At 72.0% G+C, this 55228-nt stretch carries 51 protein-coding genes (1 of these 51 running past the window's edge); 33 read left to right on the plus strand and 18 right to left on the minus strand.

Translation table 11 applies throughout. The features are described from left to right. Together DDE18_RS14535 and DDE18_RS14540 are read left to right on the plus strand one after the other, a co-directional pair. Nucleotides 1–777, plus strand: partial view of a flavin monoamine oxidase family protein gene (locus DDE18_RS14535; protein WP_116572991.1) — the 3' portion only. 579 nt of this gene lie to the left of the window's left edge; 777 of the gene's 1356 nt are visible here — the last part of the coding sequence; its start codon lies beyond the left edge, outside the window; it ends in the stop codon at nt 775–777. A 24-nt stretch (nt 778–801) separates the two neighbouring features. Next, the gene (locus DDE18_RS14540; RefSeq protein ID WP_116572992.1) at nt 802–2220 is read left to right on the plus strand and encodes an aminobutyraldehyde dehydrogenase; all 1419 of its coding nucleotides are present in this window, start codon (nt 802–804) and stop codon (nt 2218–2220) included. 26 nt (nt 2221–2246) lie between these two features. On the opposite strand, the gene DDE18_RS14545 is transcribed toward DDE18_RS14540, so the two are convergent. Then, nucleotides 2247–2807 carry a TetR/AcrR family transcriptional regulator gene (locus DDE18_RS14545; protein ID WP_116572993.1) on the minus strand — a complete coding sequence of 187 codons (561 nt, stop codon included), beginning with the start codon at nt 2805–2807 and terminating at the stop codon, nt 2247–2249. A gap of 84 nt (nt 2808–2891) precedes the next feature. Here DDE18_RS14545 and DDE18_RS14550 point away from each other — a divergent pair, with 84 nt between their 5' ends. After that, nucleotides 2892–3218 carry a DMT family transporter gene (locus tag DDE18_RS14550; protein WP_116572994.1) on the plus strand — a complete coding sequence of 109 codons (327 nt, stop codon included), beginning with the start codon at nt 2892–2894 and terminating at the stop codon, nt 3216–3218. A gap of 45 nt (nt 3219–3263) precedes the next feature. On the opposite strand, the gene DDE18_RS14555 is transcribed toward DDE18_RS14550, so the two are convergent. From DDE18_RS14555 to gabT, 3 genes are all read right to left on the minus strand, one after another. Then, nucleotides 3264–4760 carry an NAD-dependent succinate-semialdehyde dehydrogenase gene (locus DDE18_RS14555; RefSeq protein WP_116572995.1) on the minus strand — a complete coding sequence of 499 codons (1497 nt, stop codon included), beginning with the start codon at nt 4758–4760 and terminating at the stop codon, nt 3264–3266. Nucleotides 4761–4838: 78 nt separating this feature from the next. Further along, entirely contained in the window at nt 4839–6122 is a 1284-nt protein-coding gene (locus tag DDE18_RS14560; protein WP_211754562.1) for a Glu/Leu/Phe/Val family dehydrogenase, read from the minus strand. Next, nucleotides 6119–7474 (minus strand): 4-aminobutyrate--2-oxoglutarate transaminase, encoded by a 1356-nt coding sequence (gabT, locus tag DDE18_RS14565; RefSeq protein WP_116572996.1) that lies wholly within the window; start codon nt 7472–7474, stop codon nt 6119–6121. The genes DDE18_RS14560 and gabT overlap by 4 nt, the downstream gene beginning before the upstream one ends. A 110-nt stretch (nt 7475–7584) precedes the next feature. Between gabT and DDE18_RS14570 the strand changes: the two genes are divergently transcribed. Beyond that, a complete protein-coding gene (locus DDE18_RS14570) occupies nt 7585–9111 on the plus strand; it encodes a PucR family transcriptional regulator (RefSeq protein WP_116572997.1) in 1527 nt (508 codons plus the stop codon). A 14-nt stretch (nt 9112–9125) separates the two neighbouring features. On the opposite strand, the gene DDE18_RS14575 is transcribed toward DDE18_RS14570, so the two are convergent. Beyond that, a complete protein-coding gene (locus DDE18_RS14575; RefSeq protein WP_116572998.1) occupies nt 9126–9734 on the minus strand; it encodes a TetR/AcrR family transcriptional regulator in 609 nt (202 codons plus the stop codon). Nucleotides 9735–10008: 274 nt separating this feature from the next. On the opposite strand from DDE18_RS14575, the gene DDE18_RS14580 reads away from it, so the two are divergent. Beyond that, nucleotides 10009–12372, plus strand: a complete 2364-nt coding sequence (locus DDE18_RS14580; RefSeq protein WP_165821175.1) for an ATP-binding protein — start codon at nt 10009–10011, stop codon at nt 12370–12372. Between the two features lie 51 nt (nt 12373–12423). On the opposite strand, the gene DDE18_RS14585 is transcribed toward DDE18_RS14580, so the two are convergent. Together DDE18_RS14585 and paaZ are read right to left on the minus strand one after the other, a co-directional pair. Then, complete coding sequence (locus DDE18_RS14585; protein ID WP_116573000.1) at nt 12424–13044, minus strand: TetR/AcrR family transcriptional regulator; 621 nt, start codon at nt 13042–13044, stop codon at nt 12424–12426. An 89-nt stretch (nt 13045–13133) separates the two neighbouring features. After that, nucleotides 13134–15176 (minus strand): phenylacetic acid degradation bifunctional protein PaaZ, encoded by a 2043-nt coding sequence (paaZ, locus tag DDE18_RS14590; RefSeq protein WP_116573001.1) that lies wholly within the window; start codon nt 15174–15176, stop codon nt 13134–13136. Nucleotides 15177–15291: 115 nt separating this feature from the next. Between paaZ and paaA the strand changes: the two genes are divergently transcribed. The 10 genes from paaA (at nt 15292) to DDE18_RS14640 (ending at nt 23334) form a co-directional block, all read left to right on the plus strand. After that, nucleotides 15292–16251, plus strand: coding sequence for a 1,2-phenylacetyl-CoA epoxidase subunit PaaA (gene paaA / locus DDE18_RS14595; RefSeq protein ID WP_116573002.1), 960 nt, complete (start codon nt 15292–15294; stop codon nt 16249–16251). Continuing rightward, nucleotides 16248–16541 (plus strand): 1,2-phenylacetyl-CoA epoxidase subunit PaaB, encoded by a 294-nt coding sequence (paaB, locus tag DDE18_RS14600; RefSeq protein WP_116573003.1) that lies wholly within the window; start codon nt 16248–16250, stop codon nt 16539–16541. Before paaA ends, paaB begins: the two co-directional genes overlap by 4 nt. Before the next feature lie 33 nt (nt 16542–16574). Next, entirely contained in the window at nt 16575–17513 is a 939-nt protein-coding gene (gene paaC, locus DDE18_RS14605; RefSeq protein WP_116573004.1) for a 1,2-phenylacetyl-CoA epoxidase subunit PaaC, read from the plus strand. After that, on the plus strand, nt 17513–18040 hold the full coding sequence (gene paaD / locus DDE18_RS14610; protein ID WP_116573234.1) for a 1,2-phenylacetyl-CoA epoxidase subunit PaaD: 528 nt from the start codon (nt 17513–17515) through the stop codon (nt 18038–18040). Before paaC ends, paaD begins: the two co-directional genes overlap by 1 nt. Before the next feature lies 1 nt (nt 18041). Continuing rightward, entirely contained in the window at nt 18042–19127 is a 1086-nt protein-coding gene (paaE, locus tag DDE18_RS14615) for a 1,2-phenylacetyl-CoA epoxidase subunit PaaE (RefSeq protein WP_116573005.1), read from the plus strand. Nucleotides 19128–19152: 25 nt separating this feature from the next. After that, entirely contained in the window at nt 19153–20319 is a 1167-nt protein-coding gene (locus DDE18_RS14620) for a thiolase family protein (protein WP_116573006.1), read from the plus strand. After that, nucleotides 20316–21059, plus strand: coding sequence for an enoyl-CoA hydratase/isomerase family protein (locus DDE18_RS14625; protein WP_116573007.1), 744 nt, complete (start codon nt 20316–20318; stop codon nt 21057–21059). The genes DDE18_RS14620 and DDE18_RS14625 overlap by 4 nt, the downstream gene beginning before the upstream one ends. After that, nucleotides 21056–21886, plus strand: a complete 831-nt coding sequence (locus DDE18_RS14630) for a 3-hydroxyacyl-CoA dehydrogenase family protein (protein ID WP_211754563.1) — start codon at nt 21056–21058, stop codon at nt 21884–21886. The genes DDE18_RS14625 and DDE18_RS14630 overlap by 4 nt, the downstream gene beginning before the upstream one ends. After that, entirely contained in the window at nt 21883–22308 is a 426-nt protein-coding gene (paaI, locus tag DDE18_RS14635; protein ID WP_245916721.1) for a hydroxyphenylacetyl-CoA thioesterase PaaI, read from the plus strand. The genes DDE18_RS14630 and paaI overlap by 4 nt, the downstream gene beginning before the upstream one ends. 78 nt (nt 22309–22386) lie before the next feature. Next, a complete protein-coding gene (locus DDE18_RS14640) occupies nt 22387–23334 on the plus strand; it encodes an FKBP-type peptidyl-prolyl cis-trans isomerase (protein WP_116573008.1) in 948 nt (315 codons plus the stop codon). A gap of 42 nt (nt 23335–23376) precedes the next feature. On the opposite strand, the gene DDE18_RS14645 is transcribed toward DDE18_RS14640, so the two are convergent. Then, on the minus strand, nt 23377–24417 hold the full coding sequence (locus DDE18_RS14645) for a LacI family DNA-binding transcriptional regulator (protein WP_116573009.1): 1041 nt from the start codon (nt 24415–24417) through the stop codon (nt 23377–23379). Between the two features lie 207 nt (nt 24418–24624). Between DDE18_RS14645 and DDE18_RS14650 the strand changes: the two genes are divergently transcribed. From DDE18_RS14650 to DDE18_RS14705, 12 genes are all read left to right on the plus strand, one after another. Then, on the plus strand, nt 24625–26139 hold the full coding sequence (locus DDE18_RS14650) for a sugar ABC transporter ATP-binding protein (protein WP_116573010.1): 1515 nt from the start codon (nt 24625–24627) through the stop codon (nt 26137–26139). After that, on the plus strand, nt 26136–27218 hold the full coding sequence (locus tag DDE18_RS14655; protein ID WP_116573011.1) for an ABC transporter permease: 1083 nt from the start codon (nt 26136–26138) through the stop codon (nt 27216–27218). The genes DDE18_RS14650 and DDE18_RS14655 overlap by 4 nt, the downstream gene beginning before the upstream one ends. Next, nucleotides 27215–28303, plus strand: coding sequence for an ABC transporter permease (locus DDE18_RS14660; RefSeq protein WP_116573012.1), 1089 nt, complete (start codon nt 27215–27217; stop codon nt 28301–28303). Before DDE18_RS14655 ends, DDE18_RS14660 begins: the two co-directional genes overlap by 4 nt. Beyond that, nucleotides 28300–29328 carry a rhamnose ABC transporter substrate-binding protein gene (gene rhaS, locus DDE18_RS14665; protein ID WP_116573013.1) on the plus strand — a complete coding sequence of 343 codons (1029 nt, stop codon included), beginning with the start codon at nt 28300–28302 and terminating at the stop codon, nt 29326–29328. Before DDE18_RS14660 ends, rhaS begins: the two co-directional genes overlap by 4 nt. 70 nt (nt 29329–29398) lie before the next feature. Beyond that, on the plus strand, nt 29399–29752 hold the full coding sequence (locus DDE18_RS14670) for an L-rhamnose mutarotase (RefSeq protein WP_116573014.1): 354 nt from the start codon (nt 29399–29401) through the stop codon (nt 29750–29752). A gap of 5 nt (nt 29753–29757) precedes the next feature. Next, nucleotides 29758–30921 (plus strand): L-rhamnose isomerase, encoded by a 1164-nt coding sequence (gene rhaI, locus DDE18_RS14675; protein ID WP_116573015.1) that lies wholly within the window; start codon nt 29758–29760, stop codon nt 30919–30921. 76 nt (nt 30922–30997) lie between these two features. Further along, nucleotides 30998–33067, plus strand: a complete 2070-nt coding sequence (locus DDE18_RS14680; protein ID WP_116573016.1) for a bifunctional aldolase/short-chain dehydrogenase — start codon at nt 30998–31000, stop codon at nt 33065–33067. Beyond that, nucleotides 33064–34497: a rhamnulokinase gene (locus tag DDE18_RS14685; RefSeq protein WP_116573017.1), complete on the plus strand. Its 1434-nt coding sequence runs from the start codon at nt 33064–33066 to the stop codon at nt 34495–34497. The genes DDE18_RS14680 and DDE18_RS14685 overlap by 4 nt, the downstream gene beginning before the upstream one ends. A gap of 11 nt (nt 34498–34508) precedes the next feature. Continuing rightward, complete coding sequence (locus tag DDE18_RS14690; RefSeq protein WP_116573238.1) at nt 34509–35216, plus strand: (Fe-S)-binding protein; 708 nt, start codon at nt 34509–34511, stop codon at nt 35214–35216. A gap of 17 nt (nt 35217–35233) precedes the next feature. Continuing rightward, nucleotides 35234–36691: a lactate utilization protein B gene (locus DDE18_RS14695; protein WP_116573237.1), complete on the plus strand. Its 1458-nt coding sequence runs from the start codon at nt 35234–35236 to the stop codon at nt 36689–36691. Beyond that, nucleotides 36688–37281: a LutC/YkgG family protein gene (locus DDE18_RS14700; RefSeq protein WP_116573018.1), complete on the plus strand. Its 594-nt coding sequence runs from the start codon at nt 36688–36690 to the stop codon at nt 37279–37281. Before DDE18_RS14695 ends, DDE18_RS14700 begins: the two co-directional genes overlap by 4 nt. Before the next feature lie 94 nt (nt 37282–37375). After that, nucleotides 37376–38227 (plus strand): helix-turn-helix transcriptional regulator, encoded by an 852-nt coding sequence (locus DDE18_RS14705; protein WP_116573019.1) that lies wholly within the window; start codon nt 37376–37378, stop codon nt 38225–38227. Here DDE18_RS14705 and DDE18_RS14710 read toward each other — a convergent pair. From DDE18_RS14710 to DDE18_RS14740, 7 genes are read right to left on the minus strand one after another with little or no spacing between them, the layout of a single operon-like run. Then, a complete protein-coding gene (locus DDE18_RS14710) occupies nt 38217–38876 on the minus strand; it encodes a CoA transferase subunit B (protein WP_116573020.1) in 660 nt (219 codons plus the stop codon). The genes DDE18_RS14705 and DDE18_RS14710 overlap by 11 nt on opposite strands. Then, nucleotides 38873–39625 carry a CoA transferase subunit A gene (locus DDE18_RS14715; RefSeq protein ID WP_116573021.1) on the minus strand — a complete coding sequence of 251 codons (753 nt, stop codon included), beginning with the start codon at nt 39623–39625 and terminating at the stop codon, nt 38873–38875. The genes DDE18_RS14710 and DDE18_RS14715 overlap by 4 nt, the downstream gene beginning before the upstream one ends. 1 nt (nt 39626) lies before the next feature. After that, nucleotides 39627–41435: an acetyl/propionyl/methylcrotonyl-CoA carboxylase subunit alpha gene (locus tag DDE18_RS14720; protein WP_116573022.1), complete on the minus strand. Its 1809-nt coding sequence runs from the start codon at nt 41433–41435 to the stop codon at nt 39627–39629. Nucleotides 41436–41440: 5 nt separating this feature from the next. After that, a complete protein-coding gene (locus DDE18_RS14725; protein WP_116573023.1) occupies nt 41441–42994 on the minus strand; it encodes a carboxyl transferase domain-containing protein in 1554 nt (517 codons plus the stop codon). Then, nucleotides 42994–43836 (minus strand): HpcH/HpaI aldolase/citrate lyase family protein, encoded by an 843-nt coding sequence (locus DDE18_RS14730; RefSeq protein WP_245916723.1) that lies wholly within the window; start codon nt 43834–43836, stop codon nt 42994–42996. The genes DDE18_RS14725 and DDE18_RS14730 overlap by 1 nt, the downstream gene beginning before the upstream one ends. Continuing rightward, nucleotides 43829–44314, minus strand: a complete 486-nt coding sequence (locus DDE18_RS14735) for a MaoC family dehydratase (protein WP_116573024.1) — start codon at nt 44312–44314, stop codon at nt 43829–43831. Before DDE18_RS14735 ends, DDE18_RS14730 begins: the two co-directional genes overlap by 8 nt. Before the next feature lie 5 nt (nt 44315–44319). Continuing rightward, nucleotides 44320–45483: an acyl-CoA dehydrogenase family protein gene (locus tag DDE18_RS14740; RefSeq protein ID WP_116573025.1), complete on the minus strand. Its 1164-nt coding sequence runs from the start codon at nt 45481–45483 to the stop codon at nt 44320–44322. Nucleotides 45484–45594: 111 nt separating this feature from the next. On the opposite strand from DDE18_RS14740, the gene DDE18_RS14745 reads away from it, so the two are divergent. Next, nucleotides 45595–46182 carry a TetR/AcrR family transcriptional regulator gene (locus tag DDE18_RS14745; protein ID WP_116573026.1) on the plus strand — a complete coding sequence of 196 codons (588 nt, stop codon included), beginning with the start codon at nt 45595–45597 and terminating at the stop codon, nt 46180–46182. Nucleotides 46183–46199: 17 nt separating this feature from the next. Here DDE18_RS14745 and DDE18_RS14750 read toward each other — a convergent pair whose 3' ends face one another. Together DDE18_RS14750 and DDE18_RS14755 are read right to left on the minus strand one after the other, a co-directional pair. Continuing rightward, nucleotides 46200–47870 (minus strand): AMP-binding protein, encoded by a 1671-nt coding sequence (locus DDE18_RS14750; RefSeq protein ID WP_245916724.1) that lies wholly within the window; start codon nt 47868–47870, stop codon nt 46200–46202. Nucleotides 47871–47890: 20 nt separating this feature from the next. Beyond that, nucleotides 47891–49222 (minus strand): MFS transporter, encoded by a 1332-nt coding sequence (locus DDE18_RS14755; RefSeq protein ID WP_116573027.1) that lies wholly within the window; start codon nt 49220–49222, stop codon nt 47891–47893. Nucleotides 49223–49504: 282 nt separating this feature from the next. Here DDE18_RS14755 and DDE18_RS14760 point away from each other — a divergent pair, with 282 nt between their 5' ends. Genes DDE18_RS14760 through DDE18_RS14780 form a run of 5 tightly spaced genes read left to right on the plus strand, consistent with a single transcriptional unit; the run spans nt 49505 to nt 54227 of the window. Next, on the plus strand, nt 49505–52036 hold the full coding sequence (locus tag DDE18_RS14760; RefSeq protein WP_165821176.1) for an ATP-binding protein: 2532 nt from the start codon (nt 49505–49507) through the stop codon (nt 52034–52036). Next, the gene (locus DDE18_RS14765; protein WP_116573029.1) at nt 52033–52443 is read left to right on the plus strand and encodes a roadblock/LC7 domain-containing protein; all 411 of its coding nucleotides are present in this window, start codon (nt 52033–52035) and stop codon (nt 52441–52443) included. The genes DDE18_RS14760 and DDE18_RS14765 overlap by 4 nt, the downstream gene beginning before the upstream one ends. 15 nt (nt 52444–52458) lie before the next feature. After that, nucleotides 52459–52836, plus strand: a complete 378-nt coding sequence (locus DDE18_RS14770) for a DUF742 domain-containing protein (RefSeq protein WP_116573030.1) — start codon at nt 52459–52461, stop codon at nt 52834–52836. Continuing rightward, nucleotides 52817–53413, plus strand: coding sequence for a GTP-binding protein (locus DDE18_RS14775; protein WP_116573031.1), 597 nt, complete (start codon nt 52817–52819; stop codon nt 53411–53413). The genes DDE18_RS14770 and DDE18_RS14775 overlap by 20 nt, the downstream gene beginning before the upstream one ends. A 1-nt stretch (nt 53414) precedes the next feature. Then, a complete protein-coding gene (locus DDE18_RS14780) occupies nt 53415–54227 on the plus strand; it encodes a transporter substrate-binding domain-containing protein (protein WP_116573032.1) in 813 nt (270 codons plus the stop codon). A 20-nt stretch (nt 54228–54247) separates the two neighbouring features. Here DDE18_RS14780 and DDE18_RS14785 read toward each other — a convergent pair whose 3' ends face one another. Continuing rightward, nucleotides 54248–55222 (minus strand): GlxA family transcriptional regulator, encoded by a 975-nt coding sequence (locus DDE18_RS14785; RefSeq protein ID WP_116573033.1) that lies wholly within the window; start codon nt 55220–55222, stop codon nt 54248–54250. Nucleotides 55223–55228 lie beyond the last annotated feature (6 nt).

Raw genomic sequence — 55228 nt, forward strand, 5'->3', positions numbered from 1 at the left:
TTCACCCACCTGGTCGACGCCGACTTCATCCTCGACAAGCGGGTCGTCGGCGGCCTCGCCTCGGTGCCCGAGGAGCTCGCCCGCCGGCTCGGCGACCGCGTCCGCCTGCGCGCCGACGTGCAGCGGATCGAGTGGGACCCCGCCGATCCCGACGCCGGTGCCACCGTCACCGTCGCCGGTGAGCAGGTGCGCGCCCGGCGGGTCGTGCTCGCCGTGCCCCCGACCCTCGTCCAGCGCATCCGGATCGTCCCCGAGCTGCCCGCGGAGCACCGCCACGCCCGCGAGCACCAGTCGTTCGGGCTGGTCATCAAGGTGCAGGTGGAGTATGCGATGCCGTTCTGGCGCGACCTCGGCCTCTCCGGCACCGGCTTCGGCCCCTACCAGCTCGTCCACGAGGTCTACGACAACACCCTGCACCGGGCGGAGAAGGGCACGCTCGTCGGCTTCGTCTCCGACGTCAACGCCGACGCGATGGGCCGCCTCGACGAGGACGAGCGCCGGGCGCGGATCCTCGCCTCGGTCGCCTCCTACTTCGGCGAGCAGGCACTCAGCCCGGTCACCTACGTCGAGAGCGACTGGCAGCACCAGGAGCTCACCGGCGGCGCCTACGCCACCAGCTTCGACGTTGGCAGCCTCACCCGCTACGGCGCGAAGCTGCACGAGCCGGTCGGCCCGATCGAGTTCGGCAGCAGCGACATCGCCGGCCACGGATTCCAGCACGTCGACGGCGCCGTCCGGATCGGCCAGCGCCTGGCCGACCGCATCCTCGGCCGCTGACCCCACCCACCCCAGGAGAACCCCATGATCAGGAACGTCATCGACGGCCAGCCGGTCGAGGCGGCGGACGGCCGCACCAGCGACGTGGTCGACCCGGCCACCGGCAAGTCCTACGACACGGCCGCGCTGTCCGGCGCCGCCGACGTCGACGCGGCGTACGACGCCGCCACCCGCGCCTTCGCCACCTGGCGTCGCACCACGCCGGCCGAGCGCCAGCAGGCCCTGCTCGCGCTCGCCGACGCGCTGGCCGCCCGCACCGACGACCTGGTCGACGCGGAGGTCGCCAACACCGGCAAGCCGGTCGCGCTGACCCGCACCGAGGAGATCGGGGTCGGCATCGACCAGCTGCGCTACTTCGCGGGCCTCGCCCGGTCGCTCGAGGGCGCGGCGGCGGGGGAGTACCTCGCCGGCCACACGTCCTACGTGCGCCGCGAGCCGGTCGGCGTCGTCGGCCAGGTCGCGCCGTGGAACTACCCGTTCATGATGGCGATCTGGAAGATCGCCCCCGCCCTCGCGGCCGGCAACACCGTGGTGCTCAAGCCGTCGGACACCACCCCGGCCTCGGCGTCGCTCGTGGGCGAGATCGCCGCGTCGGTCCTGCCGGCCGGCGTGCTCAACGTCGTCTGCGGCGACCGCGACACCGGTCGCCTCGTGGTCGGCCACCCGGGCGTCGCCATGGTCTCCATCACCGGCTCCACCGGCGCGGGCAAGCAGGTCGCCGCCGCGGCCGCGAAGGACGTCAAGCGCGTCCACCTCGAGCTCGGCGGCAAGGCGCCGGCCGTGGTGTTCGCCGATGCCGACCTCGACTCAGTCGTCGAGGGCATCGTCACCGGCGCGTTCTTCAACGCCGGCCAGGACTGCACCGCGGTCACCCGGGTGCTCGTCGCCGAGCCGATCGCCGCCGAGCTGACCGAGCGGCTCGTCGCCGCCGTTCGCGAGGTGCGCACCGGCCCGCCGGCGGACGAGTCCGCGTTCTACGGCCCGCTCAACAACGCCGACCAGCTCGCGCGCGTCAGTGGCATCGTCGAGGCGCTTCCCGAGCATGCCCAGGTGCTCGTCGGCGGCCACCGGGTCGGCGAGGACGGGTTCTTCTACGCGCCCACCGTCGTGACCGGCGTACGGCAGGACGACGCGGTCGTGCAGCAGGAGACCTTCGGCCCCGTCGTCACCGTGCAGACCTTCGGCTCCGAATCCGAGGCCCTCGAGCTGGCCAACGGCGTCGACTTCGGCCTCGCGGCGAGCGTCTGGACCCGGGACCACGGCACCGCGCACCGCTGCTCGATGGAGCTGGACTTCGGCTGTGTGTGGGTCAACACCCACATCCCGCTCGTCGCCGAGATGCCGCACGGTGGCTTCAAGCAGAGTGGCTACGGCAAGGACCTCTCCCACTACGGCCTGGAGGACTACACCCGGATCAAGCACGTGATGCACGCGCACGGCTGAGGACAGCCCCCACAAGCCCTGGCCGCTCAGGCCAGCGCCGCCACGGCGTCGGCCAGGTCGGCGACCGCGCGCGCCCGGGCGGCCGGGTCGACGTCCAGGGGCAGGTCGAGCTGGAAGCCCATGAACGCCGCGTCGACGACGTCGGCGGCGCGCGCGGCGAGGGCCCGGTCGACGCCGGAGCGGACCAGGTGGGTCACCAGGGCCGTCGTCCAGACCGCGTTGGCCTCGCGTACGACGGAGGCGTAGGGCTCGCGGCCGAAGAGGCCCAGGGCGGCCGCCTCGACGTAGATCCGCGTGCAGCGATCGCCCGGCTCGGCCTGGACGGCGGCCCAGAGGTCGCCGACCGCGCTGCGCAGGTCGGGGGAGGGCGGCAGCGCCGCCAGCTGGGCGACCGCACGGTCGTTGGAGGCGCGCAGCACGGCGGCGACCAGCTCGTCCTTGGAGCCGAAGTGGTAGAGCAGCATGCGGTCGCTGGTGCCGAGCTCGGCGGCGAGCGGCCGCAGGCTCAGCCCGATCAGGCCGTGGTCGAGCACGTAGTCGGTGGCGGCCTCGGTCCACTCGGTGCGGCGCTGCGGATCCTTGGCCATGGCTGCTCCTCGGTCGGGTGGTTCGGCAGTGTAGCAAGTGCTACAGTCGTGTGTAGCACCTGCTACAAAGACCGGGAGGGTCCCATGTTCGCCGCCTTCGGCCTGCTGCTGGCCGCCATCGCCGCCGAGGTCGCAGCCAGCGCTGCCCTTCCGCGCACCCACGGCTTCAGGGACCCGTTCTGGACGGTCTTCGTCGTGGGTGGCTACGCCGTCTCGATCTGGCTGCTCGCCCTGGTCGTCCGGCACATGCCTGTCTCCACGGCGTATGCGATCTGGGCCGGGCTGGGCACGGCCGCCGTCGCCGTGATCGGTGCGGTGTGGCTCGGGGAGTCGCTCGACCCGTTGAAGATCGCCGCGCTGGGCATGATCATCGTGGGTGTCGTCGTGCTGAACCTGCAGGGTGCTCACTGACCCAGCGCGCGGGCGCGCGGGCGCTGGGATCGTGAGCAGCAGGTCCTAGCTCCAGTCGACGGAGAAGTACTGCGTCTCGGTGAAGGCCCGCACGCCCTCGCGGGCGCCCTCGCGGCCCACGCCGCTCTGCTTCACGCCGCCGAAGGGCGCGGCCGGGTCGGACACCACGCCACGGTTGACGCCGACCATCCCGGCGTCCATCCGCTCGGCGAGCCGGAGCGCCCAGCGCAGGTCGCCGGAGTAGACGTAGGCGGCGAGGCCGAGCTCCGAGCCGTTGACCTGGCGGAGCAGGTCGGCCTCGTCGGTCCAGGTGACCACCGGGGCGACCGGGCCGAAGGCCTCAGTGCACACGAGCTCGGCGTCGGCCGGCACGTCCACCAGCAGGGTGGGCGGGAAGAAGTGGCCGACCGTGCCGTCGTACGACGCCTGGTGGCTGACCCGGGCGCCGCGGCTGAGCGCGTCCTCGACCTTCGCGCGGAGGCCGTCGAGGGCCTTGGCGCTGATCAGTGGGCCGATCGCGGTGCCGGGCTCGAACGCGCTGCCCACGACGAGCGCCTCGATGGCGGCGCCGAAGCGGTCGACGAACTCCGCGGCCACGTCGGCGTGCACGTAGAAGCGGTTGGCCGCGGTGCAGGCCTGGCCGCCGTTGCGGAACTTCGCGATCATCGCGCCCGTGACTGCGGCGTCGACGTCGGCGTCCGCTGCGACGACGAACGGCGCATTGCCGCCGAGCTCCATCGAGGAACTGACGACCCGGTCCGCCGCCTGGCCGAGCAGGTGCCGACCCACGCCGGTCGAGCCGGTGAAGGAGAGCTTGCGGACCCGCGGGTCGGCGAGCCAGGTGCCGACGACGTCACCGGGGTCGGTGCTGTGCACGACGTTGACGACGCCGGCCGGCACACCGGCCTCCTCGAGGATCCGCACCACCGCGTTGGCGGTCAGCGGCGTCTCGGCGGCCGGCTTGAGGACGACGGTGCAGCCGGCGGCCAGGGCCGGCGCGATCTTGCGGGTGGCCATCGCGGCCGGGAAGTTCCACGGCGTGACCAGGGCGGCGACGCCGACTGGTCGGGCGGTGACGATGGTGCGGGTGCCGCCGGCCGGCGACTCGGCGTATCCGCCGTCGGGCCGCACCGCCTCCTCGCTGAACCAGCGGAAGAACTCGGCCGCGTAGGCCACCTCGGCGCGGGCGTCCGCGAGGGACTTGCCGTTCTCGGCGGAGATCAGCGCGGCGAGCGGCTCGGCGCGCGCGACCATCAGCTCGAAGGCGCGGCGGAGCGCCTCGCCGCGCTGGCGCGGCGGGGTCGCCGCCCAGGCCGCGAACGTCGCGTCGGCCGCGTCCACGGCCGCCGTGGCGTCCGCGGCGGCACCGTCGGCCACCGTCGCGAGCACCGATCCGGAGGCCGGGTCGTGCACCTCGAAGGTGCGGCCCGAGGCGGCGGCGACGCCGCGGCCGCCGATGTGGAGCCCGCGCTCGGGGTCGAGGGCGGCGATGGTCTCGACCACCTCGGCGGGCACGGTCGTCGGGTCGGTCGTGATGGTCATGGTTCCTCGCTGATTCGTGTCGATCGGTGGAGTGGAGTCGAGCCCGGCCCGGTTGGTCGGGCGGAGTCGAGACCGGGGCTACGGGTAGAGACCGCGCTGCTGGTGCGCCTGGGCGACGCGCTCCACGGCGAGCGCCGTGGCCGCCGCCCGCAGGGGTACGCCGAGGCGCCGGGCGTGTGCGGTCACCGACTGCCACGCCAGGTCCATCCGGGTGGCGAGGCGGGCCTCGACCTCGTCGGAGCTCCACCAGAACGCCTGGTTGGCCTGCACCCACTCGAAGTAGGACACGACGACACCGCCGGCGTTGGCGAGGATGTCGGGGGCGACGAGCACGTCGGCCTGCCGGAGCACCTCGTCTGCCTCCGGGGTGGTCGGGCCGTTGGCGCCCTCCACGATGACCTTGGCCCGGACCCGGCCGGTGTTGCCGCCGTGCAGGACGCCCTCGACCGCCGCTGGGACGAGCAGGTCGACCTCGAGCTCGAGGAGCGCGGCGCCGTCGAGCACGTCGCCGCCGGCGAAGTCGAGGACCGAGCCCGTGGCGTCCACATGCTGCTCGAGGGCCGGGATGTCGAGGCCGGCCTCGGCGGCGACGGCGCCGTACTGGTCGCTCACCGCGACGACCTCGAGCCCGGCCTCGGCGAGGAAGCGGGCGGCATAGCGGCCCACCTTGCCGAAGCCCTGCACCGCGGCAGTCGCGCCGTGGAGCGCGATGCCCCGGTCGCCCAGTGCCGCGAACGCGACGTGGGCGACGCCGCGCGAGGTGGCCGTGGCGCGGCCCAGGGAGCCGCCCAGGGAGAGCGGCTTGCCGGTGGTCACGCCGAGCACGGTGTGGCCCTGCTGGACGGAGTAGGTGTCCATCAGCCACGCCATGGTGCGCTCGTCCGTGCCGATGTCGGGGGCGGGGATGTCCCGCTCGGGGCCGATCAGGGGGCTGATCTCGGAGGTGTAGCGGCGGGTGACCCGCTCCAGCTCGGCCGGGCTGTAGTGGCGCGGGTCGATCCGGACGCCCCCCTTCGCGCCGCCGTACGGCACGTCGAGCAGCGCGCACTTCCAGGTCATCCACATCGCCAGCGCGCGCACCTCGTCGAGGGTGACGTCGGGGCTGTAGCGCAGGCCGCCCTTGGCGGGGCCGCGGGAGAAGTTGTGCTGCACGCGGTGGCCGGTGAACACCTCGATGTCGCCGTTGTCGCGCCGCAGCGGGATCGACACGGTCACCTCGCGGCGCGGGGTGCCGAGCAGCTGGTGCATGGACTGGTCGTAGCCGAGCACGTCGATCGCCGCGGCGAGCTGGGCGCGCGCGTCGTCGAGCGGGTTGCTGGCCGGGGCGTCGGCGACGGTGCCCGGCTCGAGGACGGCGGTCACGCCGTCACCTCGAAGGCCTCGTCGAGGACGTCGCAGGCCTCGTCGAGCAGGGCGTCGGTGATGGCCAGCGGAGGCAGGAAGCGCAGCACGTTGCCATAGGTGCCGCAGGTGAGCACGACGACGCCGCGCTGGTGGGCCGCCGCCGCGACCCGCTTGGCCAGGTCGGCGTCCGGCTCGCTGGTGCCGGCCCTGACCAGCTCGACGGCGAGCATCGCGCCTCGGCCGCGGACGTCGCCCAGGCGGGGGTCGCGCTCCTGGAGCGCGCGCAGCCGCCCGGTCATCTGGGCGCCGATCTTGGCGGCCCGCTCGACCAGGCCGTCGCTCTCGATGGTCTCGATGACCGCGAGCGCGGCGGCACAGGCGAGCGGGTTGCCGCCGTAGGTGCCGCCCAGGCCGCCGACGTGCGCAGCGTCCATGATCTCGGCGCGGCCAGTGACCGCCGACAGCGGCATGCCTCCGGCGATGCCCTTGGCGGTGACGATGAGGTCGGGCACGACGGAGTCGTGCTCGCAGGCGAAGAGCGCCCCGGTGCGGGCGAAGCCGGTCTGCACCTCGTCGGCGACGAAGACCACGTCGTTGGCCCGGCACCAGTCGACCAGCGCGGGCAGGAAGCCCTCGGCCGGCACGAGGAATCCGCCCTCGCCCTGGATGGGCTCGATGACCAGCGCAGCCAGGTTGTCGGCGCCGACCTGCTTCTCGACCACGTCGATCGCCCGCGCGGCCGCCTCGGCGCCGGTCACGCCGGCGTCGCGGTAGGGGTAGGACAGCGGGGCGCGGTAGACGTCGGAGGCGAACGGGCCGAAGCCGCTCTTGTAGGGCATGCTCTTGGCGGTCATCGCCATCGTGAGGTTGGTGCGCCCGTGGTAGGCGTGGTCGAAGACGACGACGCCGGTCTTCCGGGTGTGCGCGCGGGCGACCTTGACGGCGTTCTCGACGGCCTCGGCGCCGGAGTTGAACAGCGCGGTGCGCTTCTCGTGGTCACCGGGGGTGAGGCGGTTCAGCGCCTCGGCGACCTCGACGTAGCCGGCGTACGGCGTGACCATGAAGCAGGTGTGCGTGAAGGCGGCGGCCTGGCCGGCGACCGCCTCGACGACGCGAGGGGCGCTGTTGCCGACGGTGGTCACGGCGATGCCGGAGCCGAGGTCGATCAGGCTGTTGCCGTCGACGTCGACGAGCACGCCGCCGCCGGCCGCCACCACGTAGACCGGGAGGGTGGTGCCGACGCCGCTCGCCACGGCGGCCTGCTTCCGGGCCTGCAGCTCGCGGGAGCGCGGGCCGGGGATCTCGGTGACGAGGCGGCGCTCCTGGGGGAGCGCGGGACCGCCGGTCGTGCTGGCCGGGGTGGTGGTCATGGGGGCGTCCTCTCGACGGGGTGGGAGGTCCTCACGGTAGGCACCCGCCCGGCTCAGGGCCCTGCCCGTCATGCACAATCCGCGGCCCACTGTTGTGCGAAGATGACACCATGGAGCCTTCCGGATCCGGCGGTCCCGTGGCGCTCGGCGACCTGCTCGCCGTTCGTGGCCTGGGTCTCGTCCCGGTCATCGACGAGCGTCGCGACGACCCGCTCCGCTGGGTCGCGACCAGCGAGCTGCCCGACCCCGCGCCCTTCCTCGAGGGTGGCGAGGTGCTGCTGTCCACCGGTCTGGAGACGGCCGGGTGGCGGCGCGAGTGGGACGGCTACGTACGCCGGCTGGCGGCGGCCGGCGTCGTCGCGATCGGCCTGGGCGTCGGGCTGACGCACGCGCACAGCCCGGCGGAGCTGGTCCGGGCCTGCCGGCGGCACGGGGTCGACCTCTTCGAGGTGCCGCGGGAGACGGCGTTCGTGCGGATCAGCCGGGCCGCCGCGGCGCTCCTGCAGCGCCAGGAGGACGCCGCCACCCGCGCCGCGCTCGCGGCCCAGCGGGCGTTGACCCAGGCCGCGCTGCGCGAGGACGAGCCCGGAGCGCTGCTGGCCGAGGTGGCGCGGATCGGCCAGGTGGCCGTCGTGGTCGACGCCGAGGGCAGGCCGGTGCTGGGACCTGTGGGGGAGCGGGCCGACCTGCTCGACCAGGAGGCACTGGCCGCGGCGGTCGTGCGGATGCGGCCCCAGGGCCTGCGCGCGGCGCAGGGGCTGACCACGCCCGCCGGCAGCGTCGCGGTGCACCCCCTGGGAGTCCGGGGTCGGCCTGGTCGCTACCTCGCGGTGGGGTTCGCCGGGCGGGTGACGGAGCAGCAGCGCGCGTCGGTCGCGACGGCGGTCATCCTGCTCAGCCTCGCCGAGGAGCGCCGCAGGGCGGGGCGCGAGTCGGACCGCCGGCTGCGCAGCCGGGCGGTCGAGCTGCTCGTGGCCGGCGACCTGCGCACCGCGACGCTGCTGCTGGGCTCGGCGAGTGGGCGGCAAGGCCGGCTGCCGCGGCGAGCGACCGTCGTACGCGTCGCTGGTGCGGCCGCGCAGCTCGATGACGCCCTGGAGCGGCTGGAGGCCGCCGGAGCCCTCGCCGCCGTGTCAGAGGGTGCGGCTCCCGAGCTGGTCGTGGTGGTCCGGGCCGCCGAGGCTGTCGAGCTCGCATCCTCCTTCGCAGGCGAGAGCCTGCGCGTCGGCATCGGCGAGGCGAGCGCCGCGGCGGGGCTGGCGGAGAGCCACCGGACCGCCGGCGACGCCCTCGCGCTCACGACCCCCGACGCGCGCATCGTGGCCTGGGAGGACGGCGTACGACGCGGCGTGCTGTCGCTGCTCGACGACCGCCGCGCCGCGGCCTTCGGGGCGGCCTACCTCGCGCCCCTGGCCGACGACCCCGCCCTGCTCGACACGCTGCAGGCTTTCCTGCGCCACCACGGCTCGCTGCTCAGGGTCGCCGACGACCTCCAGGTGCACCGCAACACCGTCCGCCACCGGGTGTCCCGCATCGAGCAGCTGCTCGGCCGCTCGCTCGCCGACCCGCAGGTGCGGGTCGACGCGTGGGTGGCGCTGCAGTCACGCGCCGTCGTGGGGTCGATGCCGCCTCCCTGACGGGTGATGCGTGCTCAGGAGCGCAGGCCGTCGAAGACCACGTCCGCGACCGTGCGGGCGAGCGACGAGGCATCGATCGGCCCTTCCGGGCGGAACCACTCGACGAGCGAGTTGACCATGCCGAAGACGAGGCGGCTGATCATGTCGGGGTCGACGTCGTCCCGCAGGCTGCCCTCGGCTGCGGCGTCACGCACCAGGGTCGCGAGCTGGGCGTCGATGTGGCGCCGCTGGGCCAGGGCGCGCTGCTCCAGCTCGCTGTTGCCCCGGACCCGCAGCAGCAGCGTCACCGCCGGGAGGTGTGCGGCCAGGATGCCCACCGACGCCTCGACGGTCGCCCGCAGGCGGGCGTATGCGTCTCCGTCGCCGGCGCTCGCGGTCTCGACCACGCGGCTGATCTCCTCGAGGGCCTCGTCGAGGGCGGCCTCGAGGATCGATTCCTTGCTGTCGAAGTGGTGGTAGATCGCGGACTTCGTGACGCCGAGCTCCTTCGCGAGGTCGCCGATCGAGGTCGCGTCGTAGCCGCGGCGGTTGAAGAGGTCGATGGCGACACGCAGCACCGAGTCCCGGTCGTGACCGGGCCGGCCGCGCGGACGGCGGGCTGGTGCGGTGGTGGCGTCGGACATGGGCTCATCGTCCCAGACCGCGGCGAGCCGACGTGCGTGTAACAGGCCCTGGAAGGGAGCGTCAGCCTGCCCAGCCGGCCAGATCCTCGGCACCGAGGATCGCCGGATCATCTCCCGTAGTCTTGCGCATGGTGGTATCCGCCTGTCCGGTGCAACGATGAGTGCGTGAGCCCGTCCGTTCTCCAGCCTTCCGGTCCTGCCGATCCAGAGGACACCTCGGTGAAGCTGCGGTCTTCGCGGCCCGCTCGGATGTGACGGCTTCTCGATGGGCGCCATGGCTTCGGCGACACTGACCCGGCGGAGGGACAACCTGCCGTTCGAGGTGACGAGCTTCGTGGGCCGTCGCCGGGAGTTGGCCGATCTGCGGCGGCTGCTCACCACGGCCAGGCTGGTGACGGTGACCGGCCCGGGCGGCGTGGGGAAGACCCGGCTGGTGCTTCGTCTTGCCAGAGATCTTCGCCGGCTGTTCCCGGACGGCGTGTGGATGGTGGAGCTGGATGCGCTGAACGCCTCCGGGATGGTCGCCCACGCGGTGGCGGACAGCCTGGGTGTTCAGGAGCAGCCGTCGGGCGATCCGGTCGCTTCCCTCGCGGCGCAGCTCGAGGATCGCCGGCTGTTGCTGCTCCTGGACAACTGCGAGCACGTCCTGGACGAGGCATCGGCCCTGGCAAGCGCCGTGCTGCAGATGTGCCCCGAGGTGCGAGTGCTGGCGACGAGCCGACAGGCTCTGGGCGTGGCAGGCGAGTTCATCTTCAACCTCGCGCCGTTCTCGGTCCCCAGGGCCGAGGACCTCGCGCTGCCGGATCTGGAGGTTCCCGGGTACGACGCGGTCGGACTCTTCACGGAGCGCGCCCGAGCCGTGGTTCCCGGGTTCGAGATCACTGCGGACAACCGCCAGGCAGTCGCGACCCTTTGTGCGCGCCTCGAGGGCATTCCCCTCGCCATCGAGCTCGCCTCGGCGCGACTGCGGGCACTTTCTCTCGCGGAGATCCTGGAACGGCTTGATGACCGTTTTCGGCTGCTGAGCGCCGGTGCCCGGAGGGCCGAGCCCCGCCAGCAGACACTCCAGTCCGTGGTCGACTGGAGCTTCCATCTCTGTTCCGCGGAGGAACAACGTCTGTGGCTTCGGGCTTCGGTCTTCGCCGGTGGTTTCGACCTGCCGGCCGCCGAGGCGATCTGCACGGACGACGAGCTCCCGCACGGCGCGGTCCTCGACCTCGTCGCCAGTCTGGTGGACAAGTCGATCCTCAGCCGGGAGGACCGCGGGGCATCAGCTCGGTACGTGATGCTGGACACGTTGCGGGAGTACGGCCACACACGACTGGTCGCCTCGGGCGAAGGGCGATCAATGCATCGCCGACATCGTCAGTACTTCGAGAGCGTGGCTCGTGAGCGAGTGTTCGGGCGACATGCCCGCGAGGTTCTCGACCGCCTGAGAGCGGAGCATGGAAACCTGCGCGCGGCGCTCGAGTTCTGCGCCTCCGAGCCGGGGCAGGCGGTCCATGGGCTGGCTCTCGCCAGTGCGCTGTGGCACTTCTGGACTGCGAATGGAACGTTTGCCGAGGCCCGCACCTGGCTCGCGCGCCTGCTCGAGGTCGCCCCTCAGGAGGTCACCGAGAACCACGCGTGGGCGCTCTGCATGGCCGGCTGGTTCGCCAGCCTTCAAAACGACCTCGCGGCAGCAGCAGCGCTGCTGGAGAGGAGTCGGGCCGAGGCGACCCAGCTGCACGACCGCACTCTGCTCGGCTACGTCGCGATGTTCTCCGGCAGCGTCGCCACGGCGGAGGGCCGGAACGCGGATGCCATGGCCTTGTTCCAGAAGGCGCTCGATGATCTCCGGCTGACGACGGACGTGCCCGGGATTGCCTTCAGCGCGCGCCGGCTGGCCATGACTGAGTCGGCCGCGGGTGAGCACGAGCGCGCGGCTGCTCACTACGCAGAGTGCCTGCGCCTGTGCGAGGAGCACGGGGAGGACTGGGAGAAGGCATACGCGCTGTGGGGCCTGGGCCTCGTAGCGTGGCGGCAGGCCGACCACACGCGGGCTACCGAGCTGCTGCGGCAGAGCATCAGGATCAACTCGTCCTTCGATGATCGCCGCGCTGTAGCCCTGGGCATCGAAGGGTTGGCCTGGGTCGCTGCCGACACGAAACAGGAAGAGCAGGCAGCGGTTCTGCTCGGCGCCGCCGACGCGATCTGGCGGATCTTCGAAGCGCCGTTGGCCGGGTTCGTCCAGTTGGCCGACGACCACGACCAGTGTGAGGAAGCCGTCCGGCGTGCCTTGGGGGAGCAGGCCTACGAGGCCGCCTTCCAGTCGGGAGCCCAGCTCACCCCTCAGCAGGCGGCCGAGTACGCCGTCGACCCGGAATCCCGCGATGCAACGTCGCGGCGTCGGCCGCGTCCCGTCGAGAGCCCGTCGCCGTTGACCCGCCGCGAGCAGGAGATCGCCCAGCTCGTGGCCAGGGGACTCACGAACCGAGAGATCGCCAGCCAGCTGGTCATCTCTGATCGCACAGCCGAAGCCCACGTCGAGCACATCCTCACGAAACTGGGCTTCCGGTCCCGCACGCAGATCGCCGCCTGGCTCCTGCAGCAGCAGTCGCCTGACTCTCACGACCGCCGCGCAGCCCCCGACGGATGACGGGAGCTGCGGGCACTGACGTCTCGTCGACAACCGGCCCGCGCGCTGAGGTCAGCGGATCCGGATGCCGTCCAGGAGCATCGAGCACACCAGCTCGGCGAGCTCCGCCGGCGTGAGGTTGTGCTGCGGGCGATACCACTCGCGGACCGAGTTGGTCATGCCGAAGATGAGCCGGGCCGTCGTGCGGGCGTCGATGTCGGCGCGCACGTCGCCCTCGTCGATCGCCTCCTGCACGACGCCGGCGACGATCTTGTCGTAGGCGCGGCGCTGTTCGAGGGCCCAGCGCTCGGTCTCGGTGTTGCCGTGCACGTTGAGCAGCAGGGTCACGTAGGGGAGGCGCTCGGCCATGATCTCGATGTTGCGCCGGATCAGGTAGGTGAGCCGGTCGACCGCCCGGCCGGTGGTCGCGCCCTCCTCGACCGTGCTCGCCATCAGCGGCTCGAGCGCCTTCTCCAGGCCGAGCCGGAGCAGCTGCTCCTTGCCCTCGATGTGGTGGTAGATCGAGGACTTGGACAGGCCAGACGCGTGCGAGAGGTGCTGGAAGCTGGTGCCGTCGTAGCCGCGCTCGGTGAAGACCCGCGCCGCCACGTCGAGGAGGCTGTCCAGGGTGTACGTCGGGCGCGGCTCGCCCGACGGCAGCCGCCGTCTCTCGGCGGGAACGCGCTCGCTCATGGCCCTCATGGTCGCACGCACGCAGCCCCGGGCCTGGTCAATCCGCGGTTGCCTCCGCTTCCCTGGTGCACCAGACCCTCCTTCTGGGCTCAGGCTTCCTGGGGCCAGGTCTTGGCGACGAGGGTGAGTACGTCGTAGGTCGCGACGGGCTGGTCGTCCTGGTTGGTGACCACGGCGTCCCACCGGACCTCGCCGTAGTCGGCGCTGGACCGCGGGGTGATCTGCTTGACGGTCAGCGTCACCCGGATGGTGTCGTCGGCCTTCACCGGGGTGAGGAAGCGCAGGTTGTCGACGCCGAAGTTCGCCAGCACCGGGCCCGGGTCCGGCTGCACGAAGAGGCCCGCCGCCAGGGAGACCACGAGGTAGCCGTGCGCGACGATCCCGCCGAAGAGCGGGTTGGCGGCGGCAGCCTCGGGGTCGGTGTGGGCGTAGAAGGTGTCGCCGGTGAACTCGGCGAAGTGGTCGATGTCGGCCAGCGTCACCTGACGCGGAGCCGACTCGATGCTGTCGCCGATGCGCAGCTCGGCGAGGCTCTTGCGGAAGGGGTGGACGTCCTCGACGGTGCGCTGCGAGCCGGTGGTCCAGCGGCCGGTGATCGCGGTGAGCATGTCGGGGGAGGCCTGGATCGCCGTGCGCTGCATGTGGTGCAGCACGCCGCGGACGCCGCCGAGCTCCTCGCCGCCGCCGGCGCGGCCCGGACCGCCATGCACGAGCATCGGCAGCGGGCTGCCATGTCCGGTGGACTCCGGGGCGTCGTCGCGGTCGAGCACCAGGATCCGGCCGTGCCAGGGCGCCAGGCCCAGGGTGACCTGCCGCGCGACGTCGGGGTCGTGGGTGACGAGCGAGCCGACCAGGCTGCCCCGGCCGCGGGCGGCGAGGGCGATGGCCTCGTCGACGGAGCCGTAGGTGAGGACCGTGCTGACCGGGCCGAAGGCCTCCACGTCGTGCGGCTCGACGGCGCCCGGGCGGGCGCGCAGCAGCACGGGGGAGATGAAGGCGCCGCGCTCGGGGTCGGCGTCGACGACCTCGACGCTGTCGGGGTCTCCGAAGACCACGTCGGCGCTGTTGCGCAGCGCCTCGATCGCCTTGCGCACCTCCTGGCGCTGGGCCAGGCTCGCCAGCGGGCCCATCCGGACGCCCTCGGCGGCCGGGTTGCCGACCGTGACCTTGGCGAGCCGCCCGGTGATCGCCTCGACGACGGCGTCGGCCATCGCCTCGGGCACCAGGGTCCTGCGGATCGCGGTGCACTTCTGGCCGGCCTTGACGGTCATCTCGGTGACGACGCCCTTGACGAACAGCTCGAACTCCGGGTCGTCGGTGGTCACGTCGGGGCCGAGGATCGAGCAGTTGAGGGAGTCGGCCTCGACGCCGAGGCGTACGCCGCGGTGCAGCACCGAGGGGTGGCTGCGCAGGATCCCGGCGGTGTGCGCCGAGCCGGTGAAGGCCACGGAGTCCTGCTCACCGAGCTCGTCCAGCAGGGTCCCGGCGCTGCCGCTCACGAGCTGCAGGCTGCCCTCGGGGAGGATGCCCGAGTCCACGACGAGGCGCACGACGGCCTCGGTGAGGTAGCCGGTCTGGCTGGCCGGCTTCACGATGCTGGGCAGGCCGGCGAGGAACGCCGGCGCGAGCTTCTCCAGCATGCCCCAGACGGGGAAGTTGAAGGCGTTGATCTGCACGGCGACGCCGGGCCGCGAGGTGTAGACGTGCTGGCCGAGGAACCTGCCCTCGCGGCCGAGCCGCTCGGTGGCACCGTCCAGGAAGACCGTGTCGTTGGGGAGCTCGCGGGTGCCCTTGCTGGCGTAGGAGAACAGCGTGCCGATCCCACCGTCGATGTCGACCATCGAGTCGCGCTGGGTCGCACCGGTGCGCAGGGAGAGGGCGTAGAGCTCGTCCTTGGCGCCGCCGAGGTGCTTGGCCAGCGCCTTGAGCAGGCCGGCCCGCTCGTGGAACGTGAGGGAGCGGATCGCGGGGCCGCCGACCTCGTGGGCGTGGGTGACCATGGCGCCGTAGTCCAGGCCCCGGCTCGACACCCAGGCCACGACCTCCCCGGTCGCGGCGTCGAGGACCGCCTCGCCCTCGTCCACGGCGCGGAACCAGCCGCCCGCCACATAGCTCTCCACCAGTGCGCTCACGGTGCGTTTCCTTCCGGATCGGGGTGCACGGGTGCGTTGCGCGACCCGCAGTGCCTGTGCCACAGTAGTACAGAACGTTCGGTCAGTAAATATCCTCATTCGCCCAGGAGGACCCATGACGTCGGCTGTCGACGAGGCACGGCTGCAGGCCCAGTTCGAGGCCACCGTCGCGCACAAGGACCGCATCGAGCCGAGGGACTGGATGCCCGAGGCCTACCGCAAGACCGTGGTGCGCCAGGTCGCCCAGCACGCGCACTCCGAGATCATCGGCATGCAGCCCGAGGGGGACTGGATCGGGCGCGCCCCGTCGCTGCGCCGCAAGGCGATCCTGCTGGCCAAGGTGCAGGACGAGGCGGGTCACGGCCTCTACCTCTACTCGGCGACGGAGACGCTGGGCGTCTCCCGCGACGAGCTGACCGAGAGGCTCATCACGGGCGCGCAGAAGTACTCCTCGATCTTCAACTACCCGACGCTGTCCTACGCCGACGTCGGCACCATCGGCTGGCTGGTCGACGGTGCCGCGATCTGCAACCAGGTCCCGCTCTGCCGCACGTCGTACGGCCCGTACGGCCGGGCGATGATCCGGATCTGCAAGGAGGAGTCGTTCCACCAGCGCCAGGGCTATGAGCTGCTCATGACGATGATGCGGGGCACCGACGAGCAGCGGGCGATGGTGCAGGAGTCGGTCGACCGGTTCTGGTGGCCGTCGCTGATGATGTTCGGTCCGCCCGACGACGCCTCGCCCAACACCGCGCAGTCGATGGCGTGGGGCATCAAGACCCACACCAACGACGAGCTGCGGCAGCGCTTCGTCGACATGACCGTCCCGCAGGCCGTGGCGCTCTGGGTGACGCTGCCCGACCCCGAGCTGCGCTGGAACGAGGAGCGCGGGGCGCACGACTTCGGCCAGCCCGACTGGGACGAGTTCTGGTCCGTGGTCAAGGGCGACGGTCCGTGCAACGCACAGCGGATCGCCCACCGGAAGAAGGCCTGGGACGACGGCGCGTGGGTCCGTGAGGCCGCCATGGCGTTCGCTGACAAGCAGTCCAGCCAGTCCGAGGAGGCGACGGCATGACCACGCCCAGGGCCGAGTGGCCGCTCTACGAGGTGTTCGTCCGCGGCAAGCGCGGCCTCAACCACGTCCACGTGGGCTCCCTCCACGCCCCCGATGACGAGATGGCGCTCCGGCACGCGCGCGACGTCTACACGCGCCGCAACGAGGGCGTGAGCATCTGGGTCGTGCGCTCGGACGCGATCACCGCGTCGAGCCCGGACGAGAAGGACCCGCTCTTCGCCCCCAGCGGCGACAAGGTCTACCGGCACCCGACGTTCTACGAGATCCCCGACCACGTCCCCCACATGTGATCTCGACTGAGCTCGATCACCCGAAGGACTGACATGCCTGACGTGCACACCCACGAAGAGGACCCCCACGACTCGGCGTACGCCGGGCTGCTGGTCAACGACGCCCACCACTGGGCCTTCGGCACCGACTTCGAGGACCCGCTGGCGGGCGTCGACACGACCGTCCCCGACGGCGTCGACCCGGCGGTGCTGGCGGCCTACTGCCTGATGCTCGGCGACGACGCCCTCGTCCTGTCACAGCGGATCTCGGAGTGGTGCAGCCGCGCGCCCGACCTGGAGGAGGACATCGCGCTGGCCAACATCGCCCTCGACCTCCTCGGGCAGGCCCGGCTGCTGCTCGCGCGCGCCGCGGCGGCCGACCCCGCCGCCGTACCGGCCCTGCCGGAGGGCTCGCCCGTTCCCGACGAGGACCGGCTGGCGTTCTTCCGCGACGACACCGCCTTCCGCAACGTGCGTCTCGCCGAGGTGCCGAACGGCGACTTCGCCGAGACCATCACCCGGCTCCTGCTGTTCTCGACGTGGCGGCTGGCGCTCTTCGAGCGGCTGGCCGGCAGCAGGGACGCCGTCGTCGCCGCCGTCGCGGCCAAGGGGGCCAAGGAGCTGGCCTATCACCGCGACTTCGCGGCGCGGTGGTTCGTCACGCTCGCTCAGGGGACCGACGAGTCCCGGCGCCGTGCGCTCGACGCCCTGGGCGCCTTGTGGCCGCTGTGGCCGGAGCTCTTCGAGACCCACGGGGTCGAACGCGCCGCCGCGGAGGCCGGCGTCGGCGTCGACCCGGCCTCGGTCGCCGCCGAGGTCGACGTGGTCCTCGAGCAGGTGCTCGCCGCGAGCGCCGTCGAGCGCCCCGAGGCACGTCCGCTCGCCGGTGCCCACGGGTGGAAGGGTCGCGACGGGGTGCACACCGAGGCTCTGGGCGGGATGCTCGCCGAGATGCAGAGCGTGGCCCGGGCCCACCCGAGGGGGCAGTGGTGATGGTCTCCATCGTGGAACGGACCAGCGAGCGCGTCCGCGAGCTGGCCTGGCAGGTCGCCGCCACCGTCGTCGACCCCGAGCTGCCGATGCTCACCCTCGCCGACCTCGGTGTGCTGCGCGACGTCGAGGTCTCGGACGACGGGGGCGTGGTCGTCTCGATCACCCCGACCTACTCCGGGTGCCCGGCCATGGCGACCATGCGCGACGACCTCGTCCGCCGCCTCCAGGAAGAGGGCTTCGCGCACGTGCGCGTCCGGGTGGCGCTCCACCCCGCCTGGACGACCGACTGGATCACCCCCGCAGGCAAGGCCGCGCTGGCCGAGGCCGGCATCTCGCCACCCGGGCCGGCGCCTCGCCGAGAGGGCCCGGTCGCCCTGCAGCTCGCTCCCATCCCGCGCGCCGTGCACTGCCCGCGGTGCGGCTCGGCCGACGTCGACCTGACCTCTGAGTTCGGCTCCACGGCCTGCAAGGCGATGTACCAGTGCCGGGCCTGCCTCGAGCCCTTCGACCACGTGAAGGAGATCTGACGTGACGGAGGCGCTCACCAGGGAGCCGGCGAGCCGCACGGCCTTCCACTCACTCGTCGTCGCCGACGTCGAGCGCCTCACCGACGACTCGGCCGCGATCACCTTCGACGTGCCGGACGACCTGCGCGACGTCTTCGACTTCGCGGCGGGCCAGTCGCTCACCCTGCGCCGGACGATCGACGGCGTGGAGCACCGCCGCACCTACTCGATCTGCTCGCCCGTCGGCAGCCGGCCGCGCATCGGGGTGCGCGAGATCCCCGACGGGCTGTTCTCCCGATGGCTGGTCCACGACGTGAGGCCGGGGGACCGCATCGAGGCGCAGCCGCCCTCGGGCAGCTTCCGCGCCGACCCCGCCGAGGGCGGGCGCCACCTGTGCATCGCCGCCGGGTCGGGCATCACGCCGATGCTCTCGATCGCGGCGACCCTCCTCGGCAACCCCGACGTCCAGGTGACCCTGGTCTACGGCAACCGCACCACGACGTCGGTGATGTTCGCCGAGGAGCTCGCCGACCTCAAGGACGCCCACCACGGGCAGTTCGACCTCATGCACGTGCTCTCCCGGGAGCCGCGCGACGTCGACCTCTTCTCCGGACGCCTCGACGCCGACCGGCTGCGCCGGCTGCTCACCGTGCTGGTCCCTGCTGCGGAGATGGACCACGTCTGGCTGTGCGGTCCACTCGGGATGCTCGAGGACGCCCGCGAGGTGCTCGGCGAGCTCGGCGTCGAGCCCGCGCGGATCCACGTCGAGCTCTTCTACGTCGACGAGCCCCCGCCGCAGCTCCGTCACGCCGACCGGGTCATCGAGGGCGTCACCAGCGAGGTCACCGTGCACCTCGACGGGCGCACGACCACCACGCCGATGCCGCGGGACAGGACCATCCTCGACTCCGCCCAGGAGGTCCGCAGCGACCTGCCTTTCGCCTGCAAGGGCGGCGTGTGCGGCACCTGCCGGGCCAAGGTCTGCGACGGTGAGGTGGACATGGTCCGCAACTACGCGCTCGAGCCCGACGAGGTCGCGCGCGACTTCGTCCTCACCTGCCAGACCTTCCCCGTCAGCGCCGAGGTCACCGTCGACTTCGATGCCTGACCGTCCACCCAGAGCAAGGAGGGCCATGTCCGAGGCATTCATCCTCGACGGCGTCCGCACCCCCATCGGCCGCCACGGTGGCGCGCTGTCGGCTGTGCGGCCCGACGACCTCGCCGCGCTCGTCGTACGCACCGTCGTCGAGCGGTCCGGGATCGACCCGGCCGACATCGACGAGGTCGTCCTCGGTGCGGCCAACCAGGCCGGCGAGGACAACCGCAACGTCGCCCGGATGGCGACCCTGCTGGCCGGGCTGCCACACAGCGTCCCCGGCTTCACGGTCAACCGGCTGTGCGCCTCCGGCCTGACCGCGATCGCGACCGCCCGCCAGCTGATCGCCGCCGGCGACGCCGATGTCGTGGTCGCGGGCGGCGTGGAGTCGATGACTCGCGCGCCCTGGGTGACCGAGAAGCCGTCGCGGCCGTGGTCGAGGCCCGGCCAGACCTGGGACACCTCGATCGGCTGGCGCTTCACCAACCCCGCCTTCGACGCCGACACGACGCTGTCGATGCCCGAGACCGCCGAGCGGGTGGCCCAGCGCTGGCAGCTCGGCCGAGAGGAGCTGGACGTCTTCGCGCTGCGGTCGCACCAGCGGGCGCTGGACGCGTGGAAGAACGGGCACTTCGACGCCGAGGTCGTGCCGGTCGGCGACGTGCGGCAGGACGAGGGGCCCCGCCCCGACACGACGCTCGAGCGGCTGGCACAGCTGAGGCCGATCCACGGGCCCGGCGGCGTGATCACCGCCGGCAACTCCAGCTCCCTCAACGACGGGGCCGCAGCGGTGGTCGTGGTGAGCCAGCGGTACGCCGAGGCGAAGCGCCTGGCGCCGCGGGCCCGGATCGCGGGCGCGGCGAGCGCCGGCGTCGCGCCGGACGTGATGGGCATCGGGCCGGTCCCGGCGACGCAGAAGGTGCTCGCGCGGGTCGGCTGGTCGGTCGACGACCTCGAGGCCGTCGAGCTCAACGAGGCGTTCGCCTCTCAGTCGCTGGCCTGCATCCGGGATCTCGGCCTGGCGGAGGAGATCGTGAACGCAGACGGTGGCGCGATCGCCCTCGGTCACCCGCTCGGCTGCTCGGGGACCCGGATCGTGGTCACGCTCCTCAACAGGCTGGAGCGGGCCGGCACGCGTCGCGGCCTCGCCACCATGTGCGTCGGTGTCGGCCAGGGGTCGGCACTGCTGCTGGAGCGGCCATGAGCGAGCCGCTGCTGGTGGAGGAACACGACGACCGGGTGGTGCTGCGGCTCAACCGTCCGGAGGTCCGCAACGCGATCGACCGTGCCCTCGTCGAGGCGCTCCACGAGGCCTGTCGCTGCCTGGAGGAGGAACCCCGGATCGCCCTGGTGGTCGGGACGGGAGGCACCTTCGCCGCCGGCGCCGACATCGGCCAGCTCCGGGAGCGGCGCCGTGACGACGGGCTCCGCGGGATCAACTCGGGGATCTTCGACCGCGTGCACCGGCTGCCGATGCCGGTCATCGCCCTGGTCGACGGCTACGCCCTCGGCGGCGGCGCGGAGCTCGCCTATGCCTGCGACTTCCGGATCGGCACGCCGACCACGAGGATCGGCAACCCCGAGCCGAGTCTGGGGATCCTGGCGGCCGCGGGTGCCACCTGGCGGCTGCGGGAGCTGGTGGGGGAGCCGCTCGCCAAGGAGATCCTGCTCGCCGGCCGGGTGCTCGACGCCGACGAGGCCCTCGCCGCCCGGCTGCTGAACGAGGTGGTCCCCGCGGACGACCTCGAGGCGGCAGGCCACCGCCTGGCGGACCGGATCGCCGCGTCCGCACCCCTCGCCGTACGCCTCACCAAGTCCGTCCTCCACGCGCCGCGGGACGCACATCCGCTCATCGACGACGTCGCGCAGGCCGTCCTCTTCGAGACCGAGGAGAAGCACGACCGGATGACCGCGTTCCTCGAGCGACGCAAGGACAAGCCGTGACCGCATCAGTGCCGGACGCCGTCGGGGTCTACGGCGGCGGCCGGATGGGGTCGGGGATCGCGCACGCCTTCGCAGTCGCCGGGGCCGACGTCACGGTGGTCGAGAGCGACGAGCAGGCTGCCACCGCCGCGCGGGAACGCATCGGGGCGAGCCTCGCCAAGGCGGTCGCGAAGGGCGCCACCGTCCACGGCACCGCGACCGTGGTCACCGACCCGGCCGCGCTGGCGGGCAGTGGCCTGATCGTCGAAGCGGTGCCGGAGCTGGTGGAGGTCAAGCTCGCCGTCCTCTCGCGGATCGCCGAGGTCGTCCCGGACGCCGCGATCGGCACCAACACCAGCTCCCTCTCGATCGACCTGCTGGCCGACGCCCTGCCCGAGCCCTCCCGGCTGGTCGGCCTGCACTTCTTCAACCCTGTCCCGGTCAGCGACCTCGTGGAGGTCGTCGTCGGCGCGCGCACCGATCCCGAGCTGGTGACCCGGGCGCAGTCCTGGGTCGCGGCCCTGGGCAAGACCGCCATCACCGTGACGGACTCGCCGGGCTTCGCCAGCAGCCGCCTCGGCGTCGCGATCGCCCTGGAGGCGATGCGGATGCTCGAGGAGGGGGTCGCGAGCGTCGAGGACATCGACACCGCCATGACGCTGGGCTACCGGCACCCGGTCGGGCCCCTCAGGACCACCGACCTCGTCGGCCTCGACGTGCGCCTGGCCATCGCGGAGCACCTCGAGCGCGAGCTCGGCCCGCGCTTCTCACCGCCCCAGGTGCTCCGTGACAAGGTCGCCGCCGGCGACCTCGGCCGCAAGACGGGCAGGGGGTTCTACTCGTGGTGAGCGACGCCCACGAGGTGGCGCGGCGCAGCGCCGAGGCGATGTGGTCCGCCGACACCGCCAGCACCGGCCTGGGCATGGTGCTCGAGCAGGTCGCCCCGGGCGAGGCGCGGGTGTCGATGCGGGTGCGGCCCGACATGGTCAACGGCCACGACCTCTGCCACGGCGGCCTCGTCGCCACGCTCGCGGACAGCGCGTTCGCCGTGGCGTGCAACACCTACGGGGAGGTCACGGTCGCCTCCGGCTTCGAGATCGACCTGCTCGAGCCCGCCCGGCTCGGCGACACCCTGACGGCGCAGGCGCGCGAGGTCGTACGCCGCGGCCGCTCGGGGCTCTACGACGTCACCGTTCGGCGCGGCGACACGGTGGTGGCGGAGTTCCGCGGCCGGAGCCGCTCGCTCGGCCGGCCCGTCCCCGGAGCCTGAAGCCCGGAATCGGCGACTCTCAGGATCGGCGCCTACGGTGGTCCACTCCATTCCCGCGACACTCCTGAGGTCTCCACCATGCGGCGTTCTCTTGCCACCCTGCCCCTCGGCGCACTGCTCCTCACCGGATTGGTGGCGTGCGGCAGCAGCTCCGACGACCCAGAGGCGCCTTCGGCGGACCCCACCGCGGTCGAAGGCGTGACCGTGACGGGCGACTTCGGCAAGGAGCCCGAGGTCGAGGTCAAGGACCTCGACGTCACGAAGCCCGTGCACGGCGAGGTGATCGCCGGTGACGGCGCCGAGGTCACCGAGGAGAGCAACGTCAACTACCGGTTCCACATCGTCTACGGCAGCAATGGCGAGCAGGTCGCCGACAACTACGCAGAGCCCCGCGCCGTCGCGCTCGACCTGGCGGAGCAGCCGGAGCCGATCATCGACGCATTGGTCGGCACACACGTCGGCAGCCGCGTCGTCCTCGCGCTCCCGGTGACGGACCTTTTCGGGAAGGAGGGTGCCGCGCAGTACGGGCTGGACACCAAGGACGACCTGGTGATGGTGATGGACCTGGTCTCCGAGGTCGAGCCGCCCCTCGACGGTCCCGAGGGCGAGGCCGTCGAGCCGCCGGACGACGCTCCGACGGTGGTCGAGGACGACGGCGCGGTCACCGGGATCGACTTCGGCAACGCTCCGGAGAAGCCGTCCGGGGAGCTCGAGGTGATTACCCTCGTCGAGGGCTCCGGCGAGCCCGTCGCCGAGGGCGACGACGTGACGGTCGACTACTTCGGCGTCGTCTACGGGGGCAAGCAGCCGTTCGACGAGTCCTACTCCGCGGAGCCGGTCACGTTCGGCCTCACGCCGGGCGGCCTGATCGACGGCTGGGTCGAGGGCCTGGCCGGCGTCAAGGCCGGCAGCCGGGTCATGCTCGTCGTCCCCGCGGAGAAGGGCTACGGCGACCGCGCGAACGGCAACATCCCGGCCAACTCGACGCTGGTGTTCGTCATCGACGTGCTCGGGGTGAACCTCTGAGCGACCCCGACCCGGGGCTCCTGCCCGGCGGCTCGGTCAGTCTCAGGTCCGCCGGGTCGAGGCGCGGGCGACGAGCACCGGCGTGAACAGCACCTGCTGGTGCTCGTGGTCAGCGTTCGTCGCCTCGTCGAGGAGGAGCTCGGCGGCGGTGCGGCCGAGGTCGCGCCTCGGCTGGCGCACGGAGGTGAGGGGCACGGCTGCCGCAGCGGCGAAGTCGATGTCGTCGTAGCCGACGATGGCGAGCTGGTCGGGGACACCGATGCCGAGACCCACGCACTGCTGCAGCAGCCCGAGCGCGAGCAGGTCGTTGGCGCAGAAGGCGGCGGTCGGACGAGAGGAGCGCGGCAGGCCCGCGATCCGCTCCCCGGCGCTGCGGCCCTCCGCGACGCTGAGGGCCGAGGTGTGGACGACGGTGAGCGAGGCGCCGGTGCCGGCCAGCGCCCCGCGTGCACCGTCGAGACGGTCCCGCACCTGGCCGATCGACTCCGGGCCGCCGACGAACGCGATCCGCTCGTGGCCCAGGTCGAGGAGGTGCTCGATCGCCAGCCGGCCGCCGAGGACGTCGTCGACGGCGACCGAGCAGTGGTCTTCGGTGTTGCCCACCCGGTCGACGATCACGACCGGCGTGCCGTGGCGCGAGAGCTCGTCCAGGGACGGGTGCGAGGGGTCGACCGGAGTGATCAGGATGCCGGTGACCCGCTGCTGCTGCAGGCGCTGGAGATATCTCGCCTCACGCGAGGCCCGGTTGTCGCTGTTGCAGATGAACAGCGACATGTCCGCCTGTTCCGCGGCGTCCTCGATGCCCTGGGCGACGTCTGTGAAGAACGGGTTGCTGGCGTCGAGCATCACGTAGGCGATCGTCGACGAGCGACCCGCCCGCAACTGCCGGGCCGACTCGTTGCGGACGAAGCCCAGGTCGGCCATCGCCTTCTCGACTCGCGAACGGGTGGCCTCGCTGACGCGGTCGGGCCGGTTGAGCACGTTGGAGACCGTGCCGAGGGAGACCCCTGCCCTGGTCGCCACGTCCTTGACGCTGGGGGAGCGCACGGAGCGGGCGGTCGACGGGTCGGTGCCTGTCGCCATCGTCCACCTCTCCTTGAAACGTATGCACAACGTGCCAGCACCCTAGCGGCTGGACGCGGCAGGCGCCATGACTCGGCCCGAGGCGCGGGAGGGCCGGTGGCGGAGTTGCTGTCATCACGATTTGGGCGCGATGCCTTGACGACTGTGGCGGCCGTCACTTAACGTCGTCGCATTAGTTGAAACCTTTCAATTACCGAGGGAAATCCGATGGCTACTGCACACGCGGACGCGGTGCTCGAGCTGCGCGACGTGTCCAAGTCGTTCGGCCAGGTGGCGGCCCTGCGCTCCGGCTCGATCCGGGTCACGCCCCGCTCGATCCACGCCCTCGTCGGAGAGAACGGCGCCGGCAAGTCGACGCTGGTCAAGATCGTGGCCGGCGTCCACCGCCGCGACGGCGGCGAGATGCTGCTCGAGGGCGAGAGCGTCGACTTCCACTCGACCGCGGAGTCGAAGGCGCGCGGGATCGCGGTGATCTACCAGGAGCCGACGCTGTTCCCCGACCTCTCGGTCACCGAGAACATCTTCATGGGCCGCCAGCCGCTCACCACCGGCCGGCGCATCGACCGCTCCGCGATGTACGACGAGGCGCAGGCCCTCTTCGACCGGCTCGGTGTCCACATCGACCCGCGGCGGCCGGCTGAGGGCCTCTCGATCGCGGACCAGCAGATCATCGAGATCGCCAAGGCCATCTCCCTCGACGCCAAGGTCCTCATCATGGACGAGCCGACCGCGGCGCTCAGCGGCGTCGAGGTCGAGCGACTCTTCACCGTCGCCCGCAGCCTCCGCGACGAGGGACGCGGCCTGGTCTTCATCTCCCACCGCTTCGACGAGGTCTTCGCCTTGTGCGACCAGATCACCGTGATGCGGGACGGGCAGTACATCGACACGCTGACCACCGCGGACACCGACGTCGACCAGATCGTCTCCCTGATGGTCGGTCGGGAGGTGGGCGACCTCTTCCCCAAGACCGCCGCCGAGCTGGGCGAGCCGGTGCTCCAGGTGCGGGACCTGACGATGACGGGCGTCTTCCACGACATCAGCTTCGAGGTGCGCGCGGGCGAGATCGTCGGCCTGGCGGGCCTCGTGGGCGCCGGGCGCAGCGAGATCGCTCGTGCGATCTTCGGAGTGGACCGCTACGAGTCCGGTGTCGTCACCATGGACGGCATCGCGATCCCCGGTCACGACCCGAGGTCGGCGATCCGCTCCGGGATGGCCTTCATCCCGGAGGACCGGCGCAAGCAGGGCCTCGTCACCCAGGCGTCCGTGGCACACAACGTCAGCGCGGCTGTGCGCTCGCGGCTCTCCCGCTGGGGGTTCCTGACCTCCGGCGCCGAGAGCCGGGCCGCCGGACCGTGGGCCGGGCGCCTCGAGGTCAAGACCGGCGCGCTGGACATGGACGCGGCCACCATGAGTGGCGGCAACCAGCAGAAGGTCGTCATCGCCAAGTGGCTCGCCACCGATCCCAGGCTGCTGATCATCGACGAACCGACTCGGGGTATCGACGTGGGGACCAAGGCGGAGGTCCACCGGCTGCTGTCGCAGCTGGCCGGTGAGGGCATGGCGATCCTGATGATCTCGTCCGAGCTGCCCGAGGTGCTGGGCATGGCCGACCGCGTCCTCGTCGTCTGCGAGGGCCGTCTGACCGCCGACATCCCGCGCGCGGAGGCCACTCCGGAGAACGTCATGCGCGCCGCGACCCGGACGACGGAGGGAGTGCGATGAGCGAGACGTCGACGCGACCGGCTTCGAGTCCGCCGGAGCACGCGCACGAGGAGATCCGCCTCGTCGCCCCGAGCCGGCAGTCGCCAGCCGTCCGCGCGTTCAACACCGTGGTGCGGTCGCGCGAGATGTCGATCCTGCTCGTGCTCGTGCTGCTGGTCGCTGCTGCCACGGCGAAGAACCCGAGCTTCCTCTTCAGCGGCAACGGCTGGCGTGACCTGCTGCTCACGCCGTCGATCCTGCTGCTCCTCGCGGCCGGGCAGGCGGTCGTGATCATCACCCGCAACGTCGACCTCTCGGTCGGGTCCGTCCTCGCGGTCACCGCCTACCTCACCGGCCGCCTCTTCATCGACTTCCCGGGGATCCCGATCGTCGTGGTGGCTCTCGCCGGCCTCGCAGTGGGAGGGGTGCTGGGGCTCGTGAACGGGCTGCTGGTCTCGCTCGGCCGGGTCCCGGCACTGGTCATCACGCTGGGCACGATGTACATCTACCGCGGGCTCGTCCTGACCTGGGCGGGCAGCGACCGGATCAACGCCAGCGACCTGCCGCGGGGCTTCCTCCGGCTCGGCACCCAGTCGGTCCTCGGCATCCCCGTGCTCTTCGTGGTTGCGGTCGTCGTGGTCGCCGCCGTCGGCTACTACCTGCACGCCCACCGCGGAGGCCGCGAGCTCTACGCCATCGGGTCGGACCCCGACGCGGCAGTGCTCTATGGCCTGCCCGTACGCCGCCGCGTGCTGGCCGCCTTCGTGCTGAGCGGAGCCCTCGCGGGCCTCGCCGGCGTCGTCCACGCCGCGCGCTACGGGACGGTCAGCTCGGGCGCCGGCACCGGCATCGAGCTCGAGGCCGTGGCTGCGGTGGTCATCGGCGGCGTCGCGATCTTCGGGGGCTCGGGCACGGTCTGGGGCGCTGCGATCGGCGCGATGCTGCTCGTCACGATCGACCGGGCCTTGCCCATCCTCGGGATCCCCGACTTCTGGCAGCGGGCCGTGGTCGGCGTCCTGATCATCAGCGCGATCGTGCTCGACCGGGTCCTCTCGGCCAGACGCACCCGCAAGCTCATCGAGGCGAGGGAACAGTCATGACCACGACGACGCAGCGCCCGACGGACCCGGCGCGCACGTACGCCGAGCACGCCGCACCCCTGTGGCAGCGGCTGGTCCTCACCCGGGAGACGGCGATCATCGCCCTCCTGGTGGCGGTGGTGCTCTACGCGATGGTGAACGTCCGCAACTTCGACGGGCCGCTGACCCTGACCTACCTGCTGCTGGACATCACGCCGATCCTGCTGATCGCCCTGCCGATGACCATGGTGATCGTCACCGGCGAGATCGACCTCTCGGTCGCGAGTGTCGTCGGCCTCAGCACGGTCCTGGTCGGGATCCTGCACGCAGGCGGGCTCTCGATCCCGGTCGCCGCCGTGCTGGCGCTCCTCGCGGGCGCGGCGTGCGGTGCCCTCAACGGTTTCCTCGTCGCGTACGTAGGGCTGCCGTCACTCGCCGTCACCATCGGCACGCTCGCCCTCTACCGCGGTCTGGCCGTGGGCCTGCTCGGCACCAAGGCGATCACCGAGTTCCCCGACCGGTGGACAGACCTGGCCACGGCCAAGATCGGCGACACCGGGATCCCGCTCGTGATGGTCCTCGTCGCCATCCTGGCGATCGCCTTCGGTCTGCTGCTCCACTTCACCTCGTTCGGGCGCGGCGTCTTCGACATCGGCCTCAACAGCGAGGCCGCCCGCTTCACCGGCGTCGACGTGGCCCGCACCAAGCTGATCCTGTTCACCCTCTCCGGTGTGGTGTCGGCCCTTGCCGGCATCTACTACGTCCTGCGCTTCGGCAGCGCCCGTGGCGACAACGCCACCGGCCTGGAGCTGCAGGTCATCGCCGCCGTGCTCCTCGGCGGGGTCTCGATCTTCGGCGGCCGCGGCCGGCTGCACGGCGTGGTCGCCGGAGTCCTCCTGATCGGAGTCGTCGGGAGCGCCCTGCGCCTCGAAGGCATCACGGTCAACGTCATCAACATCATCATCGGGCTGCTGCTGGTGGCCTCGGTGATGTCCCCCAGCGTCCTGGCATGGATCTCGGACCGGACAGCCAGACGAAACCCACGGGCCAGCAGGCCCACGGACGCGCCGCTCGGCGTCGGACAGAAGGAAGGCAGGAATTCATGAAACTCCTCACCAGGCGGGCTTGGGCGCTCACCGCGGCCGGTCTCAGCGCAACACTGGTCCTGACGGCCTGTGGCAACGACGCCGAAGGCGCCGGCGGCGAGGGTGGCGACGGCGACGTCACCATCACGATGCTGCCGAAGAACCTCGGCAACCCCTACTTCGACACCAGCACGGCTGGAGCCGAGGAGGCGGCCGAGGAGGTCGGAGCCTCACTGCAGGAGGTCGGCCCGCAGGAGGCCAGTCCCGACGCGCAGGTGCAGTACATCAACACCGCCGCCCAGCAGGGCGCGAGCGCGCTCGTGGTCTCGGCCAACGACCCGACGGCGATCTGCGACGCGCTCAACGAGGCCCGTGACGCCGGCACCCAGGTCGTGACCTTCGACTCCGACACCGAGGCCGACTGCCGGGACCTGTTCGTCAACCAGGCCACTGCCGAGGGCATCGCCAAGGTGCAGATCGACCTGATCGCCGACCAGATCGGTGACGCCGGAGAGATCGCGATCCTCTCCGCGAGTGCCAACGCGACCAACCAGAACGCGTGGATCGAGATGATGGAGGCGGAGCTCGAAGCCAACCACCCGGACATCGAGCTCGTCGACGTCGTCTACGGCGACGACGACGACCAGACCTCCTTCGACAAGACGGCCGCGCTGCTCCAGTCCCACCCCGACCTCAAGGGCATCATCTCGCCGACCACCGTCGGCATCGCCGCCGCGGCGCGCTACCTCTCCGAGTCCGACAAGAAGGGCAAGGTCGCACTGACGGGCCTGGGCACGCCCAACCAGATGCGCGAGTACGTCGAGAACGGCACGGTCGAGGCGTTCGCGCTCTGGAACCCCGAGGACCTCGGCTACCTCGCCGCGATGGCCGCCAACGCACTGGCCGCCGGCGAGATCGAGGGGGAGCCGGGCGACACCTTCGAGGCAGGCCGCCTCGGTGAGTACACCGTCGAGGACGACGGGTCCGTCCTGCTGGGCGACCCCTTCGTCTTCAACGCCGACAACATCGCCGACTTCGACTTCTGAGCCGAGTCGCCCGAGCCGCCGGCCGGCGGACGACCTCCGCCGGCCGGCTACCACCCACGAGGGAGACCCCATGCAGCGCGTCTGCTTCCAGCTCCAGGTGAAACCGGAGCGCGTCGACGAGTACGTCGAGCGCCACCGGGCGGTCTGGCCCGAGATGCTCGAGGCCCTCCACGCCACGGGGTGGCACAACTACTCGCTGTTCCTGCGGCGTGACGGGCTGCTCGTCGGCTACTTCGAGACCCCCTCGCTGGAGGCCGCCCTCGCCGGGATGGCGGCAACCGACGTGAACGCCCGTTGGCAGGCCGAGATGGCCGAGTTCTTCGAGGACCTGGGAGACGCCAGGCCCGACACCGGCTTCGTGCTGCTGGACGAGGTCTTCCACCTGGAGGACCAGCTGGCCACCGCCGGACACCGAGAGAGATGAGTGAGATGACGACGTTCGACGAGATCGCCACCAGGCTGGAGGCCCTCGCGATCGAGGTCCCGTCGTGGGCCTACGGCAACTCGGGCACCCGCTTCAAGGTGTTCGGCAGCCCCGGCACGCCGCGCACGGTGGAGGAGAAGATCGCCGACGCTGCGACCGTGCACCGCTTCACCGGGCTCGCCCCGAGCGTCGCGCTGCACATCCCCTGGGACCTGGTCGACGACTTCGCGCGGCTGCGGGAGTACGCCGAGGGGCTGGGCGTCGCGCTGGGCACGATCAACTCCAACACGTTCCAGGACGACGACTACAAGCTGGGCAGCCTCACCCACGCCGACCCCGCGGTGCGCCGCAAGGCGGTGCAGCACAACCTCGACTGCATCGAGGTGATGCACGCGACGGGCTCGCGCGACCTCAAGATCTGGCTGGCCGACGGCACCAACTACCCCGGCCAGGGCGACATCCGCGCCCGGCAGGACTGGCTGGCCGAGGGCCTCGCCGAGATCTACGTGCAGCTCTCCGACGACCAGCGCCTGGTGCTGGAGTACAAGTTCTTCGAGCCGGCGTTCTACCACACCGACGTCCCCGACTGGGGCACGTCGCTGGTCCACTGCCTCGGCCTCGGCGACCGCGCGAAGGTCTGCCTGGACACCGGCCACCACGCGCCCGGCACCAACATCGAGTTCATCGTCGCCCAGCTGCTGCGCCTGGGCCGGCTGGGCTCCTTCGACTTCAACAGCCGCTTCTACGCCGACGACGACCTGATCGTCGGCGCTGCCGACCCGTTCCAGCTCTTCCGCATCCTCGTGGAGGTGATCCGCGGGGGAGGCTTCGGCCAGGGCAGCGACGTCGCGCTGATGCTCGACCAGTGCCACAACGTCGAGGGCAAGGTGCCGGGCCAGATCCGGTCCGTGCTCAACGTGCAGGAGATGACCGCCCGCGCCCTCCTCCTCGACACCGCCGCCCTGGAGAAGGCGCGCGTCGCCGGGGACGTCCTGCTCGCGAACGAGATCTACATGGACGCCTTCTACACCGACGTACGCCGCGACCTCGCGGCCTGGCGCGAGGAGCGCGGCCTGCCTGCCGATCCCATGCGTGCCTACCTCGAGTCCGGCTACCAGGCCCAGATCGAGGCCGAGCGCGTCGGCGGCGCCCAGGCCGGCTGGAGCTGACCGGCTGGAGCTGACCGGCTGGAACCGGCCTCCTTGCCCCCCGACGTACACACCCGAGACCCGAAGGACCACAGACGTGAGTGACCTCAACCCCGCCTTCGCCGCGCTCGTCGCGCGCTCCAACCGCCTCGGCGCGGACCCGCGCAACACCAACTACGCCGGCGGCAACACCTCCGCCAAGGGCAGCGAGACCGACCCGGTCACCGGCGAGGACGTCGAGCTGCTCTGGGTGAAGGGCTCGGGCGGCGACCTCGGCACGCTGGAGCCCGGGGGCCTGGCCGTGCTGCGGCTCGACCGGATGCGTGCCCTCGTCGACGTCTACCCGGGCGTCGAGCGGGAGGACGAGATGGTCGCCGCGTTCGACTACTGCCTGCACGGCAAGGGCGGCGCTGCACCCTCGATCGACACCGCGATGCACGGCCTCGTCGACGCCGCCCACGTCGACCACCTGCACCCCGACTCCGGCATCGCCATCGCCACGGCGGCGGACGGCGAGCAGCTGACGAAGGAGATCTACGGCGAGCAGGTCGTCTGGGTCCCGTGGCGCCGCCCCGGCTTCCAGCTCGGCCTCGACATCGCGGCGATCAAGGAGGCCAACCCCCAGGCGGTCGGCTGCATCCTCGGCGGGCACGGCATCACGGCCTGGGGCCGGACGTCGGAGGAGTGCGAGAAGAACTCACGCTGGATCATCCGCACCGCGGAGACCTACATCCGCAAGCACGCGAAGAAGGCCCCGTTCGGCGCCCGCGTGAAGAAGTGGGAGCCCCTCGCGCCCGCGAAGCGCCGCGCCCGTGCCGCCGAGCTGGCGCCGCTGCTGCGCGGCGTCGCGTCGAAGGACGCCCTGTCCGATGGTGGAAGGGGGATGGTCGGCCACTTCACCGACGACAAGGTGGTCCTCGACTTCCTCGCCAGCCGCAACCACCCCCGGCTCGCCGAGCTCGGCACGTCCTGCCCCGACCACTTCCTGCGGACCAAGGTCAAGCCGATGGTGCTCGACCTGCCCGCCGACGCTCCGCTCGAGAAGGTGCGGGCACGAGTCGCCGAGCTGCACGAGGCCTACCGCGCCGACTACGCGGCCTACTACGAGCGCAACGCCAAGGCGTTCGGCGGCGAGTGGCCGGCGATGCGCGGCGCCGACCCGCTGGTGATCCTGGTGCCCGGCGTGGGCATGTTCAGCTATGGCAAGGACAAGCAGACCGCCCGTGTGGCGGGGGAGTTCTACGTCAACGCCATCAACGTGATGCGCGGCGCCGAGGGCCTGTCGACCTACGCGCCGATCGACGAGTCGGAGAAGTTCCGCATCGAGTACTGGGCGCTCGAGGAGGCCAAGCTCCAGCGGATGCCGAAGCCCAGGCCGCTCGCCACCCGGATCGCCCTCGTCACCGGGGCCGCCAGCGGCATCGGCAAGGCGATCGCCACCCGGCTCGCGGCCGAGGGCGCGTGCGTCGTCATCGCCGACCTCTCGATCGAGCGGGCCCAGGAGGCTGCCGCCGAGATCGGTGGCGCGGATGTCGCCGTCGGCGTACAGGTCGACGTCTCCGACGAGGCGGCCGTGCAGCGCGCCGTCGATGCCGCGGTGCTCGCCTTCGGCGGCCTCGACCTGGTCGTCAACAACGCCGGGCTCTCGCTGTCGAAGTCGCTGCTCGACACCACGGTGGCCGACTGGGACCTCCAGCATGATGTGATGGCCCGCGGCTCCTTCCTCGTCTCCCGGGCCGCGGCCCGGGTGATGATCGACCAGGGGATCGGCGGCGACATCGTCTACATCTCCTCGAAGAACTCCGTCTTCGCCGGCCCCAACAACATCGCCTACTCCGCGACCAAGGCCGACCAGGCCCACCAGGTGCGGCTCCTGGCAGCCGAGCTGGGTGAGCACGGGATCAAGGTCAACGGCGTCAACCCCGACGGCGTGGTCCGCGGCTCGGGCATCTTCGCCGGTGGCTGGGGCGCCAAGCGCGCGGCCGTCTACGGCGTCGAGGAGGAGAAGCTCGGGGAGTTCTACGCCCAGCGCACGCTGCTCAAGCGTGAGGTGCTGCCGGAGCACTGCGCCAACGCGGTCTTCGCGCTCGTCGGTCCGGAGATGACCCACACGACCGGGCTCCACGTCCCTGTCGACGCGGGCGTCGCCGCCGCCTTCCTCCGATGACCGTCGCCGTCGCCGCTGTCGACCTGGGCGCGTCCAGCGGCCGGGTGATGCTCGGCGAGGTCGGCCCCGACCACCTGCGGCTCGAGGCTGCCGCCCGCTTCGCCAACGAGCCGGTCCGCACGCCCGACGGCCTGCACTGGAACCTGCTCGAGCTCTATCGCCAGGCCGTCCTCGGCCTCGGTACGGCGGTGCGCCTGGCCGCGGGCACGCGCACCGGGCGGCTGGCCAGCGTCGGGATCGACAGCTGGGCGGTCGACTACGGGCTGCTGCGGGACGGCCGGCTGCGCGGCATCCCCTTCCACTACCGCGACGAGCGGCGCGGCGAGGCTGGCCCGGCCGCCGTGCATGCGGTCGTGCCGCCCGAGGAGCTCTTCGCCCGCAACGGCCTGCAGCACCTGCCCTTCAACACGGTCTTCCAGCTGGCGGCTGACCCCCGGGCGCACGAGGCCGACCGGCTGCTGCTGGTGCCCGACCTGCTCGGCCACTGGCTGACCGGGGCCGAGGTCACCGAGCGGACCAACGCCTCGACGACCGGGCTGCTCGACGTCCGCACGGGGGAGTGGGACGACGAGCTCGTCGCTCGTCTCGGCCTGCCACGCGGCGTCCTCTCCGACCTGGTCGACCCGGGCGACACGATCGGCGCTCTCAGCCCCGACGTGGCCTCGGCTGTCGGCGCCGACGGGCTCCCGCTCGTCGCCGTCGGCTCCCACGACACCGCCTCCGCCGTGGTGGGCGTGCCCTTCGAGCGTGCCGACGCGGCGTACATCTCCCTCGGCACCTGGGGGCTCGTCGGCCTCGAGCTGGACGCCCCCGTGCTGACGGAGGACGCCCGGCGGGCCAACTTCACCAACGAGCGGGGGGTCGACGGCACGATCCGGTTCCTCACCAACGTGATGGGCACGTGGGTGCTGAGCGAGGCGATGCGCGCCTGGGGACGCACGGACCTGCCCGAGCTGCTCGCCGCGGCCGTCGACGTCAGGGGCGACGTGCCGGTCTTCGACGTGCGGGACCCGAGGTTCGTGCCGCCCGGCGACATGCCGGCCCGGATCGCCGCCTGGTGCGAGGAGCACGAGGTCAGGCCGCCAGGCGACCCGGCGACGACGGTGGGCAGCATCGTGCAGAGCCTCGCCGCCGCCTACGCCCGGGCGCTCGACCGGGCCGCCGACCTGTCCGGCCAGCGGGTCGAGGTCGTGCACGTCGTCGGCGGTGGCAGCCAGAACGCCCTGCTCTGCCAGGCGATCGCCGACCACAGCGGGCGCCCGGTCGTCGCGGGACCGGTGGAGGCGACGGCGCTGGGCAACGTCCTCGTGCAGGGCCGCGCCGCCGGCGCCGTGCCCGGCGGCCTCGGCGAGCTCCGCGCCCTGGTGCGGCGCACCCACGACCTGCGCCGCTTCACACCCGCCCGGGCGGCCGCAAGGATGGCGACGTGAAGGTCGCGCTGATGGTCACCTGCCTCAACGACGCGATGTTCCCGTCGGCCGGCCAGGCGACCGTCACGCTGCTGCGTCGCCTCGGAGTGGACGTGGAGTTCCCTGAGCAGCAGACCTGCTGCGGACAGCCGTTCGTCAACACCGGCTATCTCGATGAGGCGGTGCCGGTGGTGCGCACGTTCGTGGAGGCCTTCGAGGGCTACGACGCGATCGTCACCCCGTCCGGCTCGTGCGCAGGCTCGGCGCGCCACCAGCACGGGATCGTGGCGCGACGGTCGGGCGACGCGGCCCTGGCTGACGGCGTACGACGCGTCTCGCCGAAGGTCGTCGAGCTGACTGAGTTCCTCGTCGACACCCTGGGCGTCACCGACGTCGGCGCCACCTTCCCCCACCGGGTCGCCTACCACCCGACCTGCCACAGCCTGCGGATGCTCGGCGTCGGGGACCGTCCGACACGGCTGCTGCAGGCGGTGCACGGCCTCGAGCTGGTCGACCTGCCGGACGCCGAATCCTGCTGCGGCTTCGGCGGCACCTTCGCGGTGAAGAACGCCGACACCTCCGTCGCGATGGGTGCCGACAAGGCGCGCCACGTCGTCGACTCGGGCGCCGAGGTGCTCGTCGCCGGCGACTCGTCGTGCCTGATGCACATCGGCGGCCTGCTCACCCGGCAGCGCGCCGGGGTGCGGGTCATGCACCTCGCCGAGGTGCTGGCGTCGTGACCGGCACCTTCGTCGGCATGCCGGCCTTCCCGACCGCCGCCCGCGCCGCGCTGGCCGACAGCCAGCTGCGCAGCAACCTCGCCCACGCCACGTCGACGATCCGGGCCAGGCGGCTCGCCGTCGTCGGCGAGCTGGACGGCTGGGAGGAGCTGCGGCTCGCCGGCGCCGCGATCAAGGACAACACCCTTCTCCACCTCGACGAGCACCTCCTCGCCCTGGAGGCCTCCCTCACCGCGCGTGGTGCCGTCGTGCACTGGGCGCGCGACGCCGACGAGGCCTGCCGCATCGTCGCGGGCATCGCCAAGGACCACGGCGCCGACGAGGTGGTGAAGGTCAAGTCGATGGCCACCCAGGAGATCGGGCTCAACGAGGCGCTCGCCGCCGAGGGCATCGCGGCCTGGGAGACCGACCTGGCCGAGCTGATCGTCCAGCTCGGCGACGACCTGCCCTCCCACATCCTGGTGCCGGCGATCCACCGCAACCGCGCGGAGATCCGGCAGATCTTCCTCGACAAGATGGCGGCGGTCGGCCGCCCGGCTCCGGCGGACCTGACCGACGAGCCGGCCCGCCTGGCCGAGGCCGCGCGGCTGCACCTGCGGGAGAAGTTCCTGCGCGCCCGGGTGGCAGTCAGCGGCGCCAACTTCGCCGTCGCCGAGACCGGCAGCCTCGTGGTCGTCGAGTCCGAGGGCAACGGCCGGATGTGCCTCACGCTGCCCGACGTGCTCGTCTCCGTCGTCGGCATCGAGAAGGTCGTGCCCACCTGGGCCGACCTCGACGTCTTCCTCCAGCTGCTGCCGCGCTCGTCGACGGGGGAGCGGATGAACCCCTACACCTCGATCTGGAGCGGGGTCACACCCGGCGACGGGCCGCAGGAGGTGCACGTCGTGCTGCTCGACCACGGCCGCACCCGCGCGCTCGCCGACGAGGTCGGCCGGCAGGCGCTGCGCTGCATCCGCTGCTCGGCCTGCCTCAACGTGTGCCCGGTCTACGAGCGCACCGGCGGGCACGCCTACGGATCGGTCTATCCCGGGCCGATCGGGGCGATCCTCAACCCCCTGCTCCGTGGGGTCGGCACCGACGACCAGGTCGACTCGCTGCCCTACGCCTCGTCGCTGTGCGGCGCGTGCTTCGAGGCCTGCCCGGTGCGCATCGACATCCCCGCGGTGCTCGTCGACCTGCGCGCCCAGGTCGTCGACGCGCACCGCGGCGGGGTCCCCAGGCCCGAGGCGGCGGTGATGCGGTCGGCGTCGTGGGTGCTGGGTACGGCGCGGCGCCTGGGTGCCGCCGAGCGTGCCTCCGGCCTGGTCGGCCGAGTGGCGGGGCGGCTGGCGCGCCGATCTTCTTCGTCTGGCAGACCGTTGATGTCGCGCCTGCCCGGCCCGGGCGCCGGCTGGAGCGACGCCCGCGACCTCCCGGCGCCGCCCGCCGAGTCCTTCCGGGCCTGGTGGAAGCGCACCGAGGGAGGACACCGATGAGCGCGCGCGACGAGATCCTCGGCCGGGTGCGGTCGGCGCTCACGCAGGCCGACCGCTCGCCGGTCGCGGTCCCGACGACCCACCGCGGCCGGGTGCACGAGGGCGACCTCGTGGAGCTGTTCGTCGAGCGCGTCGAGGACTACCGCGCGACAGTGACCAGGTGTGCCGACTCCGAGGTCGCCGGGACGGTCTCCCGCCTGCTGCCCGAGGGCACGTCCGTGGTCCTCGCGCCCGGCTTCGAGTGGTCCGTGCCGGGCGCCGCAGTCGACTCCGGGCTGACCGCGGTCCAGCTCGACTCGGTCGGCGCGGTGGTCACCGGCGCGACGGTCGGCATCGCCGAGACCGGCACCCTCGTGCTCACCCACGGCCCGGGGGAGGGCCGGCGGCTGCTCTCGCTGGTCCCGGACGTCCACGTCTGTGTCGTCCGGGCCTCCCAGGTGGTGGCGGACGTGCCGGCCGCGATCGGCGTACTCGACCCGCGGCGGCCGCAGACGTGGATCAGCGGCCCCAGCGCGACCAGCGACATCGAGCTCGACCGCGTCGAGGGCGTGCACGGCCCGCGGACCCTGCACGTGGTGATCGTGGACTGAAGGGGCCCCATGCGGTGATACCCCCGAAAGGAGGTAGCCGGTGCGCCCGAGGTTCCGCGTATCGTGACGGCCATCACACGAGGCAGGTGAGGGCATGGAAGCAGCGCGGGCCGAGGCCGGCACGGAGGCCGCGATCTCCCGGGCACTGTCGGCACTGCGCGCCCGTGCGGGCATGGACGTCGCCTTCGGTGCGAAGGTCAACGCCGACGGCCGGGCGATGCGGATCCTGCAGATCAGCGGCGGGCTCACCCAGTCGCTGCCCGGGCTCACCATCGCCAGCGGCGCCGGCCTCGGCGGCAAGGCCCTGGCGCTCGGCCAGCCCACCCGGGTGCGCGACTACCTCGTCGCGCGGGGCATCACCCACAACTACGACCACGCCGTCGAGCCCGAGCGCCTGCGCACCGTGGCGGCGCTGCCGCTGCGGGTGGCCAACGTGCCGCGCTACGTCGTCTACCTCGCCAGCCGGACCCCGGTCGAGCTCGGCGATCGCTGGCTCGACGGTCTCGCTCCTCTGCTGCGCGACCTCGAGCGTGAGCTCGCCGTTCAGGAGGAGCTGAACCGCCGGCTGCGCCTGATGCCGGCGCCCACGCGCGAGCGGCCGGCGCTCAGCGCCGGCGAGCTCCGCGAGATCGCCGGCGAGCTGGCCGCCCTCGCCGGAGAGGTGCACGACGAGGCCCTCAGGGCGCGGCTGCAGGCACTGCACATCCGCGTCGCCCCCGACGAGAGGCTCCCACTCGCGCAGCAGCCGCACGGCACCCTGACGCCGCGGGAGATCGCTGTGCTCGAGCAGGTCGCTGCCGGCTGCAGCAACGCGGCCGCCGCCGAGCAGCTCGGCCTGCTGCCGAACACCGTGAAGTCCTACCTCAAGTCCGCCATGCGCAAGCTCGGAGCCAGCAACCGCGTGCAGGCGATCGTGGCGGCCCGCGCCGCGGGCCTCATTCGCTGACCGGCGCCACCAGCTCCGGCGCCACCTTCAGCGCAGGCTCCGACTTCGCCCGGACCTCCTCGACCGTGACGTCCGGCGCCAGCTCGACCAGCACCACGTCGCCGTCCACGAGGTCGAGCACGCACAGGTCGGTGATGATCCGCTGCACCACCCGCAGGCCGGTCAGGGGCAGGGAGCACTCCTCGACGACCTTGAAGCCGCCGTCGCGCGCGACGTGCTCCATCAGCACGACCACCTTGCGGGCACCGTGCACGAGGTCCATCGCACCGCCCATCCCCTTGACCATCTTCCCGGGGATCATCCAGTTGGCGATGTCGCCGTGCCTGGAGACCTGCATCGCCCCGAGGATCGCCGCGTCGATCTTGCCGCCGCGGATCATCCCGAAGCTGGTGGCCGAGTCGAAGAAGCTCGCCCCGGGCCGCACCGTGACGGTCTCCTTGCCGGCGTTGATGAGGTCGGCGTGCTCCTCACCGGCCAGCGGGTAGGCGCCCACGCCGAGGATCCCGTTCTCGCTCTGCAGCACCAGCTCCACGTCGTCGGGCACGTAGTTGGGCACCAGGGTCGGCAGCCCGATGCCCAGGTTCACGTAGTCGCCGTCCGACAGCTCGCTCGCTGCGCGGGCCGCCATCTGCTCCCTGGTCCAGCTCATCTCACGGTCCTCTTCTCGATCCGCTTGTCCGCCGCCTGCTCGGCAGTGAGCGCGACGACCCGCTGCACGTAGACGCCCGGGGTGTGCACCTCGTTGGGGGCGATCTCGCCGGGCTCGACGAGCTCCTCGACCTCGGCGAGGGTGACCCGGCCGCACATCGCGGCCAGCGGGTTGAAGTTGCGCGCGGAGTCGCGGTAGACGAGGTTGCCGTGCCGGTCGCCCTTCCAGGCCCGCACCAGCCCGAAGTCTGCGGTGATGGCCCGCTCCAGCACGTACTCGAGGCCGTCGAACGTCTCGGTCTGCTTCGGCGGGCTCGCCACGACGACGCCGCCATCCGCGTCGTACCTCCAGGGCAGGCCGCCGCTGGCGACCTGCGTGCCCACTCCGGTGCGGGTGTAGAACGCCGCGATCCCGGAGCCGCCGGCGCGCATGCGCTCGGCGAGCGTGCCCTGGGGGGTGAGCTCGACCTCGAGCTCGCCGGCGAGGTACTGCCGGGCGAACTCCTTGTTCTCCCCGACGTAGGAGGCGACCATCCGGCGCAGCCTGCCGGCTGCGAGCAGCCGCCCCAGGCCCCAGTCGTCGACGCCGGCGTTGTTGGAGAACGCCTCGAGGTCCGTCACGCCGGCCTCGAGCAGCGCCTCGATGAGCGCGGACGGGATGCCGCACAGGCCGAAGCCTCCTACCGCGATCGTGCTGCCGCTGCCGATGTCTGCGACCGCTTCGGCGGCAGAGCCCATGACCTTGTCCATGTCAGTCCTCTCCGTCGGCCTCGGGCTCGACCTCGAAGAGGCGAGCACCCAGGACGACCTGGTCGCCGGCGGCCGCGCCGACGGACACGACGGTGCCCGCGTGCGGAGAGCGGAGGGCGACCTCCATCTTCATCGCCTCCAGCACGCCGAGGACGTCTCCCTCGGCGACCTGCTGGCCCTCGGTGACGCGCACCTCCAGCACGGTGCCGGGCATCGGGGCCACGATGCTGCGGTCGCCCGCGCCGGTGCCCTGGTCGGCGGCCAGGTCCGGGCGGATGAACACGAACCGCTGGCCCTGGTGGACGACCTCGACGCGGTCGCCCCGCACCAGGGTGGTGGCGCCGGGGGGTGCAGGCGCGTCCAGCACGACGTCCTCGTCGAGCGTGACCAGCAGCGGGCTCGGCTCGGCTCCCAGCCGGAAGCCGTCGGAGGCGAAGGGCCCGTGGCTGGTCCGGTGGGCGTCGAACCAGGCCCAGGCCGCCGCCAGCCTGGCCGGCGCCGGATCGGGGGCGGGCACCTCGTGGTGGTCGAGCCAGGCGGTGTCGATCGTGGCGTCGCGAAACTCGTCGCTCGCGGTCAGTGCCCGCAGGAAGCCGGTGTTGGTGGTCAGGCCGAGCACTGCGGTGTGGTCCAGCGCCGCGACGAGCCCGAGCCGGGCGGCCTCCCGGTCCGTCCCGTGCACGATCACCTTGCCGAGCATCGGGTCGTACGACGTGCTGACGACCTGGCCGCTCTCCAGCGCGTGGTCGACGCGCACTCCGGGCGCGGAGGGCCACTGCACCAGGGTGGCGGTGCCGGCCTGGGGGAGGAAGCCGCCGAACGCGTCCTCGGCATAGACCCGCGCCTCGATGGCGTGACCGTTGCTGGGCACGTCCTCCTGCGCCAGCGGCAGCGGCTCGCCGGCGGCGACCCGCAGCTGCAGCTCGACCAGGTCCAGCCCGGTGATCGCCTCGGTCACCGGGTGCTCCACCTGGAGCCGGGTGTTCATCTCCAGGAAGTAGAACTCGCCGGTGGCGGCGTCGAGCAGGTACTCGACGGTGCCCGCGCCGACGTAGCCGACCTCCTGGGCGAGCGCCACCGCGGACGACGTCAGCCGGGCCCGGGTCTCGGCGTCGATGGTCGGAGCCGGCGCCTCCTCGAGCACCTTCTGGTGCCGCCGCTGGGTGGAGCAGTCGCGCTCCCACAGGTGCAGCACGGTGCCGTGGCTGTCGCCGATCACCTGCACCTCGAGGTGCCGGCCCGACTCGACGTACGTCTCGACCAGCATCGTGTCGTCGCCGAACGCGCCGGCGGCCTCCCGGCGCGCCGCGGCGAGGGCGTCGGGGAGCTCCGCCGCCGAGCGGCACACCCGCATCCCCTTGCCGCCGCCACCGGCGGCCGCCTTGACCAGCACGGGGTAGCGGAAGGTCGCGGGGTCCTCGTCGAGCGAGTACGACGGCACGACGGGCACGCCCGCTGCGACCGCGACCTCGCGGGCGGCGTCCTTGCGGCCCATCCGCTCCATCACGGCGGCGCTCGGCCCGGCGAGGGCGACGCCCTTGTCCTCCAGCGCGGTCGCGAAGGCGGACCGCTCGGAGAGGAAGCCGTAGCCGGGGTGGACGACGTCGGCGCCGGAGCTCACCGCCGCGTCGACGACGGCCTCCACGTCGAGGTAGCTCGGCACCCGGACCACCACGTCGGCGGCCCGCACGTGCGGCGCGCCGGCGTCGAGGTCGGTGTAGAGCGCGATGGTGCGCAGGCCCATCTGCTTGGCGGTGCGGAACACCCGCAGGGCGATCTCCCCACGGTTGGCCACGAGCACGGATCGCATGTCGCTCACATCCTGAAGACGCCGTAGGACGGCGTCGGGATCGGTGCGTTCGCTGCGACGGCCAGGCCCATGCCCAGCACCCGTCGCGTCTCCGCCGGGTCGATGATGCCGTCGTCCCACAGCCGGGCCGTGGAGTAGTAGGGCGAACCCTGGGTCTCGTACTGCGCGCGGATCGGGGCCTTGAAGGCCTCGACCTCCTCCTCGGTGTGCAGGTCGCTGCGCACGGTCGCGAGCACGGACGCGGCCTGCTCGCCGCCCATCACGGAGATGCGCGCGTTCGGCCACATCCAGAGGAAGCGCGGGTCGTAGGCGCGGCCGCACATGCCGTAGTTGCCGGCGCCGAAGGAGCCGCCGATGACGACGGTGAACTTCGGGACGACCGAGCAGGCGACCGCCGTGACGAGCTTGGCGCCGTCCTTGGCGATGCCGCGGTTCTCGTACTCGCGGCCGACCATGAAGCCGGTGATGTTCTGCAGGAACACCAGCGGGATGCCGCGCTGGTTGCACAGCTCGATGAAGTGCGCGCCCTTGAGGGCCGACTCGCTGAACAGGATGCCGTTGTTGGCGAGGATGCCCACGGGGTAGCCGTGGATCCGGGCGAAGCCGCACACCAGGGTCTCGCCGTAGAGCTGCTTGAACTCCTGGAGCCGCGAGCCGTCGACGACCCGGCGGATGACCTCGCGCACGTCGTACGGCGTGCGGGTGTCGGTCGGCACCACGTCGTAGATCGTCCTCGGGTCCTCGTGCGGCTCCTCGACCGGGCCGGCCTCGGTGGTCGAGTAGGGAGCGCCAGCGAGACCGGAGCCCGACGGTGGGAACGTCGACACGATCGAGCGCAGGATCTCCAGCGCGTGCGCGTCGTCGTCGGCGAGGTGGTCGACGACGCCGGACTTCCGCGCGTGCACGTCGCCGCCCCCGAGGTCCTCGGCCGAGACGACCTCGCCGGTGGCGGCCTTCACGAGCGGCGGGCCGCCGAGGAAGATCGTGCCCTGCTCCTTGACGATCACCGTCTCGTCCGACATCGCCGGCACGTAAGCGCCGCCGGCGGTGCAGGAGCCCATGACGGCGGCGATCTGGGGGACGCCCTGGGCGGACATGTTCGCCTGGTTGAAGAAGATCCGGCCGAAGTGCTCGCGGTCGGGGAAGATCTCGTCCTGCATCGGCAGGAACGCGCCGCCGCTGTCGACGAGGGCGACACAGGGGAGCCGGTTCTGCGCCGCGATCGCCTGAGCCCGCAGGTGCTTCTTGACGGTCATCGGGTAGTAGGTGCCGCCCTTCACGGTGGCGTCGTTGGCGATCACCATCACCTCGCGCCCGTGCACCCGCCCGATGCCGGTGACGATGCCGGCGCTCGGCGCCGCGTCGTCATACATGCCGTACGCCGCGAGGGCGCTGAGCTCGAGGAACGGACTGCCCGGGTCGAGCAGCCGGTCCACGCGCTCGCGGGCGAGCAGCTTGCCGCGCTCGTGGTGCTTCTGGCGGGCGGCCTCGCTGCCGCCCATCCGGACCTCCGCCAGCCGTGCGCGAAGGTCCGCCACGAGGTCGCTGAGGTGCTCCATCACCGGACTCCCGTCGTGTGGGCGAGGCGGAGGATCCGCTCGGCCTGCTTGAAGATCGGCCCGTCGACCATCCTGCCCTCGAACGTCGTCACGCCGCGGTCGTCGCCGACGTGCGCGAGCAGCCGTCGAGCCCAGTCGATGCGCTCGGCGGAAGGGGCGTAGGACGCCCTGATGACGTCGACCTGCTTGGGGTGGATGGCGACGGTCGCGTCGAACCCGACCGCCACCGCGTCCTCACACGCCGAAGCCAGGCCGTCGAGGTCGTCGATGTCCATGTGCACGGCGTCGAGTGCGAGGCGGCCGCTGGCCTTGGCTGCGACCAGCGCACGGGAGCGGGCGTAGCGGGCGACGTCGCGGAACGTCCCGTCGGCCTTCCGGCTGGCGGTGCCGCCCAGGCCCGCCACGAGGTCGTCGGCGCCCCACATCAGCCCGACCACGTTGTCGGCCGAGGCCAGCTCGGCGGCCCGCTCGATGCCCAACGGGGTCTCGACGAGCACGACCACCTGATGGGGGAGCGCGGTGATGGTGGCGGGATCCTCGGACTTGGACAGCATCACGCGGGCGATGCCGAGCTCCCCGGTGAGCGCCGCGTCGGCAGCGTGCTCGTGGCTGTCCGCGGCGTTGATCCGCACCACGGTGCGGTCCCGCTCGAGCGTGCCGTCGGCGACCAGGCCGCGCAGCGCCTCGCGGGCCGCCGGCTTGTTGCCCGGGGCGACCGCGTCCTCGAGGTCGAGGATCACCACGTCGGCGGCGGCGAGGGCCTTCGGGTAGCGCTCCGGGCGGTCGGCGGGGCAGAAGAGCCAGGCCGGGCCGGGAGACCAGTCGCTCACGGGCTCAGTCACTCGGGGCCATCCTCACCAGCGTCTGGCGCGTGGCCGTCGCGACGACCTCGCCCTTCTGGTTCCGCGCGGTGTGCTGCAGCGTCACGATGCCCTCCCCGGGGCGGCTGGAAGAGGGACGCTTGTCGACGACCAGCGTCTCGCCGTAGAGGGTGTCGCCGTGCCGCACCGGTGCCGGGAACGAGATCTCGGAGAAGCCGAGGTTCGCCACGATGGTGCCCAGGGTCAGCTGGGACACCGACTGCCCGACCACCAGCGACAGGGTGAACATCGAGTTCACCAGCCGGTCGTGGAAGGGCGGCAGCTGCTCGCTGGCGGCCTGGTCCAGGTGCAGCGGCTGGGTGTTCATGGTCAGCGTCGTGAAGAAGACGTTGTCGGCCTCGGTGACGGTGCGTCCGGGGCGGTGCTCGTAGACCGTACCGACCTCGAACTCCTCGAACCAGAGTCCGCGCTGGGTGATCCGCTTGCTCTCGTCGGTCATCGCGGTCACTCCACCGGGAGCCCGAGCCCGCGCGCGATCAGCATCCGCTGGACCTCGCTGGTGCCCTCGCCGACGGTGAGGATCCTCGCGTCCCGGTAGAACCGGGCCACCGGGTATTCCTCCATGAATCCGTAGCCCCCGAAGACCTGGGTGGCGATCCGGGTCGCGGTGACCGCGGACTCAGACGCGTAGAGCTTCGCCACCGCGGCGGCCTGCTTGAAGTCCTTCATGGGGGCGCCGGCGTCCTTCATCGCGGCGGCCTTGTAGACCAGCAGCCGGGAGGCCTGCAGCATCACCTCGAGGTCGGCGATCTGGAACGCCACGCCCTGCTTGCGGCCGATCGGGCCGCCCATAGTCTGCCGCTGGTTGGCGTAGCGGACGCACTCGTCGAGGCACGCCTGGACCAGGCCGACCGCCAGGGCGGCGATGGCCACCCGGCCGTCGTCGAGGATGGCGAGGAACTGGGCGAAGCCGCGGCCTCGCTCGCCGAGCAGGTTGCCCTCCGGCACCCGGCAGTCCGCGAAGGAGAGCGGGTGGGTGTCGGAGATCTTCCAGCCGAGCTTGTCGTAGGCCGGCTCGACCACGAACCCGGGCGTCCCCGAGGGGATGATGATCGTGGAGATCTCGGCGGAGCCGTCCTCGCGCGTCCCGGTGCGGGCGGTGACCGTGACCACCGAGGTGATCTCCGAGCCGGAGTTGGTGATGAACTGCTTGGAGCCGTTCACGACCCACTCGCCACCGTCGAGCACCGCCCTGGTCTTCGTGGCACCGGCGTCCGAGCCGGCGCCGGGCTCCGTCAGGCCGAACGCGGCGAGCCGTTGTCCGGTGACCAGGTCCGGCAGCCACTGCTGCTTCTGCTCGTCGGATCCGAAGGTGAGGATCGGGTTGATGCCCAGCCCGACGGCCGCCTCGAGGGTGATGCCGAGCGCCTGGTCGACGCGGCCGATCTCCTCGATCGCCACGCACAGCGAGGTGAAGTCGCTGCCGGAGCCGCCGTACTCCTCGGGGGCGGTGAGGCCCATCAGCCCGAGCTCGCCCATCTTCTGCACCACGTCGACGGGGAAGTGGTGCGCCTTGTCCCACTCGGCCACGTGCGGGCCGATCTCCTTCTCGGCGAAGTCCCGGACGACCTTGCGGAAGTCCTCGTGCTCCCTGGACAGCTCGAACATCTCGCTCCTTGTGTCACCACGGCCGGGTCGCGGCCGTCAGACGAGGTGGTTATCAATCGATAACTGAGACGAGGTTAACAAACGATAACCTCGACGTCTAGGCTGCTCCCCATGTCCGGTCCTGAAGGCGCGTCCCTCCCCACCTCCCGGCGGCAGCAGATCATCGAGGTCGCTGCCGGGCTGTTCGCCGAGCGCGGCTTCCACGGGGTGTCCATCTACGACCTGGGCGCGGCGATGGGGACGTCCGGCGCTGCGCTCTACAAGCACTTCGCCAGCAAGGACGCCCTGCTCGGCGCGATGCTGGTGGACATCAGTGAGCGGCTCCTCTCGGAGGGCCAGCAGCGCGCGGACGCCGCCGCCGAGGAGGGCCCGGACGTGGTGCTTGCGGCGCTGATCGCCTGGCACGTGGAGTTCGCCCTGACCCACCCGGCGCTGATCACGGTGCAGCTGCGGGACCTGGCCAGCCTCTCGGAGGAGGACAGGAAGACCGTGCGCCGGCTCCAGCGCCGCTACGTCGAGCTCTGGGTCGACGCGGTCAGCGCGGCCGTGGGGGCGGACGAGGCGCACGCCCGGTCCGCCGCCCACGCGGTCTTCGGCATGATCAACTCGACGCCGCACAGCGCGCTGCTCGGCCGCGACGACATGGCCGGGCAGCTGCAGCGGATGGCGCATGCCGCGCTGCACGCGTGCCGCTCCTGACTGCCCGGCGTCCATCCTCAGAGTCCGAGCACAGAGACGCTCCGCTCGCGCATCTCGACCTTCCGCACCTTGCCGGTCACCGTCATCGGGAAGTCGTCCACGACGAGCACGTAGCGCGGGATCTTGTAGTGCGCGAGCCTGCCGGTGGCGAACTCGCGGACCGCCGCGGCGTCGAGCGGCTCGGCCCCCTCGCGCAGCTTGACCCAGGCGCACAGCTCCTCGCCGTACTTCTCGTCGGGCACGCCGATGACCTGGACGTCCTCGACGTCGGGATGGGTGTAGAGGAACTCCTCGATCTCGCGGGGGTAGATGTTCTCCCCGCCGCGGATCACCATGTCCTTGATCCGGCCGACGATGGTGCAGTAGCCGTCCTCGCGCATCACGGCCAGGTCGCCGGTGTGCATCCAGCCGTCGGAGTCGATCGCCTCCGCGGTCTTCTCCTGGGCCTCCGCATCAGACAGGGGCCAGTAGCCCAGCATCACCGAGTAGCCGCGGGTGCAGAACTCTCCCGGCACGCCGCGCGGGACGGTCTGGCCCGTGGCGGTGTCCACGATCTTGATCTCCACGTGCGGGTGCACCCGGCCGATCGTGGTCGTGCGTCGGTCGAGGTCGTCGTCGGAGCGGGTCTGGCACGACACCGGCGAGGTCTCGGTCATGCCGTAGGCGATGGAGACCTCCGACATGTGCATCTCGTTGACACAGTGCTTCATCACCTCGACCGGGCAGACCGCCCCCGCCATGATCCCGGTCCGCAGGCTCGACAGGTCGTACGCCGGGGAGTCGCCCTTCGTATCGAGCAGGGCGTTCTGCATCGCGATGAACATCGTCGGGACGCCGAAGAGGCCGGTGCACCGCTCGTCCTGCACAGCCTGCAGGGTCGCGCCCGGCTCGAAGCCCGGACCGGGGATCACCATCGTGGCGCCGTGGGTGATGCAGCCGAGGTTGCCCATCACCATCCCGAAGCAGTGGTAGAAGGGCACCGGGATGCACAGCCGGTCCTGCTCGGTGAAGTTGATGGTCTCGGTGACGAAGAAGCCGTTGTTGAGGATGTTGCGGTGGCTCAGCGTCGCGCCCTTGGGGAAGCCGGTCGTCCCGCTGGTGTACTGGATGTTGATCGGGTCGTGCGGCGACAGCTCGTAGTCGACGTGGTCCGCGAGCCGCTCGCCGCGGCCGGACTCGAGCAGCTCGTCCCACTCCGGCTGGCCCAGGAAGACGACGTGCTCCAGCGGACCCCCGTTCATCGAGCTCAGTCGAGGGCCGACCTCGGCGATCATCGACCGGTAGTCGCTGGTCTTGAAGTCCGTCGCCGAGAGCAGCACGCGCACGCCCGACTGGGTGAGCGCGTACTGCAGCTCGTGGGTCCGGTAGGACGGGTTGACGTTGACCAGGATCGCGCCGACCTTCGCGGTGGCGAGCTGGATCATCGTCCACTCGGCACAGTTGGGGGACCAGATGCCGACCCGGTCGCCCTTGCGGATGCCGAGCTTGCGGAGGCCGACGGCGAGCGCGTCGACGTCGCGGTCCAGCTCGGCGTAGGTCCACCTGCGCCCGGTGGTCACCTCGACGAGCGCCTCCCGGTCGCCGTACCGCTGGACGGTGCGCTCGAAGCTCGCGCCGATGGTCTCCTCGAGGAGCGGAGTGCCGGTGTCGCCCGCGTCGTACGACTCCATGACCTGTCCCTTCTCCATCCTGGGTCCTCCTGCCGTCGTCACGCGACCACCGGGTCGTCCGCCAGACCCCGCCTCTCGTCCCTGGTGGCCATGGCCCGGCCGCTCGTCTCGGGCAGCATCAGGATGCAGAGCACGCTGAGCCCCGCGAAGCCCGCAAGCATCCACCCGATCGCGGGGACGTTGCCGGAGGCGGCGAGGTCGGCGGCGAAGATCGGGGCGGTGCCGCCCCCGATCACGCCGGCGAGGTTGTAGGCCATGCCTGCACCGGTGTAGCGGTATTCGGTGGCGAACATCTCCGGCAGCAGGGCACCGGCGGGGCCGTACGAGACGCCCATGATCGCCAGGCTCCCGGACAGGCCGACGGCGAAGGCCACGGCGCCGCCGCGGTCGAGCAGCGGGAAGAGCAGCAAGCCCCACGGCACGGCCGCCAGGCACGAGGCGAGCACCACCTTCCTGCGCCCGATCCGGTCGCTGTAGACGCCGGAGATCCAGGTCGCGGTCGCGAACACCAACGCGGCCACGATCCCGAGCGAGAGCACGGTCGCCCGGCTCAGCCCCATCGCCGCGGTGCCGTACGACGTGAGGAACGCGGCGCCGATGTAGAAGAACGCGAACAGCATCGTCAGCGCACCGCCGGCGAGCAGGATCTCGCGCCACTGGTGCCTCACGGCGGCGAGGAGCGGGCCCTGGGCCTTCACGCGCAGCCGCTCGGTGTCGCGGAACATCGGCGTCTCGTCCACCGACGTGCGGACGTAGAGGCCGAGCAGCACGAGCAGGCCGCTGAGCAGGAACGGGATCCGCCAGCCCCACTCGACGAAGGCCGGGGAGGTCTCCCCGGCGAGCCTGTTGACCACCAGGAACGTGGCGCTGGAGAGCGCGAGGGCGATGGCCGGGCCGAGCTGCGGGAACACGGCGTACATCCCGCGCTGGTGCGGTGGGGCGTACTCGGTGGCCAGGAGCGTCGCCCCCGCCCACTCGCCGCCGACCGCGAAGCCCTGGAGGAAGCGGCAGAGGACCAGCAGGATGGGGGCGGCCACCCCGATGGTCGCCGCGCTGGGCAGGAGACCGATGGCCACCGTGGCCCCACCCATCAGAAGCAGCGTGGTGATCAGTGTCTTCTTGCGGCCGATCCGGTCGCCGAAGTGACCGAAGAGGATGGCCCCGAGGGGGCGGGCCCCGAACGCCACTCCGAACGTGGCGAACGACGCGACGCTCGCGGCGGCGTCTCCCAGGGCCGGGAAGAAGACGGTCGGGAAGACCAGCGCCGCGGCGGTGCCGTAGATGAAGAAGTCGTAGAACTCGATGGTGGTGCCCGCACAGCTGGCGAACGCCACCCGTCCCATGGACGTGTTGCTCTGGTGAGTGCTCATGCGACAGGAGTGTGCGGGCGGTCACATCGCCACCGGCACCTCCCAAAGTGGGTGCCACGGACTGCTCTTGCAGCGTGCGGAGTCCCAGGACTGGGCGCCGGCGCGCATCAGCCGGTCGGACGTAGGTGAGGGTGCTTTCGGACCACCCGGATGCCCCCAACGGGCCATTTAGCGGGGAAGTCATCCCCCAGGTGGGGGAAATCCCTACGTTGGCGACGCCCCCACCCCCAGGGCGCGCGCCGCTGCACCGGTGGCGCTCGATTCAAGTGCCTCGGGAGAACCATGAAGCCCCCCCGCTCCCGCCACCACGGACGGTCGGCACTGGCCGTCTCCGCGTGGCCGCTGCGCCGCAAGCTCGCGCTTGCCCTGGCGATCCCGCTGCTCCTGGCCGCGACCCTCGGCGGGCTGCGCGTGCAGAGCGACCTGGTGGAGGCTGCGAACTCCTCCACGAGCGCGAGGCAGGTCACCGTGCTCCGGCCGGCTGTCACGTTCCTGACCGCCGCCGAGCGGGCCATGGTCGCGGCGCAGACCGCGCTGGACTCGAGCCAGACGGAGCTGGACGCCGCGGTCGCCGACATCAAGTCGGCCGCGAGCGAGCTGGCCGAGGTCCGGCAGTCGGCCGACCTGACCGGCGAGCAGGCCAACCAGCTCGACGTCGTGCTCGACCTCAGCCGCGCCCTGCGCGACGACAACACCGACTCGCTCAGCCCTGACACCTGGATCGCACAGCTGAGGCAGCTCCAGTCCGGAGTGACCCAGCTGATCACCACCATCGTCAACGCCCAGCTCCAGCCCGAGCCCCGGCTCGAGCTGCTCGCCCAGACGCTCGCTGGCCGCTTCTCCCTCGCCATGCAGCAGGCCCTGGTGGCCACCGACAGGTCGGGCGAGACCGGCTCGCTCGAGCTGTTCGCCGAGCTCGGTGTGGAGGGTGCGGCCATCGACCGCCTCGCCACCGCGCTCGGCGACTCCCAGGCCGAGATCCTCTCCCTGCGGGAGGACAACGGCGAGCGCTCCCGCGCGATCCGCACCGGCGGGACGGACCTCGGTGGCGCCGAGGCCTACGCGGACTACGACGCGCTCATCGCCGAGCTGATGGACGGCATCGACTCCGAGCTGGCCGCGGCGGCGGCCGACGCGCGGCAGCGGGCGCTGGTCAATGCGGCTGTCACCATCGGCGCGCTCGTCGCGGCCCTGCTGCTGGCCTTCCTGGTCTCCCGGCTGCTGCTCACCCCGATCCGCCGGGTGCGCGAGGGCGCCCTCGAGGTGGCCCACGAGCAGCTCCCCGAGGCCGTCGCCAGGATCCGCGCCGGCCAGGACCCCGGCCCGATCACGCCCATCGCGGTCCAGACGCACGAAGAGGTCGGCCAGCTGGCCCGGGCCGTCGACGACCTCCACCAGCAGGCGGTCGTCCTCGCCTCGGGAGAGGCGAAGCTCCGCTCGCAGGTCAGCGAGATGTTCGTGACCCTCTCGCGGCGCAACACCTCCCTCATCAACCAGCAGCTGAGCCTGATCGAGACGCTGGAGAAGGACGAGGAGGACCCGCGCCGGCTGGAGAGCCTCTTCCGGCTCGACCACCTCGCGGCGCGCATGCGTCGTACGGCGGACAGCCTGATGATCCTCGCCGACGCGCCCACCAGGTCCATCGGCCAGACCGACGTCACCGTCGGTGAGTCCATGCAGGCAGCCACGGCGGGCGTGAAGGACTACCAGCGCGTGCGGATCAGCTCGTACCCCGGCGTGCGCCTCAGTGACGCCGCCGCCGCCGACGTCATCCACCTGCTCACCGAGCTGGTCGACAACGCGCTGTCCTACTCCTCACCGACGAGCATGGTCTCGGTCGACGCCACCACGGGCGCGGCCGGCATCACGGTCCAGGTCAGCGACGCCGGTCTCGGCATCGAGGACGAGGCACTCAGGGCGCTCAACGAGACGCTCCGCTCCGGCGGCGAGGTCACCCCCGACACCGCCCGCCGGATGGGCCTGCTGGTGGTCAGCCGGCTCGCCCACCGGCACGGCATCTCCGTGCAGCTGCTGCCCAACGAGCAGGCCGGCACCACCGCGTCGGTGTTCCTGCCGCTGTCGGTCCTCCCCGGGCTGGCGCCGGGCGAGGCGGCCCCGCTCCCGCCCGAGCCGGCCGTCGCGACCACCTACCCCACCGAGATCGTCGAGCCGGAGGGTGGTGGCGGGCGGCGCCGCAAGGCTGAGGAGCCCCAGAGGTCCGACGCCTCGGTCCAGTCCAGGATCGACGCCGCCGTCGGCCTGCCGATGCGACAGCCAGGAGCAGCGTTGGAGAACCCCCCGCTCCCCGTCCGCACCCCTGTGGCGGAGGCGGAGCACGACGAGGCGGCGTACGACGAGGCAACGGCCGAGGCGACCGAACACCTGGCCGAGGTCGCCGTCCTGCGGGTCGCCGAGCCGCCCGCCGATGCGGCGCCGGACCCGCTCAACGGCCCGATCGATGAGGAGGGCGCCTCCGAGGAACCGGGCTCCATCTTCACGTCGATGAAGTCCTCCTGGCTGGGATCCGACGGCGGCGAGGAGTCGTGGCGCCCGTCCGAGATCGAGGCCGGGTGGAGCAGGGCCGACTCCGTCCAGGCCTCGGAGCCGGTGGCGGTCAGCCCGGCGGGCCTGCCCGTGCGCGAGCCCGGCGCCCGGCTGATCCCCGGCGGCGTGTCCATCCCTGCCGTCGTCGCCACTCGCAACGCCGACGCGATCCGGGCCCGCCTTGCTGCCCACGCTGCCGGTGTCTCCCGAGGACGCGAGTCCGCCGGCACCAGCACCGACGACGAACAGATGGAAGGAGACCCCGCATGAGCGAGACGCAGGTGGGGGAGCGGAACCTCGACTGGCTCGTCAGCAGGTTCGTCGACGAGGTCCCCGACGCCGCACACGCCGTACTCGTGTCCGCGGACGGCCTCCTGATGGCCGAGAGTGCCAGCATCCCCGGTGACCACGCGGAGCAGGTCGCCGCCGTGTCGTCGGGACTGGCGAGCCTGGCCGTCGGTGCGTCGCGGCTCTTCGACGGGGGAGCCGTCCTACAGACCCTCGTGGAGATGGAGCGCGGCTACCTGATGCTGATGAGCGTCGGCGACGGCTCCAACCTCGCCGTGCTGACCAGGGAGGCCGCCGACCTGGGGCAGGTCGGCTACGAGATGGCGCTCCTCGTGGAGCGGGTCGGGCGCGCCGTGCAGGCCCAGGCCCGTGTCGGGACCCGGGGCTGATGACGGTGAGTCGCCATGGCCCCCGATGAGACGTCTGCCAACGGAGACGAGGCGATCCCCTCGCCGCGCCTCGTGCGCCCGTACACCATCACGGCGGGCCGCACGAAGGCCACGGTCGACCTCCCGCTGGAGGCCACGCTGCGCGTCGATCCACGCGCCGACGGCCAGCCGGTGAACGCGGCGGCCGTGCCGCTCCTGGAGATGTGCGACACCAAGTCCGTCGCCGAGGTCTCCGCCTTGGTGTCGATGCCGATCGGTGTCGTCCGCGTGCTGCTCAGCGACCTCGTCGAGCAGGGCTTCGTCACCGTCCAGACCACCATCACCGAGAGCTCGTCGCGCGACGAGCGGATCGAGCTCATCGAGAGGACGCTGCGTGGACTTCGCACCTACTAGGGCCAGCCGGCGGGCTGCCTCCACGAAGATCGTGGTCGCAGGCGGCTTCGGGGTCGGCAAGACGACCCTCGTCGGCGCCGTCTCGGAGATCGTCCCGCTGCGCACCGAGGCGCTCGTCACCAACGAGTCGGAGGGGGTCGACGACCTGGCTGCCGTGCCCACGAAGTCGACCACCACGGTGGCCATGGACTTCGGCCGGCTGACGCTCGCCGAGGACCTCGTGCTCTACCTCTTCGGCACTCCCGGGCAGCGTCGCTTCTGGTTCATGTGGGACGACCTGTGCCTCGGCGCCATCGGCGCGATCGTGCTCGTCGACACCGAGCGCCTCGAGGAGGCGTTCTCCCCGCTGGACTACTTCGAGGCGAAGGGACTGCCCTTCATCGTGGCCGTCAACCAGTTCGACGGCGCCCGGCGCTACTCCGTGGGCGACGTCGCCCAGGCGCTCGCCCTGCCCCCCGACGTACCCGTCATCAGCATCGACGCGCGCGACCGCGAGTCGGCCAAGCAGGCCCTGGTGCGCGTCACCGAGTACGCACTCGAACGACTCACCCGGTCCCTCTCCCTGAAGGTGAACTGACATGCCCAAGCCCCGTGCGTTCCGTGCTGCCGCCGTCCTGGTGGTGGCCCTGGCCGCCTCTGCCTGCGGTGCCGCCGACGCCGAGGACAAGACGTCGCCGAAGGCCGCACCGGCACCCGAGGTCGTCGCCGACGGCGTCCTGACCGTGTGCACGAGCCTGCCCTACCGGCCGTTCGAGTTCCGGCAGGAGGGCGAGGTCGTCGGCTTCGACATCGACCTGGCCCGAGAGGTCGCCTCCCGGCTCGACCTCGAGGCGAAGTTCGTCAACACCGACTTCGACGGCCTGGCCGCGGGCACGCCGCTCAACGACGGGACCTGCGACGTCGGCGTCGCCGGCATGACGATCACCGGTGACCGGGCCCGGGTGCTCGACTTCACCAGCCCCTACTTCAACGCGGCCCAGTCCCTGGTCGTGGGCGCCTCGTCCGGCGTGACGTCCCTCGACGAGCTCAGCGGGCGGAAGATCGCGGTCCAGGAGGGCACGACGGCCGAGCTCTACGTCACCGACAACGCCCCCGCCGACGCCGAGATCGTGACGGTCGAGAAGCCGTTCGAGATCGTGGCCGCGCTCCGGGACGGCCAGGTGGCCGCCGGCGTCTACGACAACACCGTCGTGGGCGGCGTCGTCGAGCGGAACCCCGAGATCGCGGTCGCGGCGGAGTTCGACACCGGCGAGCAGTACGGCATGGTCCTGAAGAAGGACGGGAGCGTCGAGCTGGTGCGCAGCATCAACGCGATCCTGGCCGACCTCCGGTCCGACGGTGGCTACGACGCGATCTACGAGAAGTGGTTCGGCAGCGCGCCTGCCTCCTGAGGCGAGCCGAGGCGGCCTCGCTACACAACGACGGCGGACGCCTGGGTCGCCCGGTAGTGCGACGGCGACACGCCGTACAGCCCCTGGAACGCCTGGCGCAGCGTCTCCACCGTGCCGAAGCCGCAGCGCGTCGCGATGGCCTCGACGGTGAGGTCGGAGCCGGTGAGCAGCTGGGCGGCGGCCTCGGCGCGGGCCTGCCGCACGTAGCGGCCCGGGGTGGCGCCGATCTCCCGCAGGAAGAGCCGGGACAGGTGCCTCTCGCTGACACCGGCACGGGCGGCCAGGGTGGCCGTGGAGAGGTCGTCGGCGAGGTGGGCCGCCATGTGTGCCACGACGTCGCGCACCAGGGAGCTGCCGGGCGCCGGCGGGGCGGTGAACATGCTCATCTGCGCCTGGTTGCCGGGTCGCTGCAGGTAGGTCACCAGCTGCCGCGACACTCGCCGGGCCAGGTCGGCGCCGGCGTCGGCCTCGATGAAGGACAGCGTCAGGTCGATCGCCGCTGTCACGCCCGCTGACGTGCACACCTCCCCGTCGGCCACGAAGATCGGGTTGCGGTCGAAGCTGACCGCCGGGAACCGCCTCGCCAGGTAGTCCGCATGGGCCCAGTGGGTCGCGGCCCGGCGGCCGTCGAGGACACCGGCCGCGGCGAGGATCCCGGCGCCGGTGCACACCGACGCCACCCGACGGCTCTCCCGCGCCAGCCGGGCCACGTGCCTGACCAGCCGGGTGTCGGCCATCGCGTCGACGTAGCCGATCCCGCCGGAGACAAGGACGGTGTCCAGCGGCCCGCGCACCCGCTCGAGCGCCGCCTGGGCAGCGAGCGTCAGGCCGGTGCCGGTGACGATCGGCTTCCCGCCGGGCGAGGCCAGCGTGACGTCGTACACCGCATGCCCGGCCAGGTAGTTCGCGACCTGCAGCGGGGTGGTCACGCTGGCGATGTCGAGCAGCTCGGCTGCGGGGAAGCCGACGATCACGATGCGGCGTGGAGCGCTCATGGGTGC

Source organism: Nocardioides gansuensis (assembly GCF_003076135.1).
Classification (GTDB): Bacteria; Actinomycetota; Actinomycetes; order Propionibacteriales; family Nocardioidaceae; genus Nocardioides; species Nocardioides gansuensis.

Excerpts from the sequence above, each read along its gene's own strand:
- DDE18_RS14540 (WP_116572992.1), top strand. The coding sequence starts at position 802 with ATGATCAGGAACGTCATCGACGGCCAGCCGGTCGAGGCGGCGGACGGC.
- DDE18_RS14545 (WP_116572993.1), bottom strand. The coding sequence starts at position 2,807 with ATGGCCAAGGATCCGCAGCGCCGCACCGAGTGGACCGAGGCCGCCACC.
- DDE18_RS14550 (WP_116572994.1), top strand. The coding sequence starts at position 2,892 with ATGTTCGCCGCCTTCGGCCTGCTGCTGGCCGCCATCGCCGCCGAGGTC.
- DDE18_RS14555 (WP_116572995.1), bottom strand. The coding sequence starts at position 4,760 with ATGACCATCACGACCGACCCGACGACCGTGCCCGCCGAGGTGGTCGAG.
- gabT (WP_116572996.1), bottom strand. The coding sequence starts at position 7,474 with ATGACCACCACCCCGGCCAGCACGACCGGCGGTCCCGCGCTCCCCCAG.
- DDE18_RS14570 (WP_116572997.1), top strand. The coding sequence starts at position 7,585 with ATGGAGCCTTCCGGATCCGGCGGTCCCGTGGCGCTCGGCGACCTGCTC.
- DDE18_RS14575 (WP_116572998.1), bottom strand. The coding sequence starts at position 9,734 with ATGTCCGACGCCACCACCGCACCAGCCCGCCGTCCGCGCGGCCGGCCC.
- DDE18_RS14580 (WP_165821175.1), top strand. The coding sequence starts at position 10,009 with ATGGCTTCGGCGACACTGACCCGGCGGAGGGACAACCTGCCGTTCGAG.
- DDE18_RS14585 (WP_116573000.1), bottom strand. The coding sequence starts at position 13,044 with ATGAGCGAGCGCGTTCCCGCCGAGAGACGGCGGCTGCCGTCGGGCGAG.
- paaA (WP_116573002.1), top strand. The coding sequence starts at position 15,292 with ATGACGTCGGCTGTCGACGAGGCACGGCTGCAGGCCCAGTTCGAGGCC.
- paaB (WP_116573003.1), top strand. The coding sequence starts at position 16,248 with ATGACCACGCCCAGGGCCGAGTGGCCGCTCTACGAGGTGTTCGTCCGC.
- paaC (WP_116573004.1), top strand. The coding sequence starts at position 16,575 with ATGCCTGACGTGCACACCCACGAAGAGGACCCCCACGACTCGGCGTAC.
- paaD (WP_116573234.1), top strand. The coding sequence starts at position 17,513 with ATGGTCTCCATCGTGGAACGGACCAGCGAGCGCGTCCGCGAGCTGGCC.
- DDE18_RS14620 (WP_116573006.1), top strand. The coding sequence starts at position 19,153 with ATGTCCGAGGCATTCATCCTCGACGGCGTCCGCACCCCCATCGGCCGC.
- DDE18_RS14625 (WP_116573007.1), top strand. The coding sequence starts at position 20,316 with ATGAGCGAGCCGCTGCTGGTGGAGGAACACGACGACCGGGTGGTGCTG.
- DDE18_RS14640 (WP_116573008.1), top strand. The coding sequence starts at position 22,387 with ATGCGGCGTTCTCTTGCCACCCTGCCCCTCGGCGCACTGCTCCTCACC.
- DDE18_RS14645 (WP_116573009.1), bottom strand. The coding sequence starts at position 24,417 with ATGGCGACAGGCACCGACCCGTCGACCGCCCGCTCCGTGCGCTCCCCC.
- DDE18_RS14650 (WP_116573010.1), top strand. The coding sequence starts at position 24,625 with ATGGCTACTGCACACGCGGACGCGGTGCTCGAGCTGCGCGACGTGTCC.
- DDE18_RS14655 (WP_116573011.1), top strand. The coding sequence starts at position 26,136 with ATGAGCGAGACGTCGACGCGACCGGCTTCGAGTCCGCCGGAGCACGCG.
- DDE18_RS14660 (WP_116573012.1), top strand. The coding sequence starts at position 27,215 with ATGACCACGACGACGCAGCGCCCGACGGACCCGGCGCGCACGTACGCC.
- rhaS (WP_116573013.1), top strand. The coding sequence starts at position 28,300 with ATGAAACTCCTCACCAGGCGGGCTTGGGCGCTCACCGCGGCCGGTCTC.
- DDE18_RS14670 (WP_116573014.1), top strand. The coding sequence starts at position 29,399 with ATGCAGCGCGTCTGCTTCCAGCTCCAGGTGAAACCGGAGCGCGTCGAC.
- rhaI (WP_116573015.1), top strand. The coding sequence starts at position 29,758 with ATGACGACGTTCGACGAGATCGCCACCAGGCTGGAGGCCCTCGCGATC.
- DDE18_RS14685 (WP_116573017.1), top strand. The coding sequence starts at position 33,064 with ATGACCGTCGCCGTCGCCGCTGTCGACCTGGGCGCGTCCAGCGGCCGG.
- DDE18_RS14690 (WP_116573238.1), top strand. The coding sequence starts at position 34,509 with ATGGTCACCTGCCTCAACGACGCGATGTTCCCGTCGGCCGGCCAGGCG.
- DDE18_RS14695 (WP_116573237.1), top strand. The coding sequence starts at position 35,234 with ATGCCGGCCTTCCCGACCGCCGCCCGCGCCGCGCTGGCCGACAGCCAG.
- DDE18_RS14700 (WP_116573018.1), top strand. The coding sequence starts at position 36,688 with ATGAGCGCGCGCGACGAGATCCTCGGCCGGGTGCGGTCGGCGCTCACG.
- DDE18_RS14705 (WP_116573019.1), top strand. The coding sequence starts at position 37,376 with ATGGAAGCAGCGCGGGCCGAGGCCGGCACGGAGGCCGCGATCTCCCGG.
- DDE18_RS14710 (WP_116573020.1), bottom strand. The coding sequence starts at position 38,876 with ATGAGCTGGACCAGGGAGCAGATGGCGGCCCGCGCAGCGAGCGAGCTG.
- DDE18_RS14715 (WP_116573021.1), bottom strand. The coding sequence starts at position 39,625 with ATGGACAAGGTCATGGGCTCTGCCGCCGAAGCGGTCGCAGACATCGGC.
- DDE18_RS14720 (WP_116573022.1), bottom strand. The coding sequence starts at position 41,435 with ATGCGATCCGTGCTCGTGGCCAACCGTGGGGAGATCGCCCTGCGGGTG.
- DDE18_RS14725 (WP_116573023.1), bottom strand. The coding sequence starts at position 42,994 with ATGGAGCACCTCAGCGACCTCGTGGCGGACCTTCGCGCACGGCTGGCG.
- DDE18_RS14735 (WP_116573024.1), bottom strand. The coding sequence starts at position 44,314 with ATGACCGACGAGAGCAAGCGGATCACCCAGCGCGGACTCTGGTTCGAG.
- DDE18_RS14740 (WP_116573025.1), bottom strand. The coding sequence starts at position 45,483 with ATGTTCGAGCTGTCCAGGGAGCACGAGGACTTCCGCAAGGTCGTCCGG.
- DDE18_RS14745 (WP_116573026.1), top strand. The coding sequence starts at position 45,595 with ATGTCCGGTCCTGAAGGCGCGTCCCTCCCCACCTCCCGGCGGCAGCAG.
- DDE18_RS14750 (WP_245916724.1), bottom strand. The coding sequence starts at position 47,870 with ATGGAGAAGGGACAGGTCATGGAGTCGTACGACGCGGGCGACACCGGC.
- DDE18_RS14755 (WP_116573027.1), bottom strand. The coding sequence starts at position 49,222 with ATGAGCACTCACCAGAGCAACACGTCCATGGGACGGGTGGCGTTCGCC.
- DDE18_RS14760 (WP_165821176.1), top strand. The coding sequence starts at position 49,505 with ATGAAGCCCCCCCGCTCCCGCCACCACGGACGGTCGGCACTGGCCGTC.
- DDE18_RS14765 (WP_116573029.1), top strand. The coding sequence starts at position 52,033 with ATGAGCGAGACGCAGGTGGGGGAGCGGAACCTCGACTGGCTCGTCAGC.
- DDE18_RS14770 (WP_116573030.1), top strand. The coding sequence starts at position 52,459 with ATGGCCCCCGATGAGACGTCTGCCAACGGAGACGAGGCGATCCCCTCG.
- DDE18_RS14780 (WP_116573032.1), top strand. The coding sequence starts at position 53,415 with ATGCCCAAGCCCCGTGCGTTCCGTGCTGCCGCCGTCCTGGTGGTGGCC.
- DDE18_RS14785 (WP_116573033.1), bottom strand. The coding sequence starts at position 55,222 with ATGAGCGCTCCACGCCGCATCGTGATCGTCGGCTTCCCCGCAGCCGAG.